Raw genomic sequence first — 57,671 nt, 5'->3', positions numbered from 1 at the left:
TTTGCCACCGGTCACGATCGAGGGACGGCCGGATGCGATCTTCTCCTCCACGGCCGTAAGACGGCAGTTGAGGACTTGGAGGCGGCGCTGCTTCTGAAAGCGTTCGGACTGGTCCTTGTAGCCCCGGATCCTGCCCTCGCGTTCCCCGCACGGCACAGTGAGCCGCTCGGCGATCCTGCGGACAGCGCGCTGCAGACCGGCCCGCTCGGCGATCAGGCAGCGCATCGAGAGCTGGTACTGGTCCTCCGATGCCCGGGTCATTGCCCCCGCCCACCGCGACGAGGAAACCGCCGTCAGTTGCTTCTTCCGCCCGGCCCGCCCGGCCCGCCTGGCCGGAACGTTCCCGATCCTGACCCGCTCGGCGAGATCCGCCCGCTGGTGATGCCCCAGGTGCTTGCCCACCAGGCTGAGGACCTTCACATCCGCTGCCGTGAGGCCCTTCAACCGGTCCCGGATCCTCACCCCGGCCGGAGCGGCCACCGTGAACGGGGCAGCAATCACGCGCAGCTCAAGCCTCCGTCCTCGCTTGCGCGCCACCAGCCACCCCTCCCCAAAGCCGCATCGAGCGAATCAGCCACCAGCGATCATCCGTTCTGTCCGCATACCAGAACCCGGGAACCAACCCCATTCACCCCATCGAGGGACACCCTGGCCCACCACGGCCAATGGATGAATCAGCAGTCAGCGACCCGAGTTGACGGGAGCGTCGAAGTGAGCGCCCACCCCGCCCCGCGCCGGGCCGCCCGGATCCGCGCGGTTCTGACCGCCCTGCTCCTGCTGGCCCTGTCGGCCGGGCCGGCCGCGGCGGCGCCGCGGAGCCCAGCCGCCCCGGCCGCCCCTGCGGCTCCGGCCGTTCCGGCCGAGGGGAAGGCGGCGGCCGAGCTGTCGCTGAAGGAGGCGGCCACCGGCACCGAGGTCACCGTCTCCGGGACCGGATGGCCCGCCGGGACCGTGGTCATGCTGCTGCTCTGCGGACAGAACATGATCGGCGGCACCAACAGCTGCGCCAACGACGCCGGACAGGCGGCCTCGGTCGGCGCCGACGGGACGTTCCGCAAGGGCTTGGGCGTCGTGGCCCCGCCCAAGCCCTGCCCCTGCGTGGTCAACGTGACCTCGGTCAACGGCGACCAGTCCACCGTCAGCCTGCCCTTCACCGTCACCGGCCACCCGGTGGCCGAGCTGCCCGCCGAGTCCGGGCAGGCCCGCCTGGCCCTGCTCACGGGAGTCCAGCTCAAGGGCGAGGACGGCGTGCTGACCTGGTTCGGAGCCCCGCCGTCCCGGAGGTTCACGGTGACCGTGGGCAACCTCGGCTCGGCCCCGGTCAAGGACCCGGTGTTCCAGATCGGCACCGCCCACGGGGTGTTCGCCCCGGTGTGGGAGGAACGGCAGTGGAAGGGCACCATCCCGCCCGGCCAGAAGGCGCGGGTGGAGCTCGACGTGGAGCTCACCATGGGCGCCCACGGCGACTACAGCATCTCCCTCAAGTACGGCGACAAGGTGCTGGCCGTACAGCCCTGGGGGGTGGACCGCCCGTACGGCGTGCTCCTCTTCTGGGGCCTGTTGTTCGTGGTGGTCCCGGCCGCGGTCTTCCGCATCGGCATGGCCGTCGTCGACCGGGTCCGCCCCCGTACGGGCACGGGACGGCCCGCCCTCGCCGCCACCGGACGGCACCGCGCGGCCGACGCCCCGCCCGGGACGCCCCCGACGCCCCGCGGCGGGGCGTCCCCACAGACCGCCACGGCCGTCCTGCCGTGGTTCACCCCGGCACAGCCGGCAGACCCATCCGCACCGTCAGACCATCCGACGAGGAAAGGACAGCTGTGAAGAGCCAACGGAGGGTGAGCGCGGCCGTGGCCGCGCTGCTGCTCGGCGGCGCGGGCATGGTGATGACCGCTTCGCCCGCCCAGGCCGCAGAGGTCAAGTTCACGGTCGTGTGCCAGCCGCCGGCCGGCGGAGGCGGCCCGGTGGAGGGCGAGACCACCGTGTCGATCACGGCGCCCGCCAACGCCAAGGTCGGTGACAAGGCGGACGTGGTCTGGAAGACCGTCAAGCCGGCCTCGAACAACACCGACCTGATGGTGATCCCCAAGGACTCGGTCCAGCCCACCGGCTGGGTCAAGCTCGGCGGCGGGCTGCCCGACCTCAAGCTGGTGGGGGAGAAGAAGAACCCGGAGATCCCCAAGAAGGCCCCCATGGTCATGTCCGACATGAAGGGGCAGCTGACGCTCACCAAGGCCGGCAAGGTCACCCTCACGCCGGACAGGTACGAGGTCGCGGTGACCTTCTCGTTCGGCACCTTCGTCACCAAGTGCGCCCCGAAGGGGCAGGTGCCCGTCGCCCACACCATCGACGTGGCGCCCGGCACGGGCGGCCCGGATCCCACGCCCACGCCGACGCCCACCCCGACCCCGACGCCCTCGGGCAGCACGACGCCCACGCCCACTCCGACTCCCACGGCCACGCCCACCGCGACGAACAGCGGCCCGAGCGAGGTGCCCGGCAAGGAGGTCCCCGTGACCTTCGCCTGCCAGGCCCCGGGCCCGCCGAACATCCAGTCCAAGGTGACCATCGGGGCCAAGCGGAACGGCGGCAGCTGGGACCTCACCGTCAAGACCGGCAAGGGCGTCATGAACAGCCCGGCCGACCTCCCGGCGGACGCGCTCAAGCCCTCCATGGAGGTCGTCCTCGGCGGCGCCGACAGCGGCAAGGTCCAGGTGACAGGGCCGGGCAACAAGGAGCCCATCGGCGCGAACCAGCCGGTCAGCCTCAGCGACATGACCGGCACCTACAAGCCCGGCAAGAGCGGCAAGGTCACGCTCAGCCCCGGCAAGCTGACGATCAACGCCCTCGGCATGAACATCGCCTGTGAGGCCAAGTCCACCGCCGTGTCCCTGGAGCTGGACACCACCGCGCAGCCCGGCGGCAGCGGCGGCTCCGGCTCCGGCGGCAGCTCGGGCGGTTCGGGCGGCAGCTCCGGCGGCTCCGGCACCTCGGGCGGCTCCGGCGGCAACCTCGCCGAGACCGGCGCCGAGGACGACGGCGGCCTCAAGGCGCTCGCCCTGGTCGCCGGCACGGTGATCCTGCTCGGCGGCGCGGTGTTCACCTTCACCCCGTGGCGCCGCCTCCGCGGGCAGCGCTGAGCCCGGCCGGTCACCGGCCGGCGGCGGAAACGCGGGCACGCGGGCACGCGGAAACGCGGAACCGCGGAAACGCGGAAACGCGGAACGGCCCGGCACACCTCCTCGTGTGCCGGGCCGTTCCCCCGTTCAGCGGGCGGGGACGTGCGTCAGTTGACGTCGCCCATCAGCGCGTTGACCTTCTTGCGGTACATGAAGATCGAGAGGCCGGCCAGTACGGCGGCGACCGCCTGGAAGAGGATCACGCCGACGCCGTCCATCTTCACCTCGGCCAGACCGAGCAGACCGGTGACGCAGTCACCGGCGGTGACGGCGAGGAACCAGACGCCCATCATCTGGGAGGCGTACTTCTGCGGCGCCATCTTCGTGGTGACCGACAGGCCGACCGGGGACAGGCACAGCTCGGCGATGGTGTGCATCAGGAAGATCAGCACCAGCCACCACATGGTGACCTTGGTGTCGTTGCCGGCGACCTGGCTCAGCGGCACGGCGAAGACGAAGAACGAGGCGCCGACGATGACCAGGGCCACCGAGAACTTCACGATGGTGCTGGGCTCGCGGTTCCGGCGGGACATGGCCACCCACGCGGCGGCGAAGATCGGGGCCAGGGCCACCACGAAGAGCGGGTTCAGCGACTGGAAGATCGTGGTCGGGACTTCCCAGCCGAACAGGTTGCGCTCGGAGTTCGCGTCACCGAAGAGCGAGAGGGTCGAACCGCCCTGGTCGTAGATCATCCAGAACACGGCCGCGGCCACGAAGAACCAGATGTAGGCGCTCATCCGGGTCTGCTCGACGGAGGACAGGTCCTTGTCGCGCTTGATGCGGGCGAGGACGGCGACCGGGATGATCAGACCGGCGATGGTGATCGGGTACAGCGCCCACTTGATGGTGAACATGTCCGCCGCGACCACGGCGCCGTAGAAGACGGCGACGACGGCCAGGACGGCGAGGGCCTTGACGATCACGGCCTTGCGCTCGGCCGGGGTCAGCGGGTTCGGGACGAGGCTGCTCTTCGGGCTCAGGGTCTTGCCGGCGAGAAGGAAGATCACCAGGCCGACGCCCATGCCGATGGCGGCGAGCAGGAAGCCGAAGTGCCAGTTGACGGTCTCGCCGATGGTCCCGATCACCAGCGGCGCGGCGAAGGCACCGACGTTGATGCCGATGTAGAAGAGCGTGAAGCCACTGTCACGACGCGGATCGTCGGCACCCTTGTACAGGTGGCCGACCATCGTGGAGATGTTGGCCTTCAGCAGGCCGGAGCCGACCGCGACCAGCAGCAGGCCGACGAAGAACGCCGCCTGGCCGGGCACGGCGAGCGCCACGTGGCCCGCCATGATCACGAAACTGGCGACGGCGACCGTCTTGCGGGCGCCCCAGACGCGGTCACCGAACCAGCCGCCGGGCATGGCCATGAGGTAGACCATGGCCACGTACACGGAGTAGATCGCCGTGGCCGTCGCCGCCGTGAAGCCGAGGCCGCCGCCCTGGCTGCCGGTCGCGGCGTCCACACCGCCGGAGACCAAGTACAGGACGAGGAGCGCGCGCATGCCGTAGTAGGAGAAGCGCTCCCACATCTCGGTCATGAACAGCGTGGCCAGGCCGATGGGGTGGCCGAGGAAGGTCCTCTCGTGAGCTGCGCTCGGCGAGGCCTGCGTCAGGCTGGAAGCCATGTCGATCCTTGCTAACTCGGGACGCCGCGCTTCGTGAGCGGTACAGCGCCCGGGGAAGGGTGGCCCTTGCGCTGCGTCGCGCGCGGTGCCGGTCCCACAGGTCATTCACTGTCGCCGGGGCGGAGCCGCACGGTCCCCACAAGACCGGCAGCCCCCCGGACAGAGAAACAGGGACTTCGCGCCGCTTTCGGGCATAAAAGTCCCTGAACTACTTCATCAGGAGTCTCGCCACCATACGACACGACAGTGCCGGATATGGAAGGAGATGAGAGATGGATCACAGGCCGGGAGGGAACCGATCTGCCATATTCGAAGGTGAGTAGTAGTTCATTTCCGCAGATCGATGGGGGTCTGTCGGCGCAGTCCAGCATTCCGCGCCCGCGCATTACCATCACCCACATGACGCGTGTACTGCTCGCCGAGGATGACGCCTCCATCTCGGAGCCGCTGGCCCGCGCCCTGCGCCGGGAGGGCTACGAGGTCGAGGTCCGCGAGGACGGACCCACCGCGCTGGACGCGGGACTGCAGGGCGGCGTCGATCTGGTCGTGCTCGACCTCGGTCTCCCGGGTATGGACGGGCTCGAAGTGGCCCGCCGCCTTCGGGCCGAAGGCCACGGCTTCCCGATCCTGGTGCTCACCGCCCGTGCGGACGAGGTCGACACGGTCGTCGGCCTGGATGCCGGCGCCGACGACTACGTGACCAAGCCCTTCCGCCTCGCCGAGCTGCTCGCCCGGGTCCGGGCCCTGCTCCGGCGCGGCGCCGTCGAGCCCGCCCAGCCCCCCGCCACCCACGGCGTCCGCATCGACGTGGAGTCGCACCGGGCCTGGATGGGCGACGAGGAGCTGCAGCTCACCGCGAAGGAGTTCGACCTGCTCCGCGTGCTGGTCCGGGACGCCGGCCGGGTCGTGACCCGCGACCAGCTGATGCGCGAGGTGTGGGACACCACCTGGTGGTCCTCCACCAAGACGCTGGACATGCACATCTCCTGGCTCCGCAAGAAGCTCGGTGACGACGCGGCCAACCCGCGCTACATCGCCACCGTCCGCGGTGTCGGATTCCGCTTCGAGAAGAGCTGAGCCCCAGCCGAGCCATGCGCCGCCGCCTGATCCAGTCCACGCTCGCCGTGGTGCTCGTCGTGATCGCCGTGTTCGGGGTCTCCCTGGTCATCGTGGAGACCCGGACGATCACCAACAGCGCCCAGGAGATGGTCGAGTCCCAAGCCCTGACGCTGGTCGGCGTCGTCGAGGCGAACGTGCTGGAGCGGGAGCCGGTCGACCCCGACGCCCTCGCCGACCGGCTGGACGCCGGCCGGTACGCCCGCGTGCACGTGCCCGGACGCCCCGACATCGAGCTCGGCACCCCCATCGACGGCAGTGTGATCCGGGGCAGCGCCCCCGGCGAGCACGGCGTGAGCGTGGTGGTCGAGGAGCCCCGCTCCACCGTCACCCGCGAGGTCGTCCGCACCCTGTTCGTGGTGGGCGCGGTCGCCCTGCTCGCGGTGGTGGCCGCCGTCCTGCTCGCCGTACGCCAGGCCAACCGGCTGGCGTCCCCGCTGACCGACCTCGCGGAGACCGCCGAACGGCTCGGCTCCGGCGACCCCCGCCCCCGGCACCGCCGCTACGGGGTCCCCGAGCTGGACCGGGTCGCCGACGTGCTCGACGCGAGCAACGAGCGGATCGGACGGATGCTGACCGCCGAGCGGCGGCTCGCCGCGGACGCCTCGCACCAGCTGCGCACCCCGCTGACCGCGCTGTCCATGCGGCTGGAGGAGATCACGGTCACCGAGGACCTGGAGACCGTACGGGAGGAGGCGTCGATCGCCCTCACCCAGGTGGAGCGGCTCACCGACGTGGTGGAACGGCTGCTGACGAACTCGCGCGACCCGCGGACCGGCTCCGCCGTCCCCTTCGACCTCGACGAGGTCGTCAAGCAGCAGGTCGAGGAGTGGCGGCCGGCCTACCGCAGTGCCGGGCGGGCCATCGTGAGCTCCGGGAAGCACGGCCTGCGGGCCGTGGGCACGCCCGGGGCGGTGGCGCAGGTGCTGGCGGCACTGGTGGAGAACTCGCTGATGCACGGGGGCGGCACGGTCGCCCTGCGCACCCGGGTGACCGGCAACCAGGCCGTCATCGAGGTCACCGACGAAGGGCCGGGCGTGCCCGCCGACCTCGGCAACCGGATCTTCGAGCGGGCCATCAGCGGCCGGAACTCCACCGGCATCGGCCTGGCGGTGGCCCGTGACCTCGCCGAGGCGGACGGCGGCCGGCTGGAGCTGATCCAGGCCCATCCGCCGGTGTTCGCCCTGTTCCTGAGCCGGAAGGCGACCGAACGCACCGAACCGGAGAAGACCGTCCGCTGAGGTCAGCGGTTGGCGGGGACCCGCTCGTCCGCGGACGGGGCCGCGGAGGCGGCCGTGGCGCCCGCCCCGCGCGGACCGACGACCACCGGCGCCGGGGCGGGCTCGGGCAGCGCCCGGAAGACCCAGCTCCGGTAGGACCAGAAGCGGAACAGGGTGGCCACGCCGATGCCGATCAGCTTGAAGGCGTTGTTCTGCAGCGGGCTGTCCCAGCCCGCGCCGTAGGTGGCGGCGTACAGGATCCCCGTCTCGATGATCATGCCGATCAGGCTGAACAGCACGAACAGGACCATCTCGCGCTTGCGGCCGGACTTGTCGCGGTCGCGGTAGGTGAAGTACCGGAACCCTATGTAGTTGCAGACGATGGCGACCGTGATCGCTATGACGTTGGCCCGGCCCACCTGCAGCTCGGTCGTGCTCCGGATCAGGTTGAACACGCCCAGGTTGACGAGAACACCCAGACCGCCGACAGCGCCGAACTTCACGGCTTCGCGAGCGAGGCCGCGCGCCCTGTCCCCGAGGGCCGCCTGCTGTGTCGCGCTCATACGGTGTTTCGCCCCTGTCCGTCGATCCCCCTGGTCAATCCAGTCATGCTAAGTGTCAGCCCGCTGGTGCGTCTGCGCCTTCCGGCACAGATGTGACGAACTCGTACAGGGGTGCGACATAGCAGGAGTTCTTCCGGCCATCGCCCTGGTCCGGATGGCGGAATACCGGCGGATACCCTGGAGGAGTGACGTTCCCGGTAGTCGGTATGGTCGGCGGCGGCCAGCTCGCCCGCATGACCCACGAGGCGGGTATCCCCCTCGGTATCAGATTCAAGATCCTCAGTGACAGTCCGCAGGACTCGGCGGCCCAGGTGGTGAGCGACGTCGTCATCGGCGACTATCGCGACCTGGACACCCTGCGCGCCTTCGCGCGCGGCTGCGACGTGATCACCTTCGACCACGAGCACGTGCCCACCGAACACCTTCGGGCCCTGGAAGCGGACGGTATCCCCGTCCGCCCGGGGCCCGACGCATTGGTGCACGCCCAGGACAAGGGGGTGATGCGCGCCAGACTCGACGAGATCGGCGCGCCCAGCCCCCGCCACCGGATCGTGTCCGATCCGGAAGACGTGGCCGCCTTTGCGGAGGAGGTCGGCGGGTTCCCCGTCATCCTCAAGACCGTGCGCGGCGGCTACGACGGCAAGGGGGTGTGGTTCGTCCGCACCGCCGAGGACGCGGAGGCCCCCTTCAGGGCGGGCGTCCCCGTGCTCGCCGAGGAGAAGGTGGACTACGTCCGCGAGCTCGCGGCGAACATCGTCCGCTCCCCGCACGGCCAGGCCGTGGCCTACCCCGTCGTCGAGTCCATCCAGGTGGACGGCGTCTGCGACACGGTCATCGCCCCCGCACCCAACCTGTCCGAGGAACTGGCCGGCCAGGCCCAGGCCCTCGCCCTGCGCATCGCCAAGGAACTCGACGTGACCGGCCACCTGGCCGTGGAACTGTTCGAGACCACCGATGGCCGGATCCTGGTCAACGAACTGGCGATGCGCCCGCACAACTCGGGCCACTGGACCCAGGACGGTGCGGTCACCTCCCAGTTCGCCAACCACGTCCGCGCGGTCCTCGACCTCCCGCTGGGCGACCCCAGGCCCCGCGCGACCTGGACGGTCATGGCCAACGTGCTCGGCGGGGACTACCCCGACATGTACGCGGCGTACCTGCACTGCATGGCCCACGACCCGCAGCTGAAGATCCACATGTACGGCAAGGACGTGAAACACGGCCGCAAGGTCGGCCACGTCAACACCTACGGCGACGACCTGAACGATGTGCTGGAGCGCGCACGTCACGCTGCCGGCTACCTGCGAGGAACGATCACCGAATGAGCACCGCGATCCACACCACCACCGGGGACGCCCCCCTGATCGGCATCGTCATGGGATCCGACTCCGACTGGCCGGTCATGGAGGCCGCAGCCCAGGCACTGGACGAGTTCGAGATCCCCTACGAGGTCGACGTCGTCTCCGCGCACCGGATGCCGCACGAGATGATCGCGTACGGCGAGCGGGCCGCGGACCGCGGCCTGAAGGCGATCATCGCGGGCGCGGGCGGCGCCGCCCACCTGCCCGGCATGCTCGCCTCGGTCACCCCGCTGCCCGTGATCGGCGTACCGGTCCCGCTGAAGTACCTCGACGGCATGGACTCGCTGCTGTCGATCGTCCAGATGCCCGCCGGGGTTCCCGTCGCCACCGTCTCGGTGGCCGGGGCCCGCAACGCCGGTCTGCTCGCCGCCCGCATCCTGGCCACCCAGGACCCGGACCTCCTCGCCCGGATGAAGGAGTTCCAGCAGGAGCTGAACGACCAGGCGACCGAGAAGGGCAAGCGGCTGCGCGCCAAGGTGGCCGCCGGATGACGGACGCCCTCCACGCCCCCGGCGCTTCCGGCGCCCCCGACGCCCGCCACGGATCCGGCCGGATCGCCGAGGCCCGGGAGCTGCTCGCCCAGCACCCCGTGGTCGACGGGCACAACGACCTCCCCTGGGCGCTGCGCGAACAGGTCCGCTACGACCTGGCGCAGCGGGACCTCGCCGGCGACCAGTCGGCCCACCTGCACACCGACATCCCGCGGCTGCGGGCCGGCGGTGTCGGCGCCCAGTTCTGGTCCGTGTACGTCCGCTCCTCCTACGCGGGCGACGAGGCGGTCAGCGCCACCCTGGAGCAGATCGACGCGGTCGCCCAGCTGATCGACCGATACCCCGGCCACCTGGTACGGGCCCTGACGGCCGACGACATGGAAGCGGCCCGGGCGGACGGGCGGATCGCCTCGCTGATGGGCGCCGAGGGCGGCCACTCCATCAACAACTCGCTGGCCACCCTGCGCTCCCTGCACCGGCTGGGCGTGCGGTACCTGACCCTCACCCACAACGACAACGTGGACTGGGCGGACTCGGCGACCGACGAGCCGCGCCACGGCGGTCTCACGGACTTCGGCCGCGAGGTCGTCCGGGAGATGAACCGCATCGGCATGCTGGTGGACCTCTCCCACGTGGCCCCCACGACCATGCGGGACGCGCTGGACGTCTCCGCGGCGCCGGTCATCTTCAGCCACTCCTCCGCGCGGGCCGTCTGCGACCATCCGCGGAACGTCCCGGACGAGGTGCTGGAGCGGCTGCCCGCCAACGGCGGCGTCGCCATGGCCACCTTCGTGCCGAAGTTCATCCTGCCCGCGGCCGTGGAGTGGACCCTCGCGGCGGACGAGAACTTGCGGGCCCACGGCCTGCACCACCTCGACACCACTCCCGCGGCGATGGCCCTGCACCGGGCCTTCGAGCAGGCCAACCCCCGGCCGGTGGCCACCGCCGCCACCGTCGCCGACCACTTGGACCACATGCGCGAGGTGGCCGGCGTCGACCACATCGGCATCGGCGGCGACTACGACGGCACGGCCTTCACCCCGTCCGGCCTGGACGACGTGTCCGGGTACCCGAACCTGATCGCGGAGCTCCTCGGCCGCGGCTGGTCCCGGGCCGACCTGGCCAAGCTCACCTGGTCGAACGCGGTGCGCGCACTGCGGGACGCGGAGGCGGTCGCCCGCGACCTCTCGGCCGCGCGCGGCCCGTCGAACGCCGTCATCTGACCGCTTCCGGGGTCAGCAGGCGCAGAGACAGACCGGGTGCCCGGCCGGAACACCGTTCTGGACGCGCCCCTCGCACCGCCCGGCGCCGGGGGCGCCTCCCGGGCTTCGGGTCGCTGCGCTGGGGGCACCTCCCAGCGGTAGCTGGGGGAGCCTCCGTCCGTCGGTCTCGGCGGGCGGAGTCGTGCTCTGCGGGTCAGCAGGCGCAGAGGCAGACCGGGTGCCCGGCCGGATCGGCGTAGACGCGCCAGGTCCGGCCGGGCTCGCCCGCGTCCAGGGGCTTCGCGCCGAGCGACAGGATGTGGCGCTCGGCGGCGTCCAGGTCCTCGACGGTCAGGTCCAGGTGGAACTGCTGCGAGCCGTCGGCGGACGGCCACTGCGGCGGGACGTGCCCGGGGGCGAGCTGGAAGGCCAGCGCCGTGCCCTCGTGGCCCTCCAGATCCGCCCAGCTGCCGTCCTCCGCCAGTGCGGGGGTGCCGCCGAGCAGCCCCGCGTAGAAGGTGGCGAGGGCGAGCGGGTCCGGGCAGTCGAGGACGACGGCACCGAGCTTGGCGACGGCCATGGCGTACTCCTTCGAAGCGGTGAACGTGGTTCCGGCATGCCCGGTGGTTACCGGTAAAGCCCTCTTGCCGGTAACGACCACCCTACGCGTTACCGCATCCCGGATCCAGCAGGTAACTTCGAGAACATGAGCGGCGGACGCGCGCCGGCCCCCGGAGGGCTCGCGCTGGTGGAGGAACTCGTCAACACGCTGAGCGTGGACACCGGCGACGACCGGCTCGCCGCACGGTTCGGCCTCTCCGGCCCCGAGCTCACCGAGGCGGCCGAGCTCCGCGAGGCGCTGCGCGCCGCACTGCAGGCGCACGCCGGCCACCCGGCCCCGCCGGGCACCCTGGCCACGCTGAACCGCATGCTGGCCGGTGCCCCGCTGACCGTCCGCTTCGACGAGGAGGGCACCGCCATCCTGGCCGCCGAAGGGGACGGACTGACCGCCCGGATCGCCACGGCCGTCGCCGAGGGCGTCACGGCCGGGACCTGGTCCCGCCTCAAGGCGTGCGAGGCCGAGGACTGCCGGTGGGCCTACTACGACCGCAGCCCGGCAGCCCGCGGCCGCTGGTGCTCGATGTCGGTCTGCGGCAGCCGCGCCAAGATGCGCACCTACCGCTCCCGCGGGTAGCGGGACCGGGACCGGGGGCACACCCCTTCACGAGGCCCGGGGCGGAGCCCCCGGACTGGCCGGGGCGGAGCCCGGAGGGGGCAGGGGCCGCGCCCCGGAAGGGGTCCGGGGCCGAGCCCCGGTTTCGGGAAAGGGGCGGGGTGGGGAATCGGCCCCGCGCAGCGGCGGACCCGCCACGCGCGCAGCCCCGCCACGCGCAGGCGGACCACCGCCAGGCACGGCGCGCAGCGGCCCGGCGCCCGTACGTACGGCGGCGGGGCCCGGCGCAGCCGGAGGCCGCTTACGCGCGCGGGCGTCCCATCGCGCGGTACGTCCAGCCGGCCGCCCGCCACCGCTCCGCGTCCAGCGCGTTGCGGCCGTCCAGGATCAGCGGCACGGAGACCGAACCCGCCAGCTCCGCAGGATCCAGCTCCCGGAACTCCCGCCACTCGGTGAGGTGCAGGACCACGTCCGCACCCTGCACCGCCGCCGCCGCGGAGGCCGCGTACGCCAGGGTCGGGAACACCTGCCGGGCGTTGTCCATGCCCTTGGGGTCGTACACGGTGACCTGGCCGCCCTGGAGGTGGATCTGCCCGGCCACGTTCAGGGCCGGCGAGTCCCGGACGTCGTCCGAGTCCGGCTTGAACGTGGCGCCGAGCACCGCGACCCGCTTGCCCAGGAAGGAGCCGCCCACGGCCTCCCGCGCCAGTTCCACCATGTGCCCGCGGCGGCGCATGTTGATCGAGTCGACCTCACGCAGGAAGGTCAGCGCCTGGTCCGCGCCCAGCTCGCCGGCGCGGGCCATGAAGGCGCGGATGTCCTTCGGCAGGCAGCCGCCGCCGAAGCCGATCCCGGCCCGCAGGAACTTCGAGCCGATCCGCTCGTCGTGGCCGATGGCCTCCGCCAGCTTCACCACGTCGCCGCCGGCCGCCTCGCACACCTCGGCCATCGCGTTGATGAAGGAGATCTTCGTCGCCAGGAACGAATTCGCCGCGGTCTTCACCAGCTCCGCCGTCGGGAAGTCGGTCACCACCAGCGGGGAGCCCTCCGCGACCGGGGTCGCGTACACCTCGCGCAGCAGCTTCTCGGCGGCCCCGCCCGGCTCCTGTACGCCCACCACGATCCGGTCCGGGTGCAGGGTGTCCTGCACCGCGAAGCCCTCCCGCAGGAACTCCGGGTTCCAGACCAGCTCCACGTCCCCGCCCGCCGGGGCCAGTTCGGCCAGCCGCCGGGCCAGCCGGACCGCCGAGCCCACCGGCACGGTGGACTTGCCCACGACCAGCGCCGGCCGGGTCAGCAGCGGCGCCAGCGACTCCACCGCGGCGTCGACGTAGCTCATGTCGCAGGCGTACTCGTTGTGCTTCTGCGGGGTGTTCACGCACACGAAGTGGACGTCGCCGAACTCCGCGACCTCCGCCCAGTCCATCGTGAACCGCAGCCGTCCGGTGGACCCGGGCAGCCCGGCCACGTGCCGGGCCAGCAGTTCCTCGAGCCCCGGCTCGTACATCGGCACGCGCCCCGCCGCGAGCATCTCGATCTTCTCGGGTACGACGTCCAGCCCGAGCACCTCGAAACCCAGCTCGGCCATGGCCGCGGCGTGCGTCGCGCCGAGATAGCCAGTGCCGATCACAGTGATCTTGGGGGCCATGGGTACTCCGTAAGGGACGGCGGTGCGGTGTGCGGCCCCCGAGCATAGTCGTGCGGGTTGTCACACATCTCACGCGCGCGGCCCGTACCCCTACTCGCCGGTCGGCCATAGGCTTGGGTTACTTAACGGTAGTTAGCATGGGGAGTGAGTGCTTTGGCAGGTTCCGACTTCGACCTCTACCGCCCTGCCGAGGAGCACGAGATGCTCCGCGACTCGGTCCGCGCGCTGTGCGAGGCGAAGATCGCCCCGTTCGCGGCCGCAGTGGACGAAGAGGCGCGGTTCCCGCAGGAGGCCCTGGACGCCCTGGTCGCCAACGACCTGCACGCCGTCCACGTACCGGAGACCTACGGCGGCGCGGGCGCGGACGCCCTCGCCACCGTGATCGTCATCGAGGAAGTGGCCCGCGTCTGCGCGTCCTCCTCCCTGATCCCGGCGGTCAACAAGCTCGGCTCCCTCCCGGTCATCCTGTCCGGCTCCGAGGACCTGAAGAAGAAGTACCTGGGCCCCCTCGCCAAGGGCGACGGCATGTTCTCGTACTGCCTCTCCGAGCCCGACGCCGGCTCGGACGCGGCCGGCATGAAGACCCGCGCGGTCCGCGATGGCGACTTCTGGGTCCTCAACGGCGTGAAGCGCTGGATCACCAACGCCGGCGTCTCCGACTACTACACGGTCATGGCCGTCACCGACCCCGAGAAGCGCTCGAAGGGCATCTCGGCCTTCGTCGTCGAGAAGTCGGACGAAGGCGTGTCCTTCGGCGCGCCCGAGAAGAAGCTCGGCATCAAGGGCTCCCCGACCCGCGAGGTCTACCTCGACAACGTCCGCATCCCCGCCGACCGCATGATCGGCGAGGAGGGCACCGGCTTCGCCACCGCGATGAAGACCCTGGACCACACCCGCATCACCATCGCGGCCCAGGCCCTCGGCATCGCCCAGGGCGCCCTCGACTACGCCAAGGGCTACGTCCAGGAGCGCAAGCAGTTCGGCAAGCCGATCGCCGACTTCCAGGGCATCCAGTTCATGCTCGCGGACATGGCCATGAAGATCTCCGCCGCCCGCGCCCTGACCTACCAGGCCGCGGCCGCCTCCGAGCGCGGCGACGCCGACCTCACCTACCTCGGCGCCGCGGCCAAGTGCTTCGCCTCCGACATCGCCATGGAGGTCACCACCGACGCCGTCCAGCTCCTCGGCGGCTACGGCTACACCCGCGACTACCCGGTCGAGCGCATGATGCGCGACGCGAAGATCACGCAGATCTACGAAGGCACGAACCAGGTCCAGCGGATCGTCATGGCCCGCAACCTGCCCGCGTAGTCACACGTCTGAACCTGTGGGCACCCCCGGTCACGGCGGGGGTGCCCACATGGCTTTTGCGGGTGCGGCTCCCTGCCCCGGACACCCGCCCCGGGCAGTGCCGGGGCGGGTGTCCGGGGCAGGGAGCCGCGAACCATAGACTGACTTCGCTCATGAGTTTGACCATGTACTGGGGAGAGAGATGACGGAAGCGATCCTGCTCGTCGGCGGGCAGGGGACGCGGCTGCGCCCGGTGACGGTGAACACGCCCAAGCCGATGGTGCCCGCGGCCGGAGTGCCGTTCCTCGCCCACCAGATAGCCAGGGCCGCCGACGCCGGTGTCACGCACATCGTCATGGCCACCTGCTACCTCGCCGAGGTCTTCGAGCCCTACTTCGGGGACGGTTCGGACTTCGGCGTCCACCTCGAGTACGTGGTCGAGGACGAGCCGCTGGGCACCGGCGGCGCCATCCGCAACGCCGCCGAGCGTCTCACCGGCGGACCGGACGATCCGGTCCTGGTCTTCAACGGGGACATCCTCACCGGGCTGGACATCCGCGGCCTCGTCGACGCCCACCTCGCGGCGCGGGCGGACGTCTCCCTGCACCTGGTCCGCGTCGAGGACCCGCGCGCCTTCGGGCTGGTCCCCACCGACGCCGACGGCCGGGTCCTGGCCTTCACCGAGAAGCCGCAGACCCCCGAGGAGATCGTCACCGACCAGATCAACGCGGGTTGCTACGTCTTCCGCCGCTCGGTGATCGACTCCATCCCGGCCGGCCGTCCCGTCTCCGTGGAACGCGAGACCTTCCCCGGCCTGCTGGCCTCCGGAGCCACCCTGCACGGCGTCACCCAGGACACCTACTGGCTCGACCTCGGCAAGCCCGAGTCCTTCGTCCAGGCCTCCGCCGACCTGGTCCGCGGAGTGGTGCCCTCCTCGGCCGTCCCCGGCCCGCGCGGAGAGGCCCTGGTCCTGCCCGGTGCCGAGGTGGCCGTCGGGGCCGAACTGACGGGCGGTACCGTGGTGGGGGCTGGTGCCCGGATCGAGTCCGGTGCCGTCGTCCACGGCTCGATCGTGCTGGACGGCGCGCGCCTCGGCGCGGACACGAAGGTGAGCGCCAGCCTGATCGGTGCCCGTGCCGTCGTCGGACCGCGCACCGTGCTGGACGGCGCGGTCATCGGCGATGACGCGCTGGTGGGGGCTGACAACGAACTTCGCGCGGGGGTGCGGGTGTGGTGCGAGGCAGAGCTGCCGTCTGCCGCGCTGCGCTTTTCCTCGGACCGGTGACACGGGCCGGCGGCCCCGCGCTTTCCGACCGACTTCAGTGAGGCACAACCCTGTGATTGGCGAGCACGACTCCCCGCGCGCGACGGACCTCGCGCCCACCGGCCTGCCCGAGAGCTGGGCCCACACTCCGTTGACCGTGGTCATGCCCACGTACAACGAGGCGGGGAACGTGCCCGTCATGACCGAGCTGCTGATGGGCCTGGACATGCCCGGGCTGCACCTGCTCATCGTCGACGACTCCTCGCCGGACGGCACCGGGAAGATCGCCGACGAGCTCGCGGAGAAGTACCTCGCGGAGGACGGCACCCCGCGCATGTCGGTGCTGCACCGCACCGCCAAGGACGGCCTGGGCCGCGCCTACACCGCCGGCATGAGCAAGGCCGTCGAGGACGGCGCCCGTTACGTCCTGCAGATGGACGCGGACGGCTCCCACCCGGCCGGGAAGATAGCCGAGATGCTGGGCGTCGCCCTGTCCACCGGCGCCGGCCTGGTCATCGGCAGCCGCTACGTGCCCGGCGGCACCCTCTCCGACGCCTGGGGCAAGCACCGCAAGCTGCTCTCCCGCTGGGCGAACGCCTACGCGAGCACCATCCTGGGGACCCGGGTCCGCGACATCACCGGCGGCTTCAACCTGTGGAGCGCGGACGCGCTGCGCGCGATCGACCTCGCCTCGGTCGACAGTGCCGGCTACAGCTTCCAGCTGGAGATGAAGTACGTCGCCCTGCGCCGCGGGTTCCAGGTCATGGAGGTGCCGATCCACTTCGAGGACCGCACCGTCGGCGAGTCGAAGATGAACCTGGCGGTCCAGCTGGAGGGCCTCGCCATGCCGTGGAAGCTCCGCGCCCGCGCCCGCTGATGACGGTACGTCCGCGGAGGGTCTGAACCTCCGGACCGGCCCCGGACCGTCAGGAGGCCCCGGCGTGCTCCGGGACCGGCTGCGTCCGGGCCGGATCGGCGGGGCCCCGGGCCGGGGCGTCGTCCGCTCCCGCCCGGAACCGGCTGCCCGGCCTCCAGTCCGTGCCGATGTCCTTGAGCCGCATGGCGCGCTTCTCCACCAGGTGCCACGACAGGTAGGCCATCAGCCCGGCACCCAGGTAGCAGAGCGCGAGGAAGGGCCAGAAGCCCCAGCGGGTCATGCCGAGCACGATCAGCGTCATCTGAACGGCCCAGCCGTAGATGTAGATCCCGTACGAGTAGTCGTTGCGGGACCCGATCCGCTGGAACGGCTCCGGCAGCCGGATCGCCAGGTAGGTCAGGCCGTACGCCATCGCCGGGATGCCGACGACGAACAGGTAGCCGAAACGCAGACTGGCGAGCAGTACGACGATGGATCCGATGCCCAGCACGTCACTGACCGGGATGCGGTCCTTGTACAGCTCGATGACGGCGCCCAGGGCGAAGGCGAAGCCGAGGTACAGGTACCAGTTGGTGCTGGTGTACCCGAGGACCGGCACGGTGAAGTCGTGGAAGAACGAAGCCTGTCCGGCGCCGGTGTAGTAGCGGTGCTCGACCGCCTCGCGGATCACCCGCCAGCCCAGGAACACGGTGATCAGCAGGACGAGCCTGCGGGACCGCTTCAGCGCTCCGGTGGCCGCGAGCACGCCCACCGCGAGGTAGCACATGACCTCGTAGTGCAGGGTCCACACCGGGCCGTTGAAGGTGTCCGAGTGGTTCAGCCCCAGAGACCTGCCGAAGGACATCACCCCTGAGATGTCCTTCTGCACGATGATGATGTGCGCGTTGTGCCAGACGTACTGGAACGGGCCCTGCGGATGGCTCCAGAAGCCGTCCAGGCCGTCGTGCAGGTGCCGGTACAGCAGTGGCGCCAGGACGAAGGCACAGAACAGGATGCACACCCACAGACCGGGCAGCAGGCGCAGTGCGCGGTGCCACAGGAAGCGGCCGAGGCCGAGCCGGACGCCGCTGCGGGTGACGAGGATGCCCGAGAGGATGAAGAAGGCGTAGACCGACAGCTTTCCGATGTCGGTCTGGCCGCGGCTGAAGCCGTGGCCGAACTCGGTGGTGTTGAACCCGAGGCTGGCGGCGTGCGAGAGGACCACGCCGCAGGCCAGCAACAGCCGCATGATTCCCAGGCTGTTGTGCCTGCCGGTGAAGAGCTCGGCGACTGTGCCGTGTGACGACCACCGCAGCCCGGTGCCGCGACTGCGGTCGGTCATGACTGGGATTCCCCTCTTGTGCCAGGGGGCCAGTCTCGTGAGGGGGCGCAGGACTGTCCATCAGATCCCGGGGGGAAGTGCGCCATCTCACGTTCCGGAAGGGGAATCTCCGGACCGGAGCGTTCCGCCCTGAGCGCCCTGGCCTGGAGCGCTCCGGGCGGAACGGGACGTCATCCGGTGACGGACACCTTCTCGTCGTTCTGGATCTGCTTCACCAGCTGCTGCACCTTCGCCTTGTCCCAGACCAGGTTGCCGCCGCGGCTGCCGGAGACCGGCATGTTCATGGAGGTGCCGTCGCCCCCGGTGATGCCCTTCATCGCGAAGAACATCTCGCCCAGGTCGAACAGCGACATGTCCTTGTCCACGATCAGGGTGTCCAGGCCGGCACCCATCACCGGGTACAGCTTGAACGGGTTCATGACCGTGCCCGGCGTCGCCGCCTGGGAGGCCAGCGCCGCCAGGAACTTCTGCTGGTTCTTCGTCCGCGCCAGGTCCGACTCGGCGAAGGCGTACCGGGTCCGCACGAAGGCCAGGGCCTGCTCGCCGTTGAGGGTCTGCTTGCCGGCCTGGAAGTCGGCGCCCGACTTCTCGTCCTTGAAGCCCTTCTCGATGTCCATCTCGACCCCGCCGAGGGCGTCGACGATGCCCGCGAACCCGGCGAAGCCGATCTCCGCGTAGTGGTCGATGTGCAGGCCGGTGTTGTGCTCGACGGTACGGACGAGCAGCTCCGGGCCGTCCATCGCGTACGCGGCGTTCAGCTTGGTCCGCTGGCCCTTCGCCGGGAACCTCTTCCCGGACTCCGAGCCGATGAAGGAAGGGATCTCCACGTCCGAGTCACGCGGCAGCGAGATCATCGAGGTCCCGCCGGAGCAGGCGGCGAGGATCATCATCGAGTCGGTCCGCTTGCCGTCGGCCGAGCCGGTGTGGAGGCGCTTCTTCTCCTCCTGGCTCATGCCCTCACGGCTGTCCGAGCCGACGATCAGGTACGTGGTGCAGTCGTCGTCCTTCGGGCGCTCGATGACCTTGGACAGGTCCACCTCGCGGCGGACCTTGCCGTCCGCCCAGAAGTACGTGCCGACCGTGGTCACCAGCAGCGCCGACACCAGCACGATCGAACCGATCTTGATCCGCTTGCGCCAGTCCGGGGCCGCCGCACCGGGACGGCGCGGGCCGCCGGGTCCGCCCGGCCCCTGCCCGGGGATGCCGGGCCCGCCGGGTCCGTCCGGCCGGCCGCCGGGGCGTCCGCCCGAGGGGGCGCCGTACACCTGGCCGGTGTTGTAGCCGCTGTCGTAGCCGGCGAAGGTGTCGTGGCTCTGCGCCTGCTGCGCGGGGACGCCGTAGCCCTGGCCCGGGCCCTGCGGCGGGACGGCGGGACGCGGCGGCTGCGCCTGCGGCCGAGGCCGGCGCTGGACGTGCGGCATCCGGCGGGCACCCTCCGGCTCGGCCTGTGCGCTGCCGTGTCCGTACCGCTCGTCCCGGTCGCCGTCGCGGCCGTCGTTCCACCCTCTGGGCCAGTCATTCATGCGGACAAGAATGCCTGGCGGGGAGGGGCGCCCAACAGGGCGGGTGGGGGTTCGTACCGGTGCTGTTGCACAGCTGATGCATCCGCGACCGATCTATGGTTCTCGTATGACAGAGATACCGGGCGAGCTCAAGGGCAAGCCGACCTCCGCCTCGCGCACCACGCTCAGCCACATCATGACGGGCAACGACACCAACCTCCTCGGAACGGTGCACGGCGGCGTGATCATGAAGCTGGTGGACGACGCCGCGGGCGCCGTCGCCGGCCGGCACTCGGGCGGCCCGGCCGTCACCGCCTCCATGGACGAGATGGCCTTCCTGGAGCCGGTCCGGGTGGGGGACCTGGTGCACGTGAAGGCCCAGTGCAACTGGACCGGCCGGTCCTCGATGGAGATCGGCGTACGGGTCCTGGCCGAGCGCTGGAACGAGTCCACCCCGGCCACCCAGGTCGGCAGCGCCTACCTGGTGTTCGCCGCCGTGGACGCCGAGGGCAAGCCCCGGCAGGTCCCGCCGGTGATTCCGGAGACCGACCGGGACAAGCGCCGCTGGCAGGAGGCGCAGATCCGGCGCACCCACCGGCTGGCCCGCCGCCGGGCGATCAGGGAGCTCCGCGAGCGGCGCGCCGCCGAGGGCCTGGACGACTGAGGAGCCGAGGGCCGGGACGACCGAGGAATGGATCACTCCGCAGAGGCGGCACCACGGGGCCCGACAAGCCCACGTAGACTGGCCAGCTGACGTTCGGCCGATCGCAAGTCGGCGTCCATGTACCGGTTCAGCCACTCGGAGAAACCACATATGTCGACGGTCGTGCCGCCTTCCACCGAGCCGGGAACCGTGCCGGAAAACGAGGCGACCGTCATATCCGGCACAGCCGCGGGGACGGCCGCAGGGACGGCCGACGGGAAGGCCGACCGGACCGCCGGCTCCCGGCCCCGCCGCCCGCGCCTGCGGGCCCTGGACGGACTCCGGCTGATCGCCGCCCTGTCGGTGGTCGCCTTCCACTGGACCGGCGTCAACCGCTACCCGGACGTGCTGCTCGGCACCCCGCAGAAGCTCATACCGGACCTGCACCGCTTCACGGCGTACGGATTCCTCGGCGTCGAGCTGTTCTTCCTGATCAGCGGCTTCGTCATCTGCATGTCCTGCTGGGGCAAGACCCCGCGCCAGTACTTCACCTCGCGGGTCGTCCGCCTCGTGCCGGCCTACTGGGTGGCGATCGTCCTCACCGCACTCGTGGTGAACCACGTGACCACCGCGCGCTCCATGCGCAAGGACCTGACGATCTCGGACGTCCTCACCAACTTCACCATGCTGCAGCAGCCGCTCGGCGTGAGCGAGGTGGACCCGGTCTACTGGACCCTCTGGGTGGAACTCCGCTTCTACCTCGTCTTCGCCGTCGTCGTCGCCATGGGGCTGACGTACCGCCGGGTCGTCGCCTTCTGCGGCATCTGGGCGATCGCCTCGGTCGTCGCCGGCAAGGCCGGCCTGCCGCTGCTGTCGACCTTCGCGATGCCGGAGTACGCCCCGTACTTCATCGCCGGCATGGCGATGTACCTCATCTACCGCTTCGGTGTGAACTGGCTGCTGCTGGGCATCGTCGGATTCTCCTGGCTGCTGGCCCAGCACGCACTGCTGGGCACCAAGGGCAGCTACGAGTACGGAGTGATGCACCACCTCAGCTGGACGGTGATGGCCGGCGTCTCCGCCCTCGCCTTCGCCGTCGTGCTCGCCGTCGCCATGGGGGCGTTCGACCGGATCCAGTGGAAGTGGCTCACCGTCGCGGGAGCGCTGACCTATCCCGTCTACCTCCTCCACCAGGAGATCGGCTTCGCCCTGATCCGCTGGGCCCGCCTGCAGGGCATCGGCGTGTGGCCCGCCCTCGCCGGCACCCTCGCGGCCGTGCTCCTGCTCTCCTGGCTGGTGCACCGCTACGCCGAGCGCCCCCTGTCCGCCCTCCTCAAACGGATGCTGGACGCGCCGGGGATGACCCTGGGCCGGACCGATCCACCGGTGGTCCGTCACGCCGGCACTTCCACGAACACGGGGGGAAGTTCCCGATGAGCACCATCACTCCGGCCGCGTCCCACCACGCGACCGGTTCCTCCGGCACGCCCGCGCCGCCGGCGCGCCGCGCGACCGGACCGGACTGGCTGTGGGCCGCACTCCTGACCTTCGCCGTGGCCTGCGTCGGCAGCGGCAACGCCCGGCTCTGGCGCGACGAACTGGCCAGCTGGAACGCCGCCGTCCGGGACACCGGCGACCTGATCGCGATGCTCGGCAACGTCGACGCGGTCTCCGGCACCTACTACCTCCTGCTGCACTTCTGGGTCTCCGTCTTCGGGGACTCCGAGGCGATGCTCCGGATGCCCTCCGCCCTGGCCATGGCCGGAGCGGCCGCCTTCGTCGTGCTCGCCGCCCGCAAGGCGTTCGACCGCCGTACCGCGGTGTTCGCAGGACTGCTCTTCGCGTTCCTGCCGTCCGTTTCCAGGTACGGCCAGGAGGCCCGCGGCTACGCCTTCGCGGTGCTCGGCGCGGCCGCCGCCATCTGGCTGCTGATGCGGGCCCTGGAACGGCCGACCTTCCGGCGCTGGCTGCCGTACGCCCTCGCCGTCGCTTTCACCGGCGTCTTCCACGTCGTCAGCCTGCTCTACCTGGTGCCGCACGCGGTGGTCGTGCTGATGCGCTGGTGGCGCCACCGCTGGTGGCGGCTCCCGGCCGGTTTCCTCGCCGCCGTCCTCGCCGGCGTGCTGCCGCTGGTCCCGCTGATGCGGCTGGGGCAGAGCCAGGTGGGCCGCCAGATCAGCTGGCTGAAGGCCCCGCACCTGAGGGACGTCGTCACCGCCTGGCAGGGGCTCTTCGGGTCCCCGCTGGTCGCGCTCGCCATCGTCGGCGCGGCCCTGCTGCCGCTCGCCTGGCAGCGGGGCCGCCGCCCCGCCGTGGAGACCGGCCTGATCGCCGCACTGCCGATCGGCGTCAGCTGGGTGATCTCGCAGGGCAGCACCGCCTACTTCTTCGACCGCTACCTCCTCTTCACGCTGCCCGCGTGGACGCTGGCCGCGGCGGCCGGACTCGCCATGCTGAGGCCCAAGGCCCTCGGCGCGGCCGGCCTCGCGGTGGTGGTCCTGCTCGGCGCGGCCGACCAGCGGCAGCTGCGCACCACGTACGGCAAGGGCCCGCTGGACGGCAAGGCGGTCGCCGACGTCATCGCCGCGGGTTACCGGCCCGGCGACGGGTTCGCCCCGGTCCGCGGGGGCAACGCCTTCCACATGTTCGACTTCGCCACCGAGTACCACCTGCCCGACAACGTCCGCATGAAGGACGTCTTCGTCAAGCGGTCCGCCCGGGAGCGCGAGGACCTCTTCGCGGTGGAGTGCGCGCAGCCCGCCGAGTGCGCGCAGGCCCTCGAGGGCGTCCAGCGGATCTGGGTCGTCACCTGGAGCGGCACCAGGAACCCGTACCACACGTTCCCCCGGGCCCAGGCCGACGCCCTGCGCGCCCACTACGCACCGGTCCGCACGACCAAGGCCGGCATCCTCCAGGTCACCCTGGTCGAACGCGTCCCCGCGAAGACCCCCGCGAAGGCCCCCGGGAAGACGGCGGAGAAGGCTCCCGGAAAGCCCGCGGAAAAGCCGGCGGCGAAGCCCGGGGAGGGGACCCCGGCCAAGCGCGGCTAAGACACCCCCTGGCCGCCGCAGACCACCTGATCGCCCGTCACCACGCCGAACTCGCCCTGGTACGGGTCCTCCGCGCGCACCGGGACGACCTTGCGGAACTCCGAGCCAGCGGTGACCAGCAGGGTGCGGCCCTGGCCGCGGACCGCGCGCAGTTCGCAGCCGGGCAGGGCGGTGGCCAGGGTGCGGGCCGAGCGGTCCCAGCGCGGGTCGTACGCCACCACCGTGCGTTTGACCTCGCGGCTGGCCGCGTTGCCCGGGGTCCGGGTGGTGTTGAACCCGGTGGCCCGCAGGGCCGCGTCCACCCGGCCGCCCAGGCCGTCGATCCGGGTGCCGTTCTCCACCTGCACCCGGATCTGCTGCGGTGCCACGTCCACCGGTACCGCCGCCGGCCCCCGGCTCCGGCCGCCGCCCGGCCGGACCGGCGCCAGCGGCCGGTCGTCGCGCAGCGCCTGGAACAGCGCGGCGGCCTTCGGCTCGTCCCACTTCACCGTCGAACCGATCCCCGCGACCTTGAACGAGGCGTTGCCCACCGGCACCGAGGCGAACTCCGACGAGGCCGGGGTGAAGTCGCGCATCGCCTGCCCCAGGGCCAGCATCTGCTGGGAACCGAAGCCCCTGTCGGCCCGCACCGAACCCAGCAGCGTCGAGCTGACCTGCTTGAACTTCACCGGGTTCAGCAGCACCCCGCCGCTGGTCGCCTGCTTGATCAGGGCCGCCAGGAAACGCTGCTGGCGCTGCATCCGCCCCAGGTCCGAGGCCCCGTCGACGTGCCGCGACCGTACGTACTGCAGCGCCTGCCCGCCGGTGAGCCGGTGCGTGCCGGGCGGCAGCTCCAGCCCCGTGTTGGGGTCCCTCATGGTCTTGGCGGTGCAGATGTCCACCCCGCCCATCGCGTCCACCGTCTTCATGAAGCTGGTGAAGTCGACCTCCAGATAGTGGTCGATCTTGACGCGGGTCATGTTCTCCACGGTCCGTACGGTCAGCTGCGGCCCGCCCTCCGCGTACGCGGCGTTGAGCCGCACCGGGTGAGCCCGGTGCGCCTTGCCGGTCACCAGGTCCCGGTGCGCGGGCACCTCCGCGTAGCTGTCCCGGGGCAGGCTGATCACGCTCGCCCGCTCCCGGTCGGCGGAGATGTGCACCAGCATGATCGTGTCGGTGCAGTGGCAGGGCGCCCCGCCCAGCCGGTACTCGCGGCGTTCCTCCTGGGTGATCTTCTCCCGCCCGTCGGTGCCGACCAGCAGCACGTTCATCCCGTGTCCGGCCCGGGGCCGGTTCTTCATGTCCTTGAACGGGTCCACCCGCTCGATCCCGGTGTCCAGGCCCGTCATCACCGCGTGCCCGACCGCCCCGCAGCCCAGCACCACGACCGAGACCGCACCGGCCAGCCGCAGCCCCCAGCGCGGCCGCTCCCCGCGTTCTGCCCCGCGGCCTGCCCCGCGCCGGGCGCGCCGGGGCGGGGCGGGGCGCCTTCGGGGTCGGGGCGGCGGCTGGGGCACGAGGGACACCTCCGCGGGGCGTGATCGATTCGTCAGAACAGTAGGTCCATACGATCGGCGACGGCCGGTATGGCCGGGACGGCACGCACCGGTTTCCCCCGTACGCGGTAACGTGGCACCGAACCCGACCCCCTTCGAAGGACCCCATGCGCACCCAGCAGCCCGCAGTCTCGGTGATCATGCCGGTGCTCAACGAGGAGCGTTACCTCCGCGACTCCGTCCGGCACATCCTGGGGCAGCAGTACGACGGCGAGATGGAGGTGGTGATCGCCCTCGGCCCGTCCACGGACCGTACCGACGAGATCGCCGCCGAGCTCGTACGCGAAGACCCGCGCGTCCACACCGTGCCCAACCCGACCGGCCGTACCCCGGCCGCGCTCAACGCGGCGATCGGCGCCTCACGCCACCCGATCGTGGTACGCGTCGACGGTCACGGCATGCTCTCCCCGAACTACATCGCGACCGCGGTCCGGCTGCTCGCCGAGACCGGCGCGCAGAACGTCGGCGGCATCATGCACGCCGAGGGGGAGAACGCCTGGGAGGACGCCGTCGCCGCGGCGATGACCTCGAAGATCGGCGTGGGCAACGCGGCCTTCCACACCGGCGGCCAGGCGGGCCCGGCGGAGACCGTCTACCTGGGGGTCTTCCGGCGCGAGGCGCTGGAGCAGCAGGGCGGCTACAACGTGGAGTTCATCCGCGCCCAGGACTGGGAGCTGAACTTCCGGATCCGTGAGGCCGGCGGGCTGATCTGGTTCTCGCCCGAGCTGAAGGTGCAGTACCGGCCGCGCCCGTCCGTCCGGGCGCTGGCCAAGCAGTACAAGGACTACGGGCGCTGGCGGCACGTGGTGGCCCGCTACCACGCCGGCTCGATCAACCTGCGCTACCTCGCCCCGCCGGTCGCCGTCTGCGCGATCGCGGCGGGCCTGGTCGCGGGCGCGCTGCTCTCGCCGTGGGCCTTCGTGATTCCCGGCGGCTACCTGGCGGCGATCACCGCGGGCTCGGTTCCGGCCGGCAAGGGGCTGTCGCTCAAGGCCCGGCTGCAGATCCCGGTCGCCCTGGCGACCATGCACATGTCCTGGGGCTGGGGCTTCCTGACCAGCCCGCGCTCGCTGGCGCGCAAGGTGATCGCCTCGCGCCGCCCGACGGTGCACACGCCGCCGCAGGCCGGGCAGCCGTACGGTGAGCAGGCGCAGGCGCAGGCGCAGGCGCAGGCGCAGGCGCAGGCGCAGGCGCAGGCGCAGTCGCAGTCGTACGAGCAGCAGCAGCTGCAGCCGCCGCCGTACGAGGCGCAGCACCAGTACGCGCCGCAGCAGGAGCCGTACGCCCCCCAGCAGCAGCCGTACGGGCAGCAGCCGTACCAGGCTCAGCAGCACCAGTACGCGCCGCAGCAGCAGCCCTACGCCCCCCAGCAGCAGCCCTACGGGCAGCAGCCGTACCAGGGACAGCCGGAGCAGCAGTACCAGCCGGAGCAGCAGTACCAGCCGGGGCAGCAGTACCAGCCGTACCCGGAGCAGCCGCACCAGCCGCACCAGCAGCAGCCGTACCCGCAGCACCAGGACCCGTACGCGGGGCAGCAGCCCCCGCAGGACCGTCCCGCGGGCTGGTAGCAACCCGGCGCGGGCGCCGACGCGGCGCCCGCAGCCACGCCCGCAGCATTGCGGAGGGGCCCGGCGGAATCATTCCGCCGGGCCCCTCCGCGTGATCGCACGGACCGGTCCGTGCCCGCGTGCGCGCCGCTACCAGGTGAATCCCGGCTGGATCGCCATGCAGGCCGCCTCGTCGTCGCCGTTGAGGGCGCGCGCAGAGTCCGGCGCCTTGCTCGGGGGCGGCGGCGGCGCGATCACGGTGTCGCCCTTGCGCCAGTCCTTGCCGACGAACAGCGTCACCCCGGAGACGTCCGTGGACCGCTCCACGGCGGTCGGCGGCAGCCCCAGCGCGGTCGCCACCGACAGGGCATCCCCGGCCTGGTCCAGCCCGGCGTACCGGACGACCGTGGTGTCCTCGGCCGCGACGTGCTTGTCGACCATCGCGCGGGTGTAGCCCTTGCGCGCCAGCAGGGCGACGACGTCGTTCGCCCGGTTCTTGACGGTGGGCTGCGGGTTCGTCTTCCCGCCACTGGCGTTCCGCACCATGATCGGGATCCGGTTCGGGGCGGCGGCCGGGTCCGAGGACGGCGGCGGCAGGGCCGTGTCCGTGGCCGACGAGCCGGGGGCCGGGGTGGACGCCGTCCCGGGAGCGGTGGGGGACGCCGGAGCGGAGGCCGACGCGGCCGGGGCCGGCCGGGCGTCCTTGCCGTCGAGCGCGATGTCCTCGCGGACCATCCGGAACAGCGCCTCGGCCTCGCCGGGCTTGGGCTCCACCCGGTTGCCGTCCTGGGGGCTCGGGATCCACGGCATGGTGGTCATGGTGATCCGGCCGGTGGGGACCTTCTTGAGCTCCATGCTCAGGTCGTACAGCTTGTCGATCTTGTTCAGGCCGGGGTCCACGACCATGGCCTTGATGGCCGCCTGCGCCAGGCTGTTCAGCTTGACCGGATTGCTGAGCTTGGCGTTCTTGCGGAACTCGCGGGCCAGCGCGTTCATGTACATGTGCTGGGCGTGGGTGCGGCCGATGTCGGTGCCGTCCTCGAAGCCGTAGCGGGTGCGCAGCCACTGCAGGGCCTGCTCGCCCTGGATCCGGGTGGTGCCCCTCTGCAGCTTCAGTCCGGAGCCCTTGCCGTCCTTGGTGAGCGAGTGGACGTTCTGCTGGACGCAGACGGGGACGCCGCCGATGGCGTCCGCCATCGACACCACACCCTTGAAGTCGATCATCATGAAGTGATCGATCGGGATCTTGGTGAGCTCCTGCCAGGCGGCGACGGTGCAGCCCGGCCCGCCACGGCTCAGGGACTCGTTGGTCTGCACGAGCCCCCTGCTGGCGGGGTGCACCTTCCCCGTGGTCTCGGTGCACTTGGGCATCTTCAGCAGGGTGTCGCGCGGCATCGAGACGACCGACATGTTGCTGCGGTCGGCGGACAGGTGCAGCAGCATCTGCACGTCCGCGAGCGGAGGGCCGTCGAAGGTGTCCTTCGCCCCGCCCAGGGCCTTGTTCTCGTCCCCGTCACGGGCGTCGGACCCGATGAGGAGGATGTTCAGGGGGGTCTGCCCGAACGCGTTGGGCCGGGAGCCGCCCAGCTTGGTGTCGCCGAGGTTCAGCGCATCGGTGCGGATGCTGTTGTTGAGGTGGCGGTAGTACAGGTATCCGGCGCCGGCCGTGCCGAGTATCAGCAGGGCCAGTACGGACGACACCCAGCGCAGCACCCGCCGGCGGCGGGGCCGCCCGGGCCGGGCCGGGCCGTCGCTCCCGCCCGGACCGTTCCCGCCGCCCCGGGGCCGGGGTATCGCGCCGGGTTCGCCGGGCGCGCCGGACCCGCCGCCGGCGGGCCGGGAGGGCGCACCCTCCCCCCGCACGTTGCTGTGCCTCACGCAAAACCCCCCAAGAAAAGGACCTGACGCATCAGGGATCAAAGGAATGATGCCGGATCGTCATGCGACGAGCCGTCACTTGGCGCAGACGACCTTGTCCGCCTCGACGCGCTGGATGTCCTCCGGCGCCTTCTCGGGTGCCGCGATCGGGATGCCCGCCCCCTTGAAGTCCTCCCCGAGGGTGAGCTTCATCGGGGCCTTGGGCGCCGCCTGCACCGTGCCGATCTTCAGCGCGGTCGCCGGCAGGCCCATCATGTCCGCCAGCGCCCGTGCCTGATCGGCCTGGTTGGGTGCGTACTCCAGGGTCGTCTTGGGCAGCTTCGCAGGTGCGTTGCCCTGGTTGCTGGCCTTCAGGACGCCCTTGTTGTTCTGCAGCCAGGTCAGGGTGGTGGAGGCGGACCCCGAGGGCCCGCCGCCGTTGAACACCTCGAGCCGTACGTCGGACGGCTGTGCCCGGTTGCCCTCGAGCAGCGCTTCCTGCTGGGCCTTGGCGGCGTCCTTCTCCGCCTTCTTCTGCTGCTCGACCTCGGTGAGCGAGACGTCCTCACGGATCATCGACAGCAGGGCCTCGGCCTTGGTCTGGCTCACGACCACCGTCGCCTTGATCCGCTCGGCCGGGTTGTCGGCCACCGGCAGGGTGGTGAAGGTGACGTTCTTGGGATTGACGCCCTTCAACTCACTGGCCAGGCCCGTGAGTTTGCCGATCGAGCCGATACCCGAGTCCACGGCCAGTGCCTTCGTCATGGCTTCCGCCATGGAGAAGAACTTCTTCGGACTCGACAGCGTGTCCTTGGATTTCATCTCGCGCATCATCGACCCGAGGAACTGCTGCTGGGTCTTGATCCGGTCCAGGTCGCTCTCGTTGCCGAAGGCGTGCCGGGTACGGACGAAGGCCAGTGCCTGCTCGCCCTGCAGCCGGTGCTCGCCCTGAGACAGCTTCAACTTGGACTTCGGGTCGTCGACCGGCTTGGCCAGGCAGACCGGGACGCCGCCGACCGCCGCGCTCAGGGTCTTGACCGCGTTGAAGTCGGCCATCATGAAGTGGTCGATCGGGATGCCGGTCAGCTTCGTGACCGTGCGCATGGTGCAGCCCGGATCGCGCCCGCCCTGGCCGAGGCTGGTGTTGAAGCGGACACCCTTCTCGCCGGGAACGGTCTTTATCGAACCGTCCGTCTGCTTCGTCGGGCAGTCCGGGATGTCGGTGATCAGGTCGCGGGGGATGGACACCGCGGTGGCGTTGGTCCGGTCCTTGGAGACGTGGAACAGGATCGTGGTGTCGGCGTGACCGGCGCTGTTCTTGTCCCCGTAGCCCTCGTTGCCGGAGCCGGTGCGCTTGTCGGTGCCGAGCACCAGGATGTTGATCGGCTGGTCCTTCTTGAACCCGCCGGTGCCCGCGCCCGCCGTGTCGATGACGACGAGGTTGTCGTTCAGGTGCTGGTAGTACAGGTAGCCGCCGACCGAACCGGCGACCAGCAGGAAGGCCAGCACGCCGCCAGTGACGACCAGCGCCTTCTTCCGGCCGCCGGCCTTGCCTTCCCTGCCCGCCTTGCCGCGCTTGCGGTTGCTGCGCCGGCCGCCGCCTCCGGGAGCCTGGTCGCCGCGGCGCGGGCCGGGGACGCCCGGGGAGGGCGTGCCGGGAGCATCGCCCGGGGCCGATGGCGCCCGGCGCGAGCGTCCCTGCGGGGAGCCTTGCGCGCTGCGCGAGCCGATCCGTGAGCCGCCCCGCGCACCGCTCCGTGAGCCGCCCTCAGGGGCGTTCAGCGGCGTGCGCTGCTGCGGTGCGGAATGGTCCAGTCGCAGTTCGTAGTTGCCGGTGCGGGGGTTGAGGACCCACTGGTCTGCGGGGTCGATTTCGTCCGCCCGCCCACGGCCTTGTGCATCCACGGTCAGTCGAATCCTCCGTCGGTGGCACCGGGTCGCTCACCATATCCGGCCTGTTCGGTGTCAAACCACGCCGGTGACAAATTCCACGTACCTTATAACGGGGCATTCCGGTTAAGGAGCTCGGTTCGGGCAGTGCCTTTTGGGATTGCTTTACCGGCCGGTCACCTGCAGGACGCGGCCCCGGCCGTGGTGCCCGTGAAGGTAGGGACGGGCGAGGGGGTGCCGGTGGTTCCCGGAGTGGTCCGCGGCGCCGTTCCCGGTGACGGACTACGGGCCTCCGTGTTGCCGTCACGGCCCTCTCCGGCCTCCGCTTCGGCCTCCGGCCCGGTGGGTTCGGCCGTGGGGCCGACCTTCGGCGGGGTGAGGGTCAGCGGCTGGTCGTCGCGCAGCTGCCGGAAAAGCCGGGATGCTTCCGGTTCAAGGAGTTCGTCCCTGTTGGGGTCGGCCGAGTAGGGATGCCGGGGAACCGTCAGGAACTGCACCTTGTCCGTCGGTATGTCCCGCATGCTGCGGACGAGTTCGTAGAGGCCGCGCAGCGAGGCCAGCCCCGGGTCCGTGGTGATCGACGAGGTCGCCGCGTCGAGCAGCGGGTACAGCCGGGCCGGGTTCAGCAGCACCCCGTTGCTCTGCACCTTCTTCACCAGCGAGCCCAGGAACTGCTGCTGGCGCTGCATCCGTTCGGTGTCGCTGCCGTTGCCCAGGCTGTAGCGGGCGCGGACGAAGCCGAGGGCCTGCTCCCCGTGCAGGACCTGTCGCCCGGCCGGCAGCCTCAGCTTCGCCTCGGCGTCGTCGATCGGCTCCCTGAGGCAGATCTCCACCCCGCCGACCGCGTCCACCATCTTCTTGAACCCCCGGAAGTCCACCACCATGTGGTGGTCCACCCGGACCCCGGTCAGCTTCTCGACGGTGCGGATGGTGCAGGCCGCCCCGCCCCACTCGAAGGCCCAGTTGAACTGGACGTACTGCTCGGCGGTGCGACTCCCGTCCGGCCGCCCGCAGCTCGGGATCCGGGTCATCAGGTCCCGGGGCACCGAGACCGCCGTGGCGCTGCGCCGGTCCGCCGACACGTGCAGCAGGATCGTGGTGTCCGAGCGCTGGGTGGTGCGGGCGCGGCCCCCGTCGAGCCCGTAGCGGGCGTTCCCCGGGCCGGCCCGCGAGTCCGAGCCGATCAGCAGGATGTTCTGGGCGCCCCCGGCGGCCCGCGCCGGGCGCTCCCGCTCGTACCGCTCGAGCTCGGCGATGGCGGAGGAGTCCTCGGTGATGTTCGCGTCGAGCTTGTTGTAGATCCACCAGCCGGTGGCCGTCCCGGCCAGTACGAGCAGGACCGTGCCGAGCCCGATCCAGCGCAGCAGGCGGCGCCGACGGCTCGGGGGCTTCGGTCCGCCCCCGGCCGCCTCGGTGCCGCCGGGTATGCCCGCGCTGTCCGTCACTCGCGTCCGTCCCCTCACGCGTCGGCGGGCGGCCGTACGTACGGGTGCGACCGCCGGGTGCCACTCACGGACCGCGCCCGGACCCGGCCGGCCCGGACCCGGCCCGCGAGCCGCACCCTCCGCCGAGCATGACCCCGGGACGGCGGTGCGGCCCGGGGGCGGGGGTGCGGACTCCGCCGAACGGGTGACAAATCGGGGGATGGCGCAGGTGACGGGCGGCGCGGTGGGGGAGGCGGCGGGCCCGGGGTCCGGTGGGCCCGTCACTCCGGGTGGTGGTCACTCCGGGTGGTGGTCACTCCGGGTGGTGGTCACTCCGCGGTGTGGGTGACACGCTCGCTCTCCCGGCGCTGGGCCAGCCCCTCCCCGGACAGCCGGTCCAGGTTCCTGCACAGCACCACCGAGCCGCCCGCGGCCAGCGGCGCGAACAGCCCGGCCGAGAGCCCCTCCCAGCTGTCGTACGGCAGCCCGGACAGCACCCGGGAGCCCTCGCCGAGCCCGAGCTTCGCCGCGTCCTCGCGCGCCCGCTCGACCAGCTGCGCGTACGTGAACCCGACGCCGCCCACGGTCAGCCCCGCGGCGCCCGGGTCCACCGGGACGAAGGGGGCGAACCGGTCACCTTGTCCGGGGACCTCCACCGCGTAGTCGAGGAACCCGGCCGGCGGCTGCGGGAAGCGCCCGCCGAGCGGCCGCAGCGCCAGGGCCACCCGCTCACCGCCGCAGGCGGCGGCCGTGTCCAGGGTGTCCGGGCCGCTCACCACCAGGTCGGCGTCGGCCGGATCGCCGCCAGGCTCGACCACCACGCCGACGGACGCGGCGGCGACCACCCAGACGGCCGTCTGCCAGTGCGCCGGGAGAAGCAGGGCGAGCCGGTCGCCCGGGCCGGCGCCGAGGTCGCCCTGGAGCAGATTCGCGGTCTTGGCCACCCAATTGGCGAAGGTGGCGACGGACAATTCGACGCGCTCGCCCGTGGCGTCGTCGTAGAAGGTGACGAGCGGGCGGCCCGGGTCCGCGGCGAGCGCGGATCGCAGCAGGTCGGCAGGGGTGCGGTCAGTGGCATTCACCCGGCCCAGGGTAGTCGGGGGGCCTCGCCCGGACGGCGCAGTCCGCCGTCCGCCGTCCGGGGGAGCACGCACCGCGCGGCACGCCGACGGTCCGTCAGTTCCCGCTGGCAGGGGCTGCGGACTGTGCCCACGATCTTTCACATGCGTGGATTCCTTGCTTCCTCGATCGGCGTCGCGACCGCGGCCGCACTGGCCCTCCCGCTCGCGCTCCCCACCCCCGCCCTGGCCGAGTCCGCCGCCCCCGCGGGTCCCGCCGGGTCGACCCAGTCGCTGCCGCTGGTCCCGCTGGGGCCGGGGCGGGACCGGGCGACCGGAGCGCCCGGCATGAGCGCCTCGCCCCGCGTGCCCGAGGCGCAGGGCCTGCCCGCCCGTGAGGTCAAGACGTTCTCGCTGGTCGGCGTCGTCTGGGACGACGCGGCCACGGAACTCCTGGGAAGCGTCCAGGTGCGCACCCGGTCCGTCGACGGCGGGTTCTGGTCCGACTGGCAGGACGTGGAGACCCACAACAGCGAACACGCGGCGGACCCGGACGGCGCCGAGCGCTCCTCGGGCCGGGTGCGCGGCGGTACCGCACCGTTGTGGGTGGGGCCGTCGGACGGGATCGAGGTCCGGGTCCAGGCGGAGTCGCGCGTCCGTACGCTGTCCAGCCTGCCGACGGGCATGCGGATCGAACTGGTCGACCCGGGCGAGGTCCGGCCCCCCGCCCCCGACGACAAGAACGGCTCCACGCCGACGGACGGGGACACGGGCACGGACGGAGGCACGGACGGAGGCACGGACGGAGGTACGGACGGCGGCGCGAACGGGGACCACAAGGGCCAACCCTCCATGGTCCCGGGCATGACCATGGAGATGGCGGAGTCCTCACTGGCCAACGTGCCGCACGCACCGCTCGGCGCGACCGAGATCGCGGAGCTCAACAAGGCGGACGCCACCGCCGACGCGGTCTTTGCCGGCGACGCGGTGGAGGCGGCGGCCCGCCCGTACATCGGCCCCCGCCCGAAGATCATCACGAGGCGGGGGTGGGGCGCGGACGAATCCCTGCGGGAGGCGGGCTTCGTCTACACGCAGTCGGTGAAGGCGGCGTTCGTGCACCACAGCGCGTCGGGCAACAACTACGCCTGCAAGGACGCCCCGGCGGTGCTGCGCAGCCTGTACCGCTACCACGTGGTGAGCAGCGGCTGGCGGGACTTCGGCTACAACTTCGCGGTCGACAAGTGCGGCAACGTGTACGAGGGCCGGGCCGGCGGCATCGGCAAGCCGGTGCTCGGCGCGCACACGATGGGCTTCAACAGCAACAGCATGGGGATCGCCGTGCTGGGCACCTTCACCGCGTCCGAGCCGCCGCAGGCGGCGGTGGAGGCGGTGGCGAAGCTGACGGCGTGGAAGCTGGGCCTGTTCAACGCGGACCCGCGCGGGAAGGCAGTGCTGAAGTCAGCCGGCGGCAACAAGTTCCCGAGGGGCAGGAACGTTTCGCTGAACGTGATCTCGGGCCACCGCGACGGCTTCGCCACGGAATGCCCCGGCAAGCGCCTCTACGGCCAGCTCCCCCCGACGAGAACGGCTTCGGCAAGGCTGCAGGGCCGCCCCTGAGGCGGTTACGACGCCACTCCCGCGGCCCGCTTCACCCCCCGAGCCCCACCGGGCTCGGGCGGGGGTTGTCCACCCGCCCCCGGCACCGCGACATCAAGCTGGACGTGCCAGCCGGGCGGAACCCAGCCGACAACCGACTGCACCGGAGGCCAACTGGCCTGTGAGGCGGGCCCGAACCAGCCCCCAGGCTCCGCCTGAGGCCGACTGGCCGCCAGGGCGGCGCCGGGGCAGCGGCCCGCTGTCACCTGAGGCCGACCGGTCGGGTGTGGGGGTGGGGCAGGAGCCCGCTTTCGTGCTAGGCAAACCGGCCCGCAGGGCAAGACCGGGATATGCGCCACGGCTTCGCCTGGACGGCGTCAGGGGGGTGCCCGGGGGCTGCCCGCCCCCGTGCCGCCGATGTCCCCAGCGCGCCACGCACAAGGCATGCCCACCGGCATGCCCACCGCCACGTCCGCCAGCACAGGCGGCAGGCGCGGCTACGCTCGAGGGGTGGCCGGTCGCTTCGATCCTCTGACTCCCACCGCCGCTCGGGGCGGGCGGGTCGACGTACCCGTGCCCCGGGTGGGGGCGCGCGCCGCGTGGGGCGGGGCGAAGAGCCGGACCTGGGTGCCGGACGGGGTCACCGATCTCGGGCTCACCCTCGGGCCGCTCCGGCGCGGGCCCTCCGACCCCACCTTCCGTACGACTGCCGACGGCTCGGTGTGGCGGGCCAGCCTGACTCCGCAGGGTGCCGCCACCCTTCGGGTGTCGCGGCACGGGGACGCCGTCGAGGCCGATGCCTGGGGGCCCGGTGCGGACTGGGTGCTCGACAGCCTGCCCGCGCTGCTCGGGGCCGAGGACGATCCTGCCGCCTTCACCCCGCGCCACCGGCTGCTGCACGCCAGCCATCGGCGCCGTGCCGGGCTCCGGCTCACCCGGACCGGGCTGGTGCTGGAGAGCCTGATCCCCGTGATCCTGGAGCAGAAGGTCACCACGGACGAGGCGTACCGCGCCTGGCGGCGGCTGGTCCGGCAGTACGGTGAGCCCGCACCGGGGCCCGCCCCGGTGCTCGGACAGTGTCTTCACGTCATGCCCGACGCCCGCACCTGGGCGCGAATCCCGTCGTGGGACTGGCACCGGGCGGGTGTCGACGCGAAGAGGTCCGGGACGATCATCCGGGCCGTGCGCGTCGCCGGCCGGCTGGAGGAAGCGGCGCGGATGCCGCTCGCCGAGGCGACCGGGCGGCTGGAGGCCCTGCCCGGGATCGGGCCCTGGACCTCCGCCGAGACGCTCCAGCGCAGCAACGGTGCCGCCGACGCCGTCACCACCGGGGACCTGCACCTGCCCGGCATCGTCGGCTACGCCCTGGCCGGGAACCCCGACGCGGACGACGCCGAAATGCTGGAGCTGCTCGCCCCCTACGCCGGGCAGCGCCACCGGGCGGCCCGGCTGATCCTGCTCTCGGGCCGCGTTCCGCCCCGCCGGGCGCCCAAGATGCGCCGGACGGACATCTCCGCCTGGTGAGCCCGGGGGCCGGTGAGCCCGGGGGCCAGTGAGCCCGGGGGCCGGTGCGCCCGGCGCGTGGGGGATCAGCGGACCTCGATGAACGCCTCCGCACTGCGCGGGGGCCGGTCCGCCGGGGCGGTCGCCGCGTGGCCCACCGCGACCGCGCCCATCGGGTCCCAGTCCGCCGGCAGGCCCAGCACCTCGCGGACCACGTCCCGGCAGAACATGGTCGAGGACACCCAGGCCGAGCCGAGGCGCTCGCCGGCCAGTGCCACCAGGAAGTTCTGCACGCCGGCGCCCGTGGCGACGACGAACATCTCGCGCTCCGCCGCGTCCCGCCGGGCGTCCCCGTAGTGGTGCGCGCCGTCCGCGACCAGGCAGGGCACCACCAGGTAGGGCGCGTTCCGCAGGACGTCCCCGCGCCGGATCCGCCTGGCGATGGACTCCTCCGGCTTGCCGTCGCGCCGGAGGTCCGCGATCCACGCGTCCCGCATCGCATCGAGCAGCCGCAGCCGGGATTCCGCCGATTCCAGCAGCACGAACCGCCACGGGGTGGTGTGGTGCGGCGCCGGCGCCGTGACGGCCGCGGCGACCGCCCGCCGGACCGCTCCCGGGTCCACCGGCTCGTCCGTGAACGCGCGCACCGTACGGCGCTGGGTCACGGCCTCCCGTATGGCCTCGGAGGTGCCCAGCCGGAACAGGTCCTCGGCGGGTGCCCGGACAAGCTCACGCGCCGAGCCCTCGCCCAGTACGCCGGCCAGGCCGCGTACGACCGCCACCGGGCAGCCGGTGGTCTTGCCCTTCACCAGGTCGCCCGCGGCGGCCAGTTCGTCGGCCGTCGCCGTCACCGTCACGTTCAGCGGGTTGCCGTGCGCGTCCACGGCGCCGCGCAGGTCCTCGAGGACGCGTACGCCGGCGGCTCCGATGGCGACGTCCGTCAGGCCGTTGCGCCAGGGGCGGCCGAAGGTGTCCGTGAGGACCACGCCGACCTCGATCGAGAGCAGGGCGCGCAGGCCGGTCCGGATCGACTCGGCGGAGGCGTCGGGGTCCTCCGGGAGCAGCAGGACCGTGCCGGCCGCCGTGTTCGACGCGTCGACCCCGGCCGCCGCCATGACCAGGCCCTGCCGGTTCTCCACGATCCGGAGCGTGCCCCGGCGGGCGACCACCCGTACGGTCTCGGCGTCGATCGCCGCCTCGCGCGAGTCGCCGTCGAGGATCCGGCCCTCCGCCTTGGAGACGATCTTCGAGGTGACCAGCAGGACGTCCCCGTCCCGCAGGTCCGGCGCGGCGGCCGCGATGAGCTTCGCCAGGTCGTCGCCCGGCTGTACCTCGGGGATCCCGGGGACCGCGTACACCTCGTACGAGGGCGCGGTCACCGGACGGACTCCGCCAGGTCCAGCGCGGCCCGCGCCATCGCCCCGGTGGCCGCGAGGTCGGTCATCATCAGCGGTACGGCGCGGCATTCGATGCCCGCGGCGCCGACCTCGGCGACGGCCTCGGCGTCGGCGGTGTCCACCAGCCAGCCGTCCAGCAGGTCGGCCCCGTAGTGCCGGGCCACGGCGGCGGCGGTGGATTCCACGCCGACCGCGGCCAGCACCTTGTCCGCCATGCCGCGCACGGGGGCCCCGCCCACGATGGGGGAGAGGCCGACCACGGGCGCCGGGGACCCGGCGACGGCCTCGCGGATCCCGGGCACGGCGAGGATGCTGCCGATGGAGACCACCGGGTTGGACGGCGGGAAGAGGATGACGTCGGCCTCGGCGAGCGCCTCCGCCACTCCGGGGGCCGGCTTCGCCGCTTCCGCGCCGACCGGTACGACGGCCTCGGCGTCCACCGAGGCGCGCAGCCGCACCCAGTACTCCTGGAAGTGGATGACGCGCCGTTCCCCGTCCAGGGTGACGGCGACATGGGTCTCGACCCGGTCGTCGGACATCGGGAGCAGCCGTACGCCGGGCTGCCAGCGGTCGCAGAGCGCCTCGGTGACGGCGCTCAGCGGGTAACCGGCGGACAGCATCTGGGTGCGGACGATGTGGGTGGCGAAGTCGCGGTCGCCGAGCCCGAACCACCCGGGACCGACCCCGTACGCGGCGAGCTCTTCCTTGACCTTGAAGGATTCGTCGGCGCGGCCCCAGCCCTGTTCCTCGTTGATGCCGCCGCCGAGGGTGTACATCACGGTGTCCAGGTCGGGGCACACCTTCAGCCCGAACAGGTGGATGTCGTCACCGGTGTTGCCGATGACCGTGATGTCCGCGTCGGGGACCGCCGACTTCAGTCCGCGGAGGAAACGGGCGCCGCCGATACCGCCGGCCAGAACAACAATGCGCATGGACCGCAGTCTGTCAGGCGGTCGCGACGTCGGCGATCACGGTCCGGAGATCACGGTCCGCCGATCGCCGTCCGGTGATCAGGGTTTGCCGATCGCCTCAGGCGGTGACGGGCTCCAGGAGGTCCGGGGTGCACCGGGGCATGTCGTGCATCGGCATCTCGGTGAGGCCGGGGAAGTACACGTGCAGGCTGACCGCGCCGTCGAGGGAGTCGTTGACCACCTCGTGGGAGTAGCCCGGGGCGAAGACGTGCTGGGTGCCGGGAGCGAGGGTGCGCGGGCCGCGCGCGCCGTGCTCGGTGAGCTCGCCGCCGAGGACGGTCAGCACGCCGGAGGACCGGCCGTGGTCGTGCCGGCCGCTGCCCTGGCCGGGGACCCAGCTGAGCAGCCAGACCTCGTAGCCGGGGCCGGTGCGCAGCCGGTGGTACCAGCGGGTGGTGGCGTCGTACTCGACGAGGTGTTCCCACGCGGCGCGGTCGGCGGCGATCTCGCGGGCCAGGCCGATGAACTCGGCCACGGTGGTGGGGTGTTCCTTGGCGGGCTGCAGCAGGTGCGGGACCTCAAGGATGTCGCCGGCGATCTGGAGGTCGCTGTCGTTGTTCACGGGTTTCCTCGGCGGAAGTCAGTGGCGCGGAGCGCTGGGGTGCTGTGGGCAGTCGCGAAGATCGCGAAGGGGATGCGGAGGCTTCAACAGCCGCGACAGCAACAGAGACCCTGGGCAGCGCGCAGGAACCCACGAATGGGGGTCCGGGTGGCGGCTGCGGTCACTGACATGCGGACAAGGAGAGCGGTTTTGGGGCCTGACTGTCAACCCAATGTCCGGTATGCGAGAAAAGATTCACCTCATCCGGTTACTGTCCGCGGAGAAAGGTTTGTGCAGTCCCGACCAGGGGATGTGGCGCACCAGTCGCGTCTGTAAACGCACGCACCGGCTCGTGACCGGACTGTGATCTCCGCCGCTTCTGTGGCCGGATCGCAACCACACCGGAGAGTGATGCGTCGGCTACGGGTGTGATCGACAGGCGAAGGGACCCTGCGGCAAGTGTCACGATTTTTGGCGATATGAACACTTTCTGCATAGGCTTGGTTCCGCAGAGTGAATAAGGGGCCCAATAGCAGATCTCGGCTTGACTGCCCCGGATCCACACACTTGTAATTTCACTCGTGTCGTTCCGGCCAGACCGGGCACGGCAACCACGGGGACGCACAGACAGAGCGAGGGGCGCACATGACCGAGCTGTTTCAGGAACTGCTGGTCGAGGAGGCGGACGAGGAGCTCGGATGGCAGGAGCGCGCTCTGTGCGCCCAGACCGACCCCGAGTCGTTCTTTCCCGAGAAGGGCGGCTCCACCCGGGAAGCCAAGAAGGTCTGCCTCGCCTGCGAGGTCCGCTCCGAATGCCTCGAATACGCCCTTGCCAACGACGAACGCTTCGGCATCTGGGGCGGCCTGTCCGAGCGTGAGCGCCGTCGTCTGAAAAAGGCCGCTGTCTGATCGGCTCCGACCGCCGAGCAGCACGCATTGCACACATAGCGAACAGAGCAAACGGTCCGCCTCCTGCACCTTCCCCGCTGGAGGCGGACCGCCGCATTCCAAGGGCTTTTCAAGGGCTAGTGTGGGGCGCTGTCCAGCCGACTCCGAGGGCCCGCACCCCCGGAACCACCCCGGACCCAGTCCGGGGGACCCCCAGCCGGAGGGCCCGTACCGCGATGTCCCTGCACCCCCACCAGGCAACCACCGCCGCAGAGGCCCCGGCGTTCCCCCGGCACGTCGTCACCGCGGTCCTGGTCGCCCACGACGGCGCCCGCTGGCTCCCGCAGGCCCTCGCCGGACTCCTCGGCCAGGACCGCCCCGTCCAGAACTGGGTCGCCGCCGACACCGGAAGCGCCGACGACTCCGCCCGGCTGCTCGCCGACGCCCTCGGCGACGACCGCGTCCTCCACCTCGCCCGCCGTACCTCCTTCGGTGCCGCCGTCGACGAGGCCGCCCGCAACGCAGCCACCCTCACCCCCGAGGACCTCCCCTACCTCAAGCGCCCCAGCGGCTGGGATCCCGTCAGCCGCACCTGGCGCGACGACACCTACGACCTCCCCGAGCTCCCCCACGGAGAGCCCGTCCAGTGGCTGTGGCTGCTGCACGACGACTGCGCCCCCGAACCCGACGCTCTCGCCGAACTCCTCCGCGTCGCCGACGAGAACCCCGACGCCGGCGTCCTCGGCCCCAAGCTCCGCGGCTGGTACGACAAGAAGCAGCTCCTCGAAGCCGGCGTCACCATCGCCCACAGCGGCCGCCGCTGGACCGGCCTGGACCGCCGCGAACAGGACCAGGGCCAGCACGACCAGGTCCGCACCGTCCTCTCCGTCTCCACCGCCGGCATGCTCGTCCGCCGGGACGTCTACGACGCCCTCGGCGGCTTCGACCGGCGGCTCCCCCTCATGCGCGACGACGTCGACCTCTGCTGGCGGGCCCACCGGGCCGGCCACCCCGTTCTCGTCGCCCCGGACGCCGTCCTCCGCCACGCCGAGGCCTCCGCCCGGGAACGCCGCACCGTCGACTGCGCCGGCCGAGGGGCGTCCAGCCCGCACCGTGTGGACAAGGCCGGCGCCGCGTACACCGTCCTGGTCAACAGCCCCGGCGCGGTCCTCCCCTGGGTGCTGCTCCGGCTGGTCCTCGGCACCCTGCTGCGCACCCTCGGCTACCTCGTCGGCAAGGCCCCGGGCCAGGCCGTCGACGAGTTCACCGGACTCCTCGGCACCCTGCTCCGCCCCGGCCGGATCCTCACCGGCCGACGCAGACGCGGCCGCCCCGCCGTCCCCGCCAAGGAGCTCCGCCCCCTCTTCCCGCCGCCCGGTGCCACCCTCCGCGCCAACGTCGAACAGCTCGCCGGCCACCTCGGCGCCGGCCGCGACACCGACACCGGCGGCGCCGGCCGGCACGGCGGCGCCATCGAATCCGGCCCCGGCGGCGACGACGCCGACTACCTGCACATCGAGCAGTTCGCCCGGCTCAAGCGGATCGCCCGCAACCCCGCCCCCGTCCTCTTCGCCCTCCTCCTGCTCGTCTCCCTCGTCGCCTGCCGCTCCCTGCTGGCCGGCGGCACCCTCATGGGCGGCGCACTGCTGCCCGCCCCCGCCGGAGCGGGCGACCTCTGGCGCACCTACGCCGACGACTGGCACCCCATCGGCACCGGCTCCACCGCCGGCGCACCCCCCTACCTCGCCGTCCTCGCCGCGCTCTCCGCCGTGCTGCTCGGCTCCACCCAGGCCGCCCTCACCCTGCTCCTGGTGTGCTCCGTCCCGCTCGCCGGACTCACCGCCTACTTCGCCTCCCGCCCCCTGGTCGAATCCCGGCTGCTGCGCGCCTGGGCCGCCGTCGCCTACGCCTTCCTGCCCGCCGTCACCGGAGCCCTGGCCGGCGGCCGGCTCGGCACCGCGCTCCTCGCCGCGCTCCTCCCGCTGATCGCCCGCGCCGGCGTCTCCGCGTACGGACTCGCCGGAGCGGGCGACCCCGACGGGGACCGCGGCAGCTGGCGCGCGGTGTGGACGTACACCCTGCTCCTCACCCTGGCCGCCGCCTTCACCCCGGTGCTCTGGCCGCTCGCCGCGGTCCTCGGCACCGCCGCCGTGGTGCTCCGCCGCGCGGACTGGAAGACGTACGTCGTCCGCCACGCCGCCGTCCTGGCGACCCCGCTGCTGCTCCTCGCGCCCTGGTCGCTCACCCTGCTCACGCACCCCGGCCGCTTCCTCCGCGAAGCCGGCCTGCCCTACGGCAGCGGCGCCGCCACCGCCCTCGACCTGCTCGGCATCAGCCCCGGCGGCCCCAAGACCGGCGGCGGACTGCTGCTTCTCGGCATCGTCCTCGCCGCGCTGGCCGCGCTCCTGCGCGAGGGCCGCGGCTTCGCGGTCCGCACCGCCTGGGCCGCCGCCCTCGCCGGGCTGCTCCTCGCCGTCCTCACCAACCGCACCGGCTGGGCCGGCCCCGCCACCCTGGTCTACGGCCTCGCCCTGCTGGCCGCCGCCGTCATCGGTGCCGACGGCGCCAAGGACCGGCTCGCCGCCCACGGCTTCGGCTGGCGGCAGCCGCTGGCCGCACTCATCGCCCTGGCCGCCGCGGCCGGCCCGCTGCTCGGCGCGGCCGGCTGGACGACCGTCGGCGCCGACGGCCCCCTCGACCGCCGCGACCCCGTGCAGGTCCCGGCGTTCGTCGCCGAGGAGAGCGGCACCCGCGACCAGCCCCGCACCCTCGTGCTCGGTGGCAGCTCGCCCGCCACCGTCGCCTACACCCTGGTCCGCGGCTCAGGCGGCCGCCTCGGCGACGCCGAACTCGCCGAAGCCACCGGTGGCGACCAGCTCCTCGACAAGGTCGTCTCCAGCCTGGTCGCGGGATCCGGCGCCGACCAGACCGACCAGCTCGGCGCCTTCGCCGTCCGCTACGTCCTGGTCCGCGACGGCGCCCCCGAGCAGTTCCGGCACGTCCTCGACGCCACCCCCGGCCTGAGCCGGCTCAGCCAGCTCGACGGCAGCGCCCTCTGGCGGGTCGACCGGCAGGTCGCCCGCGCCGTGATCCTCTCCGGCAAGCCCGGCGAGGCCCCGATCCCGGTGGCCTCCGGCCCGGTCGACGCCCACACGACCGTGCCCGCGGGCGAGCCCGGCCGGACCCTGCGCATCGCCGACCGCGCCGACGCCGGCTGGCGGGCCACCCTCGACGGCGAGCCGCTCCGGGCCAAGACCCTCGACGGCTGGGCCCAGGGCTTCGAACTCCCCGCCGCCGGCGGCCGCCTGGACCTCGTGCACGCCGACTCCGCCACCGGCACCGCCTGGCACTGGGCGCAGGCCCTGCTCGCCGTGGTGCTGCTGGTGCTGGCCCTGCCCGGCCGCCGCCGGCAGCTCGACGACGACCTTCCCGACGAGGAGGGCGCCGGCCCGGACGGTGCGGCGGGCGGGGAGTACGGCGAGGGCCGCCGGGCCCGCCGCCTGCGGGCCGGAGCCGGAGCGGCGGACCCCGCGGCCGATGCTGCGGCACCCGTCACCGCCGACCCGTACGCGGAGATCCCCGCGCAGGTGCCCTACCCGCAGGACACGTACGGCTACGACTACGGCGGTACGGCCGGCACCGGCGGGGACCCGGGCGACGTCCACGGGGACCACGGCGGCCCGGGGCACCCCGAGCCGCACGGCGGACCCGCAGACCCCGGCGACCCCGGGCGGCAGCAGGACCCGGCGTACGACGGATACCCCGGGCAGCAGCAGTACCCCTACGCCTACGGGACCGGCACGTCCTACGGTCAGTACGACCAGTACGACCAGTACGGCGGCCCGTACGAACAGCCCGCACAGCCCGCACAGCACGCGCAGTACGAGCACGAACAGCACGAACAGCGCGAACAGCACGGGCAGCAGTACGACGCATACGGACAGCCGACCGGCCACCAGCAGCCGCGTCCGGACGGGAGCCACCGGCAGTGAAGCGCGCACCCCTGACCCTCGCGGCCGCGGCCGCCGCGCTCGCCGCCCTCACCGGCGTGGCCGCGCTCACCGCACCCGACGGCACGGCGGCCACGGGCGCCGGCCCGGGCCCGGCCGCCGCCCGCCGGCCCGTCGAGCGGTCCGCCCTGGTCTGCCCGGCACCCTCCGGGTCGGACATCGCGGAGACCGCCTACACGGCCGTCACCCCCGCCGGCGGGGCGGGCGGCCGGGGCACCGCCCGGCTGACCGGCGCCACCAAGGAGCAGAAGCAGCTGCTGGAACTGAAGGAGGTGGGCAAGCCGGTCGGCGCCACCGCCTCCGGCGCCGAGGCCCCGGCCCTGACCGGGACCGCCGACGGCGCCCTCGCCCCCGGCTGGACCGCCCAGCAGACCACCAAGGTGTCGGTGGGGCAGGCCCGTGGCCTGCTCGGCCTGTCCTGCACCCCGCCCGGCACCGACTTCTGGTTCCCGGGCACCGCGACCTCCCAGGGCCGCCAGGACTACGTCCACCTCACCAACGCGGACGACACCCCGGCCGTGGTGGACATCGAGCTGTTCGGTCCGGAGGGCCGGGCCAAGGCGGAGCAGGGCAGCGGGGAGAACATCCGGGTCGGCCCGAAGTCCTCGGTGCGGGTCCTGCTCACCACCCTGACCTCCGAACAGCTGCCGGACGTCACCGCCCATGTGACGACCCGTTCGGGCCGGGTCGGGGCCTCCGCCCAGGTCATGGAGGACGGGGTCGGCGCCGACTGGCTGCCCGCCTCCGCCGACCCCGCGGCCTCCCTGGTGCTGCCCGGCATTCCGGCCGACGCCACCTCGGTCCGGCTGGTCGCCCACGTCCCCGGTGAGGAGGACGCCGACCTGCGCATCCGGCTGGCCGGGCCGGGCGGCTCGATCAGCCCGGCCGGGAGCGAGCAGCTGCACGTCAAGGGCGGTATGACCACCTCCCTCGACCTCAAGGACGTCACCCGCGGCGAGCCGGGCTCCCTGGTGCTGACACCCGCGGACTCGAAGAAGCCCGTCCCGGTGGTGGCTGCGGTCAGGGTGGTCCGGGGCACCGGAGCCAAACAGGAACTCGGTTTCGTCCCGGCGGCCGGCCCGGTCGCCGCACGGGCCACCAACGCCGACAACCGCACCGACCAGGGGGCCACCACCCTCTCGCTCACGGCGCCGGTCACGGACGCCAAGGTGCGGGTGACCGCCTCGCCCGGCACCCAGGGCGGCGAGCCCGCGAGCCAGGAGTACACGGTGAAGGCCGGCACCACCCTCGCGGTCGCACCCCCGCCGGTACCGGGCGGCGGGGGCAAGGGCTCGTACGCGCTGACCGTGGAGACCCTCTCGGGCGGCCCGGTGCACGCGGCACGCACCCTGTCGCTGCCCCACGAGGGCATCCCGTTCTTCACGGTGCAGCCGCTCACCGACGACCACGGCACCGTCTCCGTCCCCAAGGCGTCCCAGGACCTGACGGTCCTGGAGGACGGGCGGAACTGAGCGGGACCGGCGGCTGCGGCTGCAGGGGCAAAGGAAGAGGGCGGAGGGTGCCTCAGTCCTGCCCGTCCTGCCCGTAGCGGGGGTCGACGGTCTCGGGCGACAGCCCGAGCAGCTCGGCCACCTGCTCCACCACGATCTCGTGCACCAGCAGCGCCCGGTCGTCGCGGGTCTTCGAACGGATCTCCACCGGCCGCCGGTAGACGATGATCCGGGCCGGCCGGCCCTCGTGCGGCTCCACCAGCCCGCCCAGCGGCACCGCCTCGTCGTTCCACCCGGTGTCGGCGCCGCCCGGCGCCCCCGGGACCTCCGCGACCATGAACTCCACCTCGGCCAGCTGCGGCCAGCGCCGCTCCAGCCGCTCGACCGAGTCCTGCACGAGATCCCCGAAGAGCTCGGCCCGGCTGGCCGACAGGGGCACCTGCGGCGGGGCCACCGGCCCGCGCATGCCCCGGCCGTGCCGGTCGCGTCGGCGGGGGCGGGGCTCGGTGGGCTGCGGCGGCGGCGAACTGTCCATCACCCCGGCAGGGTAGCCCTCCGCCGCTCCCGAAGGGTCCGATTCCGCCGTCGGCGAGGGGATGTCACGCAGCGGACATTCCGGGCGCGTTCCGGCGACGGGAACGGCCGGACCGGGCGCGCCTGCGGCCCTGGTCAGGGCCGCCCGGGGGCGGGATCAGGCCACGACACGGGGGAGTGAGCTGACCCGGAGTCGTCGCGGCCCGGTCAAGAGTGCGGTACCGTCCAACGTCGTGAGCCTTGTACGTCGCTGTTCTCGCACCGCGTGCGGCCGCCCTGCCGTCGCAACACTGACGTACGTCTACGCCGATTCGACCGCAGTCCTCGGCCCGCTCGCCACCTACGCCGAACCCCACTGCTACGACCTGTGCGCCGAGCACTCGGAGCGCCTGACCGCCCCGCGCGGCTGGGAAGTCGTACGCCTGTCCGATGGTTCCGCGCCGTCCCGGCCGAGCGGCGACGACCTCGAAGCGCTGGCCAACGCCGTGCGCGAGGCGGCGCGCCCGCAGGACCGGGCGGCGGAGGCCGGCGGCAGCGGCCGTTCCGGCGCAGGTCCGAGGAACGAGACACGTCGCGGCCATCTGCGCGTACTGCGCTCGCCGGATTCCTGACGCTTTTGCGCCGCTGAAGCCCCCGTGCGGCAGGGTAGGTTGTCCGGACGGACAGGACCCCAGGTGGAGGGCAGGCAGTGGCTGCGGATCTTTCGAACATCGTCAAGGCGTACGACGTGCGCGGAGTCGTCCCGGACGAGTGGGACGAGACTCTGGCGGAGCTGTTCGGGGCGGCGTTCGTCGAGATCACGGACGCGTCGGCGATCGTCATCGGCCACGACATGCGGCCCTCTTCGCCCGGGCTGTCCTCGGCCTTCGCGCGCGGCGCGGCCGCCCGCGGGGCCGACGTCACCCTGATCGGCCTTTGCTCGACCGACCAGCTGTACTACGCCTCCGGCGCGCTCAACCTGCCGGGCGCCATGTTCACGGCCTCCCACAACCCCGCGCAGTACAACGGCATCAAGCTGTGCCGTGCCGGCGCGGCCCCGGTCGGCCAGGACACCGGCCTCTCGGACATCCGCGCCCTGGTGGAGAAGTGGTCGGAGAGCGGCGCCCCCGCCGCGGCCGCCACCCCCGGCACCGTGACCGAGCGCGACACGCTCGCCGACTACGCCGCGCACCTCCGCGGCCTGGTCGACCTGTCCGCGATCCGTCCGCTGAAGGTGGTCGTGGACGCGGGCAACGGCATGGGCGGCCACACCGTCCCGTCGGTGTTCGAGGGCCTCGCCCTCGACCTGGTGCCGATGTACTTCGAGCTGGACGGCACCTTCCCGAACCACGAGGCCAACCCGTTGGACCCGAAGAACATCGTGGACCTCCAGGCCCGGGTCAAGGCCGAGGGAGCCGACCTCGGCATCGCCTTCGACGGCGACGCCGACCGCTGCTTCATCGTCGACGAGCGCGGCGAGGGCGTCTCCCCGTCGGCGATCACCGCCCTGGTCGCCGCCCGCGAGCTGGCCCGCAACGGCGGCACCGGCACGGTGATCCACAACCTGATCACCTCCTGGTCGGTCCCGGAGGTCGTCAAGGAGCACGGCGGCACCCCGGTCCGCACCCGCGTGGGCCACTCCTTCATCAAGGAGGAGATGGCGAAGACCGGCGCGATCTTCGGCGGCGAGCACTCGGCGCACTACTACTTCAAGGACTTCTGGAACGCGGACACCGGCATGCTGGCCGCACTCCACGTCCTGGCGGCCCTCGGCACCCAGGACGGCCCCCTCTCCGCCCTGGTGTCCTCCTACGAGCGCTACTCCGGCTCCGGCGAGATCAACTCCACGGTCGCCGACCAGGCGGCCCGCCTCGCCGCGGTCAAGGAGGCGTACGCATCCCGCGAAGGCGTCGAGCTGGACGAGCTCGACGGCCTGACCGTCTCCGCCGCCGACTGGTGGTTCAACGTCCGCGCCTCCAACACGGAGCCCCTGCTCCGCCTGAACGTCGAGGCCCGCGACCCGGAGACGCTCGCCCGCATCCGCGACGAAGCCCTCACCCTGATCCGCGCCTGACCCGAGCCGCCCCGCGTGCGCGGCGCGGCCGAAGCGTGAGCGGGCGTTCCGCATGGCTGTGCCCCCACCCCGGCAAGGGCGGGGGCGGGGGCGCGGCTCCGCGAAAGATGTGGGCGGCGCCTCCGCCGTAGGTGTGGGCAGGCGTTCCGCAGGGCGGAACGGGTGGGCACACCGGAACGCCGCTCCGCAGGCAACGCTCCCGCCCCACCGAAGCCATGGCCGGGCTCGGCCGCAGCCGCTGCCCCCGGGCCCGGGCGGGGCTCCGCCGGACCCGGCACCGCCGGGAGCGGAGCTCCGCCCGGACGGGGTCCGACCCGTCTGCGGGGTCGGGGTGCGGGGACACGCTGCGCGTCCGGCGCGGGCCGGTGTGCCGTGTGCCCACCCGTGCCGCCCTGCGGCACGCCTGCCCACACGGCCGGTGGCGACGCGGCACGCCTGCCCACACGGCGGCGCGGTACGGCACGCCTGCCCACACGGCCCAGGCAACGTCGGCGGGGGTACCGCCGAGCGCCACGCACGGCGGCGGGACGCGGCACGCTGCGGCGCAGCCGAAAGGCAGGGCCCAGCCGGGCCCGAGCGCCCGTACGGCGGTGCAGCCAAAGAGCCCTGGCGGTACGCTGACCTGGCCCAACCTCATACGTATCCCGAAGGGACCCCTCATGCCGCTCGAAGCCGGCCTCCTGGAGATCCTCGCCTGCCCCGCCTGCCACTCGCCCCTCCAGGACGAGACCAAGGCCGAGACGCCCGAGCTGATCTGCACCGGCACGGACTGCGGCCTGGCCTACCCGGTCCGGGACGGCATCCCGGTCCTCCTCGTGGACGAGGCCCGCCGCCCCGCCTGAGCGCCCGAACCGGCCCAGCCGGCGGTCAACGGCCCGCCGCCCCCGCAAAGCACCGTGAGCCGTGACCCGTGAGCCGAGATCCGAGAGCCTGAGAACTCAACCGACCGGAGGCCCCGCATGCTCGACGAGTCGCTGCTCGACGCACCGGAAGACCTGGCCCGCGCCGACCGCCGCGGACTGCTCCGCGGCGCGGCCGAAGCCGGGGCCCGGGTCCGCACCGCGGCCCGGCACGCGGCCGAGGCAGGTCTGGGCGAGCTCCGCCCGGACGGGCGCCCCCGGACCGTCCTGATCGCCGGTCCGGGTACCGCCGCCACCGGCGTGGCCGACCTCCTCGGCGCCCTGGCGGGCGCCTCGGCGCCGGTCACCCGGCTGCACCCCACCGGCGTCGCGCACGCCGCCGGGGCACTCCGCTGGGCCCTGCCCGGCTGGGCGGGCCCCGTCGACCTGCTGCTCGTGGCCACCACCGACGGCACCGAACCCGGCCTCGCCCAGCTCGTGGAGCAGGCGTACCGCCGCGGCTGCACCGTGGTCGCCGTGGCCCCGCCCCGTTCCCCGATCAACGAAGCGGTGCAGGCCGCCCACGGCCTCCTGGTACCGATGGCCAAGGCTCCGTACGAGGACTACGACGAGAGTGCCTCGGCCGGCCCCGGCGCCCTGTGGGCCCTGCTCACCCCCCTGCTCGTGCTGCTCGACAAGGTCGGCCTGATCACCGCCGCCCCGCACACCCTGCAGCTGGTCGCCGACCGCCTCGACCACACCGCGGAACGCTGCGGCCCGGCCATCGCCACGTACAGCAACCCCGCCAAGACCCTGGCCGCCGAGCTCGCCGACTCCCTCCCGCTCATCTGGAGCGAGGGTCCCGGCGCCGCGCCGGCCGGCCGCCGTTTCGCCGCCACCCTCGCCGAGCTGGCCGGCCGCCCGGCGCTCGCCGCCGAGCTGCCCGAGGCGCTGCCGCGCCACGGGGTCCTGCTCGCCGGCGCCTTCGCGGCCGGCGCCGACCCCGAGGACTTCTTCCGCGACCGGGTCGAGGAGCCCCAGGCCCTGCACGCCCGGGTGGTCCTGCTCCGGGACCGGCCGTCCGGCGGCCTCACCGCCGCCCCCGCGGCCCGCGAACTCGCCCTCAGCCACGACACGGCCATCAGCGAACTCGAACCCGAGGAAGGCGGGGAGCTGGAGCAGCTCGCCGAGCTCCTCGCCATCACGGACTTCGCCACCGCCTACCTCGCGCTGGCGTCCGGAGGCCGCCCCTGACGGCGCGTACGCACCCGCGCACGCACCCGTTCCCGCACCCGCGCACGCACCGGGGATCCAGGCCCCCACCGCTCGAAGCAGCAGCAACACCGGCAACACCGGCAACACCGCGCACCAGGGCGCAAGCAGCGCGCGACCAGCGCACCACCGCACCAGGCGCAGCAGCACCCCCGCGAACCAGCGCACCCGTGCACCGCCGCGCCGCCCACACCGAGGAAGCCAGGAAAACCACCGATGGACCGCCTGACGAACACCGTCCGCCCCTACGCCTGGGGCTCCACCACCCTGATCCCGGAGCTCCTCGGCACCGAGCCGACCGGCGAACCCCAGGCGGAGATGTGGCTGGGCGCGCACCCCGGCGCCCCCTCGCGCCTCGACCGCGGTTCCGGTGAGACCGCCCTGTCCGAGGTCATCGCCGCCGACCCCGAGCGCGAGCTCGGCGCGGCCACCGTCGCCAAGTTCGGGCCCCGGCTGCCGTTCCTGCTCAAGATCCTCGCGGCCGGTGCGCCGCTGTCCCTCCAGGTCCACCCCGACCTCGCGCAGGCCCGGGAGGGCCACGCCGACGAGGAGCGCCGCAGCGTCCCCGTCGACGCTCCGCACCGCAACTACAAGGACGCCAACCACAAGCCCGAACTGATCTGCGCGCTCACCCCGTTCGACGGCCTGTGCGGGTTCCGCCCGCCGCTGGAGGCCGCCGACCTGCTTTCCGGGCTGGAGGTCGACTCCCTCAAGCCGTACGTGGACCTGCTGCACGCCCACCCCGAGGAGGCGGCGCTGCGCGAGATGCTGACCGCCGTACTCAGCGCGGACCGGGAGCAGATGGCCGGGACCGTGGCCGAGGCCACCGCCGCCGCCACCCGCCTCGGCGGCGCGTACGCCCCGTACGCCGTCCTCGGCCACCACTACCCGGGCGACCCCGGCGTGATCGCGGCCATGCTCCTCAACCACGTCCGACTGCAGCCCGGCGAGGCCATGTTCCTCGGCGCCGGCGTCCCGCACGCCTACATCAGCGGCCTCGGCGTGGAGTTGATGGCGAACTCCGACAACGTGCTGCGGTGCGGCCTGACGCCCAAGCACGTGGACGTCCCCGAGCTGCTGAGGATCGTGAAGTTCGAACCCTCCGAGCCGGCCCTGCTCCGCCCCGAGGGCGAGACCGGCGAGGAGGTCTACGAGACCCCGATCGACGAGTTCCGCCTCTCCCGCTTCGACCTGGCCCCGGCCGCCGCCCCGGTCTCCGTCCCGGCCGGCACCCCGCAGATCCTGCTCTGCACCGCAGGTTCGGTCCGGGTCGGCGAACTGACCCTGGCACCGGGCGAGTCCGTCTTCGTCCCGGCAGGCGAAATGGCCGAACTGTCCGGGAATGGCACGGTCTTCCGCGCCACTGTGGTCGCCTGACGCGCCGTCTGCACCGAGGGCTGCAACAATGTGCGGCCGTACCAGTGGTAGCAGGGTCAGCGTCAGGAAAGGACATCCGCACTCATGAGCGCGTCGGGCGGTACCAGGGCGATCGTGGCGGCACTCGCCGCCAACCTCGCCATCGCCGCAGCCAAGTTCGTTGCCTTCATCTTCAGCGGCTCCTCGTCGATGCTCGCGGAAAGCGTCCACTCGCTGGCGGACTCCGGAAACCAGGGCCTGCTGCTCCTCGGCGGCAAGAAGGCGCAGCGCGAGGCGACTCCGCAGCACCCCTTCGGATACGGGCGTGAGCGCTACATCTACGCCTTCCTGGTCTCCATCGTGCTGTTCAGCGTCGGTGGCATGTTCGCCATCTACGAGGGCTACGAGAAGATCAAGGAACCGCACGCCATCGAGGCGTGGTACTGGCCGGTCGGGGTCCTGGTCTTCGCGATCATCGCCGAGAGCTTCTCCTTCCGCACCGCCATCAAGGAGTCGAACGAGATCCGCGGCAAGCTGACGTGGACCCAGTTCGTACGGCGGGCCAAGGCCCCCGAACTCCCCGTCGTCCTCCTGGAGGACCTCGGCGCCCTCGTCGGCCTGGTCCTCGCCCTGTTCGGCGTCGGCCTCGCGCTGATCACCGGCAACGGCGTCTGGGACGGCATCGGCACCCTGTGCATCGGCGTCCTGCTGATCCTGATCGCGATCGTGCTGGCCGCCGAGACCAAGTCGCTGCTCCTCGGCGAGGCCGCGGGCACCGAGGACGTCGAGAAGATCAAGGCCGCCATGGTCGACGGGGACACCGTCACCGGCCTGATCCACATGCGCACGCTGCACCTCGGCCCGGAGGAGCTCCTGGTGGCCGCCAAGGTCGCGGTCAGGCACGACAACACCGCGGCCCAGGTCGCGCACGCGATCGACGCCGCCGAGGAGCGGATCCGTACGGCGGTCCCGATCGCCCGCGTGATCTACCTGGAGCCGGACATCTACAAGGAGTCCGCCCCGACGGACTCCGCTCCCGCTCAGGCCGAGTCCAAGGCCGAGTAGCCCGCACCGTGCGTGAGGAGGCCCCCGCGAGCACCGGCTCGCGGGGGCCTCCTTTCGTCATTCCGGGATCGCCGATCCCCACACCGGCGGCGCCGGCACCGCCGGAAGCCCCGGAATCGCCCGCGACTTGTTCCCTGACCGGCTGGGGTCCGCTGGGCCGATCGGTGTAGATTCGTCAGCAGTGCCAGACGTCGCTGCTGATGGCAGGCGGGCGGTCCCGGTGACCGGCCGAGGGGAGAGAGGGCCTCCGACGGACTGCGCCCGGTGTGCCGTTCCGGAACCCTCCGGCCCGGTACACGGCTCAGCCGTACCCACCCTCTCGAACCACGAGGAGCAGCACGCAATGGACTTCAAGGTCGCAGACCTCTCCCTTGCCGCCTTCGGCCGCAAGGAGATCACCCTGGCCGAGCACGAGATGCCCGGCCTGATGTCGATCCGCCGCGAGTACGCCGAGGCCCAGCCGCTGGCCGGCGCCCGCATCACCGGCTCCCTGCACATGACCGTGCAGACCGCCGTCCTCATCGAGACCCTCGTCGCCCTCGGCGCGCAGGTCCGCTGGGCCTCCTGCAACATCTTCTCCACCCAGGACCACGCGGCCGCCGCCATCGCGGTCGGCCCGAACGGCACCCCGGAGAACCCGCAGGGCGTTCCCGTCTTCGCCTGGAAGGGCGAGACGCTGGAGGAGTACTGGTGGTGCACCGAGCAGGCGCTGACCTGGGCGGACACCCCCACCGGCGGCCCGAACATGATCCTGGACGACGGCGGTGACGCCACCCTCCTGGTCCACAAGGGCGTCGAGTTCGAGAAGGCCGGCGCGGCCCCGGACCCGTCCACCGCGGACTCCGAGGAGTACGGCTACATCCTCACCCTGCTCAACCGCACCCTCGTCGAGAGCCCGCAGAAGTGGACGCAGCTGGCGTCCGACGTGCGCGGCGTGACGGAGGAGACCACCACCGGTGTCCACCGCCTCTACGAGATGATGTCCGAGGGCACCCTGCTCTTCCCGGCCATCAACGTGAACGACGCCGTCACCAAGTCGAAGTTCGACAACAAGTACGGCTGCCGCCACTCCCTGATCGACGGCATCAACCGCGCCACCGACGTCCTCATCGGCGGCAAGACCGCCGTGGTCTTCGGCTACGGCGACGTCGGCAAGGGCTGCGCGGAGTCGCTGCGCGGCCAGGGCGCCCGGGTCATCATCACCGAGATCGACCCGATCTGCGCGCTGCAGGCGGCGATGGACGGCTACCAGGTCACCACCCTGGACGAGGTCGTGGAGACCGCCGACATCTTCATCACCACCACGGGCAACAAGGACATCATCATGGCCTCGGACATGGCCAAGATGAAGCACCAGGCCATCGTGGGCAACATCGGCCACTTCGACAACGAGATCGACATGGCCGGCCTGGCGAAGATCGACGGGATCGTCAAGGACGAGGTCAAGCCGCAGGTCCACACCTGGACCTTCGCGGACGGCAAGGTCCTGATCGTCCTCTCCGAGGGCCGCCTCCTCAACCTGGGCAACGCCACCGGTCACCCCTCGTTCGTGATGTCGAACTCCTTCGCGGACCAGACCCTGGCCCAGATCGAGCTCTTCACCAAGCCCGAGGAGTACCCGACCGGCGTCTACGTGCTCCCCAAGCACCTCGACGAGAAGGTCGCCCGCCTCCACCTCGACGCCCTGGGCGTCAAGCTCACCACGCTCCGCCAGGAGCAGGCCGACTACATCGGCGTCAAGGTCGAGGGCCCGTACAAGCCGGACCACTACCGCTACTGATCACCCACTGACCGATCACCGATCGGTCACCGATCAGCGGAACCCGAGTCAGGCCCCCGGCAGCCGTGCCGGGGGCCTGCCCCGTTCCCCGTACCCAAGGACCCCGCCCCATGCCCCGCGGCCGCTACTCGCTGCACGACCCGCACGACCACGCCCCCCTCGGCGAGGAGCACTTCCACTGCGCCCCCGGCCCCTCCGGCTGGCGCTACGTCTCCCAGCGCACCACCCCCGACGGCGAACACGCCGGCTCCGTGGACCTCGCCCTGGACGAGCTCGGCCGCCCCATCCGCCTCGAACTCAACGCCGCCAGCTGGCAGGTCCGCGGCGCCGCCATCGACGGCGTCACCTGGGTCCGCACCGACCCCACCGGCACCGAGGCCACCGAGGGCAACGTCCAGGCCCCCGCCTTCACCGGCACCTCCCCCGCCTTCCTGATCGCGACCGCCCGGCTGCTGCGCCTGACCCCGGGCGCCCCCGCCACCCGGGTCCGCCTCGTCCGCTTCACGGACCCGGTCCTGGCCCCTCTCACCGTCGACCAGGCATGGGCCCTGCTGGGCACCGAGACCCACCCCACCGACAGCGGACCGCTCGCCGTCGACGAATACCGGGTCACCTCCCTCGACACCGGCGAGGTCCACACCGTCCACATCGCGGGAGACGTGGTCCTCTCCGCCCCCGGCATCGAACTCGAACACCTGGAGACCCCGCCTTCGGTGTTCCCGACGGACTGACGGCTCAGGCGGTCAGTACTCCTCGTCGGGGTAGTTCCACTCCAGTACGCCCGTCGCCGCCGGCGCCGCCTCCTTCACGTACCAGGCGAAGGACTTCTCGAACTCCGGGCACCACAGGTAGGAACGGCTGACGATGAGCGGGAAAACGGTCTCCCCGACAACGAGGCAGGCACCGTCCTCCTCCTCCACCGCCATCCTGACCTGGTCTCCGATGCCTTCGTCCCGCATCAGCTCGCGGAGCTCCGTGATGACCGCCTGAGCCTGCGCCTCATCGGCGATGTTCGTGACCCGGAACCCGAATTCGATGTTCACTGACATGCTGCGCAGGCTAGGTGATCACACCGACAACCCCCGCCGAGGTGCCCGTCAGGCCGGCGGAGCGAACCCGGTCTTCCGGCCCGTGTCCACCGGCCCGGCCGGGGGAGCAGCCGGAGCGGCCGGGGTGCCGGCCGGAGCAGCCGCCGCGGGAGCCACCGGCGCCACCGGCGTCGCCGACGCGACCGGTGCGCCTGGCATTCCGCCCGGAACGGGCACTGACTGCCCGTGGTACGGCGCGGGCTGCCCGACGTACGGGTGACCTGCCGGAGCACCCCGCCCCACCCCCACGCCTACACCCGCACCCACACCCGTGCCGAAGGCGCGAGCCGCATCGCGCGACTGCCGCTCGTGCACCACCGCGGCCAGGAAGGCGGCAGCCGGTATCCCGGGCGGCGGTACCGCACCCGTACGCGCCACCAGGTCATCCGCCAGCCGTCCCGCCATCTGCGCACCGACCTGCGGATCCAGCTGACCCATCCGCGTCAGGTACTGGCGTATCGCCAGCCACAGCCCGTCCGGTACGCCCGACAGGTCGAGCCCGCTGAACTGCCCGGCCAGCCAGGGCGGCGGGGGAGGCACCGGTATCACCCGGGCGCCGGGCACCCGCTCCCGTACCACCAGCGTCCCGCCGAACACGTCCCCGAGCCGCCGACCCCGCTCCGACACCAGCGAAGCGATCACCGCGATCATCCCGAACGTCAGCAGCAGCTCGATCACGCCCATGGCCCCGCGCACCAGCGCGTGCCGGAACCGGATCGGCCCGCCGTCGTCCCGGACCACCCGCAGCCCGAGGGCCAGCTTCCCCAGCGAGCGCCCGTGGGACAACGTCTCCACGGCTATCGGAACGCCCACCAGGATCAGCACGAACGACGCCACCGCGATGGCGGCCTGCGCGGCCTCGTCCATCGAGGCCGTCCCGAGGGTGATGGCGACCGAGATCAGCACGTACCCGACGAAATACACGACCAGATCGAGCATGATCGCCAGCGCCCGGCTGGGCAACCTGGCGGGCCGCAGCCCGAGGACGACCGCGTCCCCCGTCACCAGACCACTCACCGAAACCCACCCTTCACCGCCGACCTGACCTGCCCCTTGGTCATCAAGTCTGCCAAGCTGACGACAGCGGGAGTAAGGGCTGTGGAAAACCGACGGGGCAGGGGAGCGGCAAGCGGATGGATCTCGACGTCTTCGTGACCGCACACCGCCCCGAGTGGGACCGGCTGGAGCAGCTGCTCGGCCGTGGCCGCCGGCTCACGGGTCCCGAGGCGGACGAACTCGTCTCCCTCTACCAGCGGACCGCCACCCACCTCTCGCTCATCCAGTCCAGCGCCCCCGACCCCATGCTCACCGGCCGGCTGACGCAGCTGGTCGCCCGCGCCCGCGCGACGGTGACCGGCGCCCGACGTTCCTCCTGGCGCGACGCGGCCCACTTCTTCACCGCCGGCTTCCCCGCCGCCGTCTACCGGAGCCGCCGCTGGTGGGGGCCCACCGCGGTGCTCTCCGTCGCCGTGGGCGTCCTGATCGGCTGGTGGATCGCGACGCACCCCGAGGTCCAGGCCTCGATCGCGGCCCCGGACGACCTGAAGGCCATGACCCGCCCGGGCGGGGAGTACGAGACCTACTACTCCAGCCATCCGGCTGCTTCCTTCGCCGCCCAGGTGTGGACGAACAACGCGCAGGCAGCCGCGATGTGTCTGGTCCTGGGCGCCTTCCTGGGGATCCCCGTGCTCTGGATCCTCTTCCTGAACATGGCGAACCTGGGCGTCGGCTTCGGCCTGATGGCCTCCGCCGGCCGGCTGGACGTGTTCCTCGGCCTGATCCTCCCGCACGGCCTGCTCGAACTGACCGCGGTCTTCGTGGCGGCCGGCACCGGCCTCCGCCTCGGCTGGACGGTCATCGACCCCGGCCCCCGCACCCGCCGCGAAGCCCTCGCGGAACAGGGCCGCGCGGCACTCGGCATGGCGATCGGCCTGGCCGCGATCCTGTTCGTCTCCGGTCTCATCGAAGGCTTCGTGACCCCGTCCGGCCTCCCGACCTGGGCCCGCATCACCATCGGCGTCGTGGCCGAGGCGCTGTTCTTCCTCTACGTCTACGTCCTCGGCGGCCGAGCCGCCAGGGCCGGCGAGACCGGCGACGTGGAAGCGGGGGACCGCACGGACACCCTCCCGACGGCGGCCTGAGCCGTCTCGATGTGCGTCCGGCCCCGCTCACCTGCTAGTGTCTCGTCGTCCCGCAAAGACTGTTGACACGGTCCGCGTGGGGAGGTAGATTCGAACGGTTGCGTCGGACTGGACAGTCCGATCGTGATCGAATAAAGTCTTCCTGGCTCCCGAACCTGGAATCGAATTCCACGGTTGGAGCACACCCTCCGAAATCCTGTCGGATGTCGAAGCCGGAAAAACTCGGTGAGATTCTCTGATAGAGTCGGAAACGCCGGAAGGGAAAAGCGCGAAAGCGCCGGAACCGGAAAGCACCGAGGAAATCGGGTCCGAAAAGATCTGATAGAGTCGGAAACGCAAGAACGAA

46 protein-coding genes and 1 pseudogene (1 of these 47 running past the window's edge) are annotated in these 57,671 nt (G+C 72.2%); 29 read left to right on the top strand and 18 right to left on the bottom strand.

The features are described from left to right. Nucleotides 1–261: the 5' portion of a hypothetical protein gene (locus ACGFQ9_RS10110; RefSeq protein ID WP_393573113.1), read on the bottom strand. The gene continues 1,161 nt to the left of window position 1, outside the view; only the first 261 of its 1,422 coding nucleotides appear in the window; it begins with the start codon at nucleotides 259–261; its stop codon lies beyond the left edge, outside the window. A 450-nt stretch (nucleotides 262–711) separates the two neighbouring features. Here ACGFQ9_RS10110 and ACGFQ9_RS10105 point away from each other — a divergent pair, with 450 nt between their 5' ends. Further along, nucleotides 712–1,824 (top strand): hypothetical protein, encoded by a 1,113-nt coding sequence (locus tag ACGFQ9_RS10105; protein WP_393573111.1) that lies wholly within the window; start codon nucleotides 712–714, stop codon nucleotides 1,822–1,824. Next, on the top strand, nucleotides 1,821–3,140 hold the full coding sequence (locus ACGFQ9_RS10100; RefSeq protein ID WP_393573109.1) for a hypothetical protein: 1,320 nt from the start codon (nucleotides 1,821–1,823) through the stop codon (nucleotides 3,138–3,140). Before ACGFQ9_RS10105 ends, ACGFQ9_RS10100 begins: the two co-directional genes overlap by 4 nt. Nucleotides 3,141–3,286: 146 nt before the next feature. Here ACGFQ9_RS10100 and ACGFQ9_RS10095 read toward each other — a convergent pair whose 3' ends face one another. Next, on the bottom strand, nucleotides 3,287–4,807 hold the full coding sequence (locus ACGFQ9_RS10095) for a peptide MFS transporter (RefSeq protein ID WP_393573107.1): 1,521 nt from the start codon (nucleotides 4,805–4,807) through the stop codon (nucleotides 3,287–3,289). Nucleotides 4,808–5,206: 399 nt separating this feature from the next. Here ACGFQ9_RS10095 and ACGFQ9_RS10090 point away from each other — a divergent pair, with 399 nt between their 5' ends. Then, nucleotides 5,207–5,884: a response regulator transcription factor gene (locus ACGFQ9_RS10090; RefSeq protein ID WP_365108821.1), complete on the top strand. Its 678-nt coding sequence runs from the start codon at nucleotides 5,207–5,209 to the stop codon at nucleotides 5,882–5,884. A gap of 14 nt (nucleotides 5,885–5,898) precedes the next feature. Beyond that, nucleotides 5,899–7,164 carry an ATP-binding protein gene (locus ACGFQ9_RS10085; protein WP_393573105.1) on the top strand — a complete coding sequence of 422 codons (1,266 nt, stop codon included), beginning with the start codon at nucleotides 5,899–5,901 and terminating at the stop codon, nucleotides 7,162–7,164. Nucleotides 7,165–7,166: 2 nt separating this feature from the next. Here the strand turns inward: ACGFQ9_RS10085 and ACGFQ9_RS10080 are convergent, their stop codons facing one another. Further along, on the bottom strand, nucleotides 7,167–7,706 hold the full coding sequence (locus tag ACGFQ9_RS10080) for a GtrA family protein (protein ID WP_393573104.1): 540 nt from the start codon (nucleotides 7,704–7,706) through the stop codon (nucleotides 7,167–7,169). A gap of 185 nt (nucleotides 7,707–7,891) precedes the next feature. Here ACGFQ9_RS10080 and ACGFQ9_RS10075 point away from each other — a divergent pair, with 185 nt between their 5' ends. The 3 genes from ACGFQ9_RS10075 to ACGFQ9_RS10065 are packed head-to-tail and all read left to right on the top strand — an operon-like array spanning nucleotide 7,892 to nucleotide 10,781. Then, nucleotides 7,892–9,031: a 5-(carboxyamino)imidazole ribonucleotide synthase gene (locus ACGFQ9_RS10075; RefSeq protein ID WP_393573103.1), complete on the top strand. Its 1,140-nt coding sequence runs from the start codon at nucleotides 7,892–7,894 to the stop codon at nucleotides 9,029–9,031. Then, nucleotides 9,028–9,558 carry a 5-(carboxyamino)imidazole ribonucleotide mutase gene (purE, locus tag ACGFQ9_RS10070; protein WP_393573102.1) on the top strand — a complete coding sequence of 177 codons (531 nt, stop codon included), beginning with the start codon at nucleotides 9,028–9,030 and terminating at the stop codon, nucleotides 9,556–9,558. Before ACGFQ9_RS10075 ends, purE begins: the two co-directional genes overlap by 4 nt. Beyond that, a complete protein-coding gene (locus ACGFQ9_RS10065) occupies nucleotides 9,555–10,781 on the top strand; it encodes a dipeptidase (protein ID WP_393573101.1) in 1,227 nt (408 codons plus the stop codon). Before purE ends, ACGFQ9_RS10065 begins: the two co-directional genes overlap by 4 nt. 193 nt (nucleotides 10,782–10,974) lie before the next feature. Here ACGFQ9_RS10065 and ACGFQ9_RS10060 read toward each other — a convergent pair whose 3' ends face one another. Next, on the bottom strand, nucleotides 10,975–11,340 hold the full coding sequence (locus tag ACGFQ9_RS10060; RefSeq protein WP_393573100.1) for a VOC family protein: 366 nt from the start codon (nucleotides 11,338–11,340) through the stop codon (nucleotides 10,975–10,977). A gap of 126 nt (nucleotides 11,341–11,466) precedes the next feature. On the opposite strand from ACGFQ9_RS10060, the gene ACGFQ9_RS10055 reads away from it, so the two are divergent. Further along, the gene (locus tag ACGFQ9_RS10055; protein ID WP_393573099.1) at nucleotides 11,467–11,955 is read left to right on the top strand and encodes a CGNR zinc finger domain-containing protein; all 489 of its coding nucleotides are present in this window, start codon (nucleotides 11,467–11,469) and stop codon (nucleotides 11,953–11,955) included. A 280-nt stretch (nucleotides 11,956–12,235) separates the two neighbouring features. Here ACGFQ9_RS10055 and ACGFQ9_RS10050 read toward each other — a convergent pair whose 3' ends face one another. Then, nucleotides 12,236–13,582, bottom strand: a complete 1,347-nt coding sequence (locus ACGFQ9_RS10050) for a UDP-glucose dehydrogenase family protein (protein WP_393573098.1) — start codon at nucleotides 13,580–13,582, stop codon at nucleotides 12,236–12,238. A gap of 153 nt (nucleotides 13,583–13,735) precedes the next feature. Between ACGFQ9_RS10050 and ACGFQ9_RS10045 the strand changes: the two genes are divergently transcribed. The 3 genes from ACGFQ9_RS10045 (at nucleotide 13,736) to ACGFQ9_RS10035 (ending at nucleotide 17,013) form a co-directional block, all read left to right on the top strand. Further along, nucleotides 13,736–14,893 (top strand): acyl-CoA dehydrogenase, encoded by a 1,158-nt coding sequence (locus tag ACGFQ9_RS10045; protein WP_393573096.1) that lies wholly within the window; start codon nucleotides 13,736–13,738, stop codon nucleotides 14,891–14,893. Nucleotides 14,894–15,074: 181 nt separating this feature from the next. After that, nucleotides 15,075–16,157 (top strand): sugar phosphate nucleotidyltransferase, encoded by a 1,083-nt coding sequence (locus ACGFQ9_RS10040; RefSeq protein WP_393573094.1) that lies wholly within the window; start codon nucleotides 15,075–15,077, stop codon nucleotides 16,155–16,157. 52 nt (nucleotides 16,158–16,209) lie between these two features. Then, complete coding sequence (locus ACGFQ9_RS10035; protein ID WP_393573092.1) at nucleotides 16,210–17,013, top strand: polyprenol monophosphomannose synthase; 804 nt, start codon at nucleotides 16,210–16,212, stop codon at nucleotides 17,011–17,013. Nucleotides 17,014–17,062: 49 nt separating this feature from the next. On the opposite strand, the gene ACGFQ9_RS10030 is transcribed toward ACGFQ9_RS10035, so the two are convergent. Next, nucleotides 17,063–18,334, bottom strand: coding sequence for an acyltransferase family protein (locus ACGFQ9_RS10030; RefSeq protein ID WP_393573090.1), 1,272 nt, complete (start codon nucleotides 18,332–18,334; stop codon nucleotides 17,063–17,065). 170 nt (nucleotides 18,335–18,504) lie between these two features. Further along, on the bottom strand, nucleotides 18,505–19,857 hold the full coding sequence (locus tag ACGFQ9_RS10025) for an LCP family protein (RefSeq protein ID WP_393573088.1): 1,353 nt from the start codon (nucleotides 19,855–19,857) through the stop codon (nucleotides 18,505–18,507). Between the two features lie 106 nt (nucleotides 19,858–19,963). Here ACGFQ9_RS10025 and ACGFQ9_RS10020 point away from each other — a divergent pair, with 106 nt between their 5' ends. The 3 genes from ACGFQ9_RS10020 (at nucleotide 19,964) to ACGFQ9_RS10010 (ending at nucleotide 23,529) form a co-directional block, all read left to right on the top strand. Beyond that, entirely contained in the window at nucleotides 19,964–20,500 is a 537-nt protein-coding gene (locus ACGFQ9_RS10020; RefSeq protein WP_393573086.1) for an acyl-CoA thioesterase, read from the top strand. 150 nt (nucleotides 20,501–20,650) lie between these two features. Then, nucleotides 20,651–21,916 (top strand): acyltransferase family protein, encoded by a 1,266-nt coding sequence (locus ACGFQ9_RS10015; RefSeq protein WP_393573084.1) that lies wholly within the window; start codon nucleotides 20,651–20,653, stop codon nucleotides 21,914–21,916. Next, a complete protein-coding gene (locus tag ACGFQ9_RS10010) occupies nucleotides 21,913–23,529 on the top strand; it encodes a glycosyltransferase family 39 protein (RefSeq protein ID WP_393573083.1) in 1,617 nt (538 codons plus the stop codon). Before ACGFQ9_RS10015 ends, ACGFQ9_RS10010 begins: the two co-directional genes overlap by 4 nt. Here ACGFQ9_RS10010 and ACGFQ9_RS10005 read toward each other — a convergent pair. Next, nucleotides 23,526–25,025, bottom strand: a complete 1,500-nt coding sequence (locus ACGFQ9_RS10005) for an LCP family protein (protein WP_393573081.1) — start codon at nucleotides 25,023–25,025, stop codon at nucleotides 23,526–23,528. The two genes, ACGFQ9_RS10010 and ACGFQ9_RS10005, sit on opposite strands and share 4 nt — an antisense overlap. A gap of 146 nt (nucleotides 25,026–25,171) precedes the next feature. On the opposite strand from ACGFQ9_RS10005, the pseudogene ACGFQ9_RS10000 reads away from it, so the two are divergent. Next, nucleotides 25,172–26,176 (top strand): annotated as a pseudogene (locus tag ACGFQ9_RS10000) (glycosyltransferase family 2 protein); the annotation flags it as partial. A gap of 585 nt (nucleotides 26,177–26,761) precedes the next feature. Here ACGFQ9_RS10000 and ACGFQ9_RS09995 read toward each other — a convergent pair. The 4 genes from ACGFQ9_RS09995 to ACGFQ9_RS09980 form a co-directional block, all read right to left on the bottom strand. Further along, complete coding sequence (locus ACGFQ9_RS09995) at nucleotides 26,762–28,489, bottom strand: LCP family protein (protein ID WP_393573079.1); 1,728 nt, start codon at nucleotides 28,487–28,489, stop codon at nucleotides 26,762–26,764. Nucleotides 28,490–28,564: 75 nt separating this feature from the next. Next, nucleotides 28,565–30,373 (bottom strand): LCP family protein, encoded by a 1,809-nt coding sequence (locus ACGFQ9_RS09990; protein WP_393573077.1) that lies wholly within the window; start codon nucleotides 30,371–30,373, stop codon nucleotides 28,565–28,567. A gap of 161 nt (nucleotides 30,374–30,534) precedes the next feature. Then, nucleotides 30,535–31,803: an LCP family protein gene (locus ACGFQ9_RS09985; RefSeq protein ID WP_393573075.1), complete on the bottom strand. Its 1,269-nt coding sequence runs from the start codon at nucleotides 31,801–31,803 to the stop codon at nucleotides 30,535–30,537. A 308-nt stretch (nucleotides 31,804–32,111) separates the two neighbouring features. After that, nucleotides 32,112–32,864, bottom strand: a complete 753-nt coding sequence (locus ACGFQ9_RS09980; protein ID WP_393573073.1) for a TIGR03089 family protein — start codon at nucleotides 32,862–32,864, stop codon at nucleotides 32,112–32,114. A 141-nt stretch (nucleotides 32,865–33,005) separates the two neighbouring features. Between ACGFQ9_RS09980 and ACGFQ9_RS09975 the strand changes: the two genes are divergently transcribed. Both ACGFQ9_RS09975 and ACGFQ9_RS09970 read left to right on the top strand, forming a co-directional pair. After that, entirely contained in the window at nucleotides 33,006–34,457 is a 1,452-nt protein-coding gene (locus tag ACGFQ9_RS09975) for a peptidoglycan recognition protein (protein WP_393573071.1), read from the top strand. Nucleotides 34,458–34,946: 489 nt separating this feature from the next. Beyond that, complete coding sequence (locus ACGFQ9_RS09970) at nucleotides 34,947–35,960, top strand: DNA-3-methyladenine glycosylase family protein (RefSeq protein ID WP_393573069.1); 1,014 nt, start codon at nucleotides 34,947–34,949, stop codon at nucleotides 35,958–35,960. Nucleotides 35,961–36,025: 65 nt separating this feature from the next. Here ACGFQ9_RS09970 and ACGFQ9_RS09965 read toward each other — a convergent pair whose 3' ends face one another. The 3 genes from ACGFQ9_RS09965 to ACGFQ9_RS09955 all read right to left on the bottom strand — a co-directional run bounded on the left by ACGFQ9_RS09965 (nucleotide 36,026) and on the right by ACGFQ9_RS09955 (nucleotide 38,869). Continuing rightward, on the bottom strand, nucleotides 36,026–37,318 hold the full coding sequence (locus tag ACGFQ9_RS09965) for a coenzyme F420-0:L-glutamate ligase (protein ID WP_393573067.1): 1,293 nt from the start codon (nucleotides 37,316–37,318) through the stop codon (nucleotides 36,026–36,028). After that, nucleotides 37,315–38,268: a 2-phospho-L-lactate transferase gene (gene cofD / locus ACGFQ9_RS09960; RefSeq protein WP_393573065.1), complete on the bottom strand. Its 954-nt coding sequence runs from the start codon at nucleotides 38,266–38,268 to the stop codon at nucleotides 37,315–37,317. Before cofD ends, ACGFQ9_RS09965 begins: the two co-directional genes overlap by 4 nt. A gap of 97 nt (nucleotides 38,269–38,365) precedes the next feature. Next, nucleotides 38,366–38,869 (bottom strand): cysteine dioxygenase, encoded by a 504-nt coding sequence (locus tag ACGFQ9_RS09955; protein ID WP_393573063.1) that lies wholly within the window; start codon nucleotides 38,867–38,869, stop codon nucleotides 38,366–38,368. A 624-nt stretch (nucleotides 38,870–39,493) separates the two neighbouring features. Between ACGFQ9_RS09955 and ACGFQ9_RS09950 the strand changes: the two genes are divergently transcribed. The 3 genes from ACGFQ9_RS09950 (at nucleotide 39,494) to ACGFQ9_RS09940 (ending at nucleotide 45,218) form a co-directional block, all read left to right on the top strand. Beyond that, entirely contained in the window at nucleotides 39,494–39,757 is a 264-nt protein-coding gene (locus ACGFQ9_RS09950; RefSeq protein ID WP_003983763.1) for a WhiB family transcriptional regulator, read from the top strand. A gap of 215 nt (nucleotides 39,758–39,972) precedes the next feature. Then, nucleotides 39,973–43,728, top strand: coding sequence for a glycosyltransferase (locus tag ACGFQ9_RS09945; RefSeq protein ID WP_393573061.1), 3,756 nt, complete (start codon nucleotides 39,973–39,975; stop codon nucleotides 43,726–43,728). After that, complete coding sequence (locus ACGFQ9_RS09940) at nucleotides 43,725–45,218, top strand: DUF5719 family protein (RefSeq protein ID WP_393573059.1); 1,494 nt, start codon at nucleotides 43,725–43,727, stop codon at nucleotides 45,216–45,218. The genes ACGFQ9_RS09945 and ACGFQ9_RS09940 overlap by 4 nt, the downstream gene beginning before the upstream one ends. A gap of 52 nt (nucleotides 45,219–45,270) precedes the next feature. On the opposite strand, the gene ACGFQ9_RS09935 is transcribed toward ACGFQ9_RS09940, so the two are convergent. Beyond that, the gene (locus tag ACGFQ9_RS09935; RefSeq protein ID WP_393573756.1) at nucleotides 45,271–45,732 is read right to left on the bottom strand and encodes a metallopeptidase family protein; all 462 of its coding nucleotides are present in this window, start codon (nucleotides 45,730–45,732) and stop codon (nucleotides 45,271–45,273) included. 181 nt (nucleotides 45,733–45,913) lie between these two features. Between ACGFQ9_RS09935 and ACGFQ9_RS09930 the strand changes: the two genes are divergently transcribed. The 8 genes from ACGFQ9_RS09930 to ACGFQ9_RS09895 all read left to right on the top strand — a co-directional run bounded on the left by ACGFQ9_RS09930 (nucleotide 45,914) and on the right by ACGFQ9_RS09895 (nucleotide 54,827). Then, nucleotides 45,914–46,342, top strand: a complete 429-nt coding sequence (locus ACGFQ9_RS09930) for a DUF3499 domain-containing protein (RefSeq protein ID WP_393573755.1) — start codon at nucleotides 45,914–45,916, stop codon at nucleotides 46,340–46,342. A gap of 77 nt (nucleotides 46,343–46,419) precedes the next feature. Continuing rightward, on the top strand, nucleotides 46,420–47,784 hold the full coding sequence (locus ACGFQ9_RS09925; RefSeq protein WP_393573057.1) for a phosphomannomutase/phosphoglucomutase: 1,365 nt from the start codon (nucleotides 46,420–46,422) through the stop codon (nucleotides 47,782–47,784). 659 nt (nucleotides 47,785–48,443) lie between these two features. Continuing rightward, nucleotides 48,444–48,626, top strand: a complete 183-nt coding sequence (locus ACGFQ9_RS09920) for a Trm112 family protein (RefSeq protein ID WP_393573055.1) — start codon at nucleotides 48,444–48,446, stop codon at nucleotides 48,624–48,626. Nucleotides 48,627–48,743: 117 nt separating this feature from the next. Next, nucleotides 48,744–49,877 (top strand): SIS domain-containing protein, encoded by a 1,134-nt coding sequence (locus ACGFQ9_RS09915; protein WP_393573053.1) that lies wholly within the window; start codon nucleotides 48,744–48,746, stop codon nucleotides 49,875–49,877. Between the two features lie 234 nt (nucleotides 49,878–50,111). Further along, the gene (gene manA, locus ACGFQ9_RS09910; RefSeq protein ID WP_393573052.1) at nucleotides 50,112–51,272 is read left to right on the top strand and encodes a mannose-6-phosphate isomerase, class I; all 1,161 of its coding nucleotides are present in this window, start codon (nucleotides 50,112–50,114) and stop codon (nucleotides 51,270–51,272) included. Between the two features lie 84 nt (nucleotides 51,273–51,356). Next, a complete protein-coding gene (locus tag ACGFQ9_RS09905) occupies nucleotides 51,357–52,316 on the top strand; it encodes a cation diffusion facilitator family transporter (RefSeq protein ID WP_393573050.1) in 960 nt (319 codons plus the stop codon). Between the two features lie 343 nt (nucleotides 52,317–52,659). Continuing rightward, nucleotides 52,660–54,096, top strand: a complete 1,437-nt coding sequence (gene ahcY, locus ACGFQ9_RS09900; protein ID WP_393573048.1) for an adenosylhomocysteinase — start codon at nucleotides 52,660–52,662, stop codon at nucleotides 54,094–54,096. Nucleotides 54,097–54,206: 110 nt separating this feature from the next. Continuing rightward, nucleotides 54,207–54,827, top strand: coding sequence for a hypothetical protein (locus ACGFQ9_RS09895; RefSeq protein WP_393573046.1), 621 nt, complete (start codon nucleotides 54,207–54,209; stop codon nucleotides 54,825–54,827). 12 nt (nucleotides 54,828–54,839) lie between these two features. Here ACGFQ9_RS09895 and ACGFQ9_RS09890 read toward each other — a convergent pair whose 3' ends face one another. Together ACGFQ9_RS09890 and ACGFQ9_RS09885 are read right to left on the bottom strand one after the other, a co-directional pair. Further along, nucleotides 54,840–55,145, bottom strand: a complete 306-nt coding sequence (locus ACGFQ9_RS09890; protein ID WP_393573044.1) for a hypothetical protein — start codon at nucleotides 55,143–55,145, stop codon at nucleotides 54,840–54,842. A gap of 48 nt (nucleotides 55,146–55,193) precedes the next feature. After that, complete coding sequence (locus ACGFQ9_RS09885; protein ID WP_393573042.1) at nucleotides 55,194–56,201, bottom strand: RDD family protein; 1,008 nt, start codon at nucleotides 56,199–56,201, stop codon at nucleotides 55,194–55,196. A gap of 116 nt (nucleotides 56,202–56,317) precedes the next feature. Here ACGFQ9_RS09885 and ACGFQ9_RS09880 point away from each other — a divergent pair, with 116 nt between their 5' ends. Beyond that, complete coding sequence (locus ACGFQ9_RS09880) at nucleotides 56,318–57,325, top strand: stage II sporulation protein M (RefSeq protein ID WP_393573040.1); 1,008 nt, start codon at nucleotides 56,318–56,320, stop codon at nucleotides 57,323–57,325. Nucleotides 57,326–57,671 lie beyond the last annotated feature (346 nt).

Origin of the sequence: Streptomyces sp. NPDC048603 (genome assembly GCF_043199475.1) — a bacterium.
Classification (GTDB): Bacteria; Actinomycetota; Actinomycetes; order Streptomycetales; family Streptomycetaceae; genus Streptomyces.
The sequence above is the reverse complement of the archived record's forward strand: the minus strand, read 5'-3'. Positions and strand labels throughout refer to the sequence as shown.

Coding starts and splice junctions, on each gene's coding strand:
- ACGFQ9_RS10025 (WP_393573088.1), bottom strand. CDS start 19,857: ATGAATGACTGGCCCAGAGGGTGGAACGACGGCCGCGACGGCGACCGG.
- ACGFQ9_RS10030 (WP_393573090.1), bottom strand. CDS start 18,334: ATGACCGACCGCAGTCGCGGCACCGGGCTGCGGTGGTCGTCACACGGC.
- ACGFQ9_RS09895 (WP_393573046.1), top strand. CDS start 54,207: ATGCCCCGCGGCCGCTACTCGCTGCACGACCCGCACGACCACGCCCCC.
- ACGFQ9_RS10080 (WP_393573104.1), bottom strand. CDS start 7,706: ATGAGCGCGACACAGCAGGCGGCCCTCGGGGACAGGGCGCGCGGCCTC.
- ACGFQ9_RS10085 (WP_393573105.1), top strand. CDS start 5,899: ATGCGCCGCCGCCTGATCCAGTCCACGCTCGCCGTGGTGCTCGTCGTG.
- ACGFQ9_RS10095 (WP_393573107.1), bottom strand. CDS start 4,807: ATGGCTTCCAGCCTGACGCAGGCCTCGCCGAGCGCAGCTCACGAGAGG.
- ACGFQ9_RS10060 (WP_393573100.1), bottom strand. CDS start 11,340: ATGGCCGTCGCCAAGCTCGGTGCCGTCGTCCTCGACTGCCCGGACCCG.
- purE (WP_393573102.1), top strand. CDS start 9,028: ATGAGCACCGCGATCCACACCACCACCGGGGACGCCCCCCTGATCGGC.
- ACGFQ9_RS09890 (WP_393573044.1), bottom strand. CDS start 55,145: ATGTCAGTGAACATCGAATTCGGGTTCCGGGTCACGAACATCGCCGAT.
- ACGFQ9_RS09950 (WP_003983763.1), top strand. CDS start 39,494: ATGACCGAGCTGTTTCAGGAACTGCTGGTCGAGGAGGCGGACGAGGAG.
- ACGFQ9_RS10055 (WP_393573099.1), top strand. CDS start 11,467: ATGAGCGGCGGACGCGCGCCGGCCCCCGGAGGGCTCGCGCTGGTGGAG.
- ACGFQ9_RS10050 (WP_393573098.1), bottom strand. CDS start 13,582: ATGGCCCCCAAGATCACTGTGATCGGCACTGGCTATCTCGGCGCGACG.
- ACGFQ9_RS09880 (WP_393573040.1), top strand. CDS start 56,318: ATGGATCTCGACGTCTTCGTGACCGCACACCGCCCCGAGTGGGACCGG.
- ACGFQ9_RS10015 (WP_393573084.1), top strand. CDS start 20,651: ATGTCGACGGTCGTGCCGCCTTCCACCGAGCCGGGAACCGTGCCGGAA.
- ACGFQ9_RS09945 (WP_393573061.1), top strand. CDS start 39,973: ATGTCCCTGCACCCCCACCAGGCAACCACCGCCGCAGAGGCCCCGGCG.
- ACGFQ9_RS10065 (WP_393573101.1), top strand. CDS start 9,555: ATGACGGACGCCCTCCACGCCCCCGGCGCTTCCGGCGCCCCCGACGCC.
- cofD (WP_393573065.1), bottom strand. CDS start 38,268: ATGCGCATTGTTGTTCTGGCCGGCGGTATCGGCGGCGCCCGTTTCCTC.
- ACGFQ9_RS09920 (WP_393573055.1), top strand. CDS start 48,444: ATGCCGCTCGAAGCCGGCCTCCTGGAGATCCTCGCCTGCCCCGCCTGC.
- ahcY (WP_393573048.1), top strand. CDS start 52,660: ATGGACTTCAAGGTCGCAGACCTCTCCCTTGCCGCCTTCGGCCGCAAG.
- manA (WP_393573052.1), top strand. CDS start 50,112: ATGGACCGCCTGACGAACACCGTCCGCCCCTACGCCTGGGGCTCCACC.
- ACGFQ9_RS10010 (WP_393573083.1), top strand. CDS start 21,913: ATGAGCACCATCACTCCGGCCGCGTCCCACCACGCGACCGGTTCCTCC.
- ACGFQ9_RS09975 (WP_393573071.1), top strand. CDS start 33,006: ATGCGTGGATTCCTTGCTTCCTCGATCGGCGTCGCGACCGCGGCCGCA.
- ACGFQ9_RS10090 (WP_365108821.1), top strand. CDS start 5,207: ATGACGCGTGTACTGCTCGCCGAGGATGACGCCTCCATCTCGGAGCCG.
- ACGFQ9_RS09935 (WP_393573756.1), bottom strand. CDS start 45,732: ATGGACAGTTCGCCGCCGCCGCAGCCCACCGAGCCCCGCCCCCGCCGA.
- ACGFQ9_RS10020 (WP_393573086.1), top strand. CDS start 19,964: ATGACAGAGATACCGGGCGAGCTCAAGGGCAAGCCGACCTCCGCCTCG.
- ACGFQ9_RS09915 (WP_393573053.1), top strand. CDS start 48,744: ATGCTCGACGAGTCGCTGCTCGACGCACCGGAAGACCTGGCCCGCGCC.
- ACGFQ9_RS10040 (WP_393573094.1), top strand. CDS start 15,075: ATGACGGAAGCGATCCTGCTCGTCGGCGGGCAGGGGACGCGGCTGCGC.
- ACGFQ9_RS09905 (WP_393573050.1), top strand. CDS start 51,357: ATGAGCGCGTCGGGCGGTACCAGGGCGATCGTGGCGGCACTCGCCGCC.